Origin of the sequence: Streptomyces griseoviridis (assembly GCF_005222485.1) — a bacterium.
Lineage (GTDB): Bacteria > Actinomycetota > Actinomycetes > Streptomycetales > Streptomycetaceae > Streptomyces > Streptomyces hintoniae.
Genome location: NZ_CP029078.1, coordinates 1541117 through 1596346 on the forward strand (window position 1 = coordinate 1541117; position 55230 = coordinate 1596346).

The 55230-nt window shown below is 73.5% G+C and carries 56 protein-coding genes and 1 pseudogene (1 of these 57 running past the window's edge); 24 read left to right on the top strand and 33 right to left on the bottom strand.

Annotated elements, in window-relative coordinates; all coding sequences use genetic code 11:
- Positions 1-83 precede the first annotated feature (83 nt).
- Positions 84-1721, top strand: coding sequence for an APC family permease (locus tag DDJ31_RS05870; protein ID WP_276319319.1), 1638 nt, complete (start codon positions 84-86; stop codon positions 1719-1721).
- Between the two features lie 163 nt (positions 1722-1884).
- Positions 1885-3114, top strand: a complete 1230-nt coding sequence (locus DDJ31_RS05875) for a 4-hydroxybenzoate 3-monooxygenase (protein ID WP_171480776.1) — start codon at positions 1885-1887, stop codon at positions 3112-3114.
- A gap of 14 nt (positions 3115-3128) precedes the next feature.
- On the opposite strand, the gene DDJ31_RS05880 is transcribed toward DDJ31_RS05875, so the two are convergent.
- The 3 genes from DDJ31_RS05880 to DDJ31_RS05890 all read right to left on the bottom strand — a co-directional run bounded on the left by DDJ31_RS05880 (position 3129) and on the right by DDJ31_RS05890 (position 5237).
- The gene (locus DDJ31_RS05880) at positions 3129-3692 is read right to left on the bottom strand and encodes a YbaK/EbsC family protein (RefSeq protein ID WP_127181353.1); all 564 of its coding nucleotides are present in this window, start codon (positions 3690-3692) and stop codon (positions 3129-3131) included.
- Positions 3693-3735: 43 nt separating this feature from the next.
- Complete coding sequence (locus DDJ31_RS05885) at positions 3736-4308, bottom strand: helix-turn-helix domain-containing protein (protein ID WP_127181352.1); 573 nt, start codon at positions 4306-4308, stop codon at positions 3736-3738.
- A 158-nt stretch (positions 4309-4466) separates the two neighbouring features.
- Positions 4467-5237: an acyltransferase gene (locus DDJ31_RS05890; RefSeq protein ID WP_127181351.1), complete on the bottom strand. Its 771-nt coding sequence runs from the start codon at positions 5235-5237 to the stop codon at positions 4467-4469.
- Between the two features lie 117 nt (positions 5238-5354).
- Here DDJ31_RS05890 and DDJ31_RS05895 point away from each other — a divergent pair, with 117 nt between their 5' ends.
- On the top strand, positions 5355-5888 hold the full coding sequence (locus DDJ31_RS05895; RefSeq protein ID WP_127181350.1) for a gamma carbonic anhydrase family protein: 534 nt from the start codon (positions 5355-5357) through the stop codon (positions 5886-5888).
- 210 nt (positions 5889-6098) lie between these two features.
- On the opposite strand, the gene DDJ31_RS05900 is transcribed toward DDJ31_RS05895, so the two are convergent.
- The 3 genes from DDJ31_RS05900 to DDJ31_RS05910 form a co-directional block, all read right to left on the bottom strand.
- Positions 6099-6761: a DedA family protein gene (locus DDJ31_RS05900; protein ID WP_127181349.1), complete on the bottom strand. Its 663-nt coding sequence runs from the start codon at positions 6759-6761 to the stop codon at positions 6099-6101.
- 137 nt (positions 6762-6898) lie between these two features.
- The gene (locus DDJ31_RS05905; RefSeq protein WP_127181348.1) at positions 6899-9367 is read right to left on the bottom strand and encodes a beta-glucosidase family protein; all 2469 of its coding nucleotides are present in this window, start codon (positions 9365-9367) and stop codon (positions 6899-6901) included.
- Between the two features lie 585 nt (positions 9368-9952).
- Positions 9953-11938: an RICIN domain-containing protein gene (locus DDJ31_RS05910; protein WP_240678263.1), complete on the bottom strand. Its 1986-nt coding sequence runs from the start codon at positions 11936-11938 to the stop codon at positions 9953-9955.
- A 533-nt stretch (positions 11939-12471) separates the two neighbouring features.
- Here DDJ31_RS05910 and galU point away from each other — a divergent pair.
- Positions 12472-13422: a UTP--glucose-1-phosphate uridylyltransferase GalU gene (galU, locus tag DDJ31_RS05915; RefSeq protein ID WP_127181347.1), complete on the top strand. Its 951-nt coding sequence runs from the start codon at positions 12472-12474 to the stop codon at positions 13420-13422.
- Between the two features lie 210 nt (positions 13423-13632).
- Here the strand turns inward: galU and DDJ31_RS05920 are convergent.
- Positions 13633-14064: pseudogene (locus DDJ31_RS05920) on the bottom strand (DUF4442 domain-containing protein); the annotation flags it as partial.
- A gap of 146 nt (positions 14065-14210) precedes the next feature.
- On the opposite strand from DDJ31_RS05920, the gene DDJ31_RS05925 reads away from it, so the two are divergent.
- The gene (locus tag DDJ31_RS05925) at positions 14211-15245 is read left to right on the top strand and encodes a hypothetical protein (RefSeq protein WP_127181346.1); all 1035 of its coding nucleotides are present in this window, start codon (positions 14211-14213) and stop codon (positions 15243-15245) included.
- 21 nt (positions 15246-15266) lie between these two features.
- Here DDJ31_RS05925 and DDJ31_RS05930 read toward each other — a convergent pair whose 3' ends face one another.
- Positions 15267-16112, bottom strand: coding sequence for a spermidine synthase (locus tag DDJ31_RS05930; RefSeq protein ID WP_127181345.1), 846 nt, complete (start codon positions 16110-16112; stop codon positions 15267-15269).
- A gap of 90 nt (positions 16113-16202) precedes the next feature.
- Positions 16203-17372 carry an elongation factor Tu gene (tuf, locus tag DDJ31_RS05935; protein ID WP_127181344.1) on the bottom strand — a complete coding sequence of 390 codons (1170 nt, stop codon included), beginning with the start codon at positions 17370-17372 and terminating at the stop codon, positions 16203-16205.
- Between the two features lie 542 nt (positions 17373-17914).
- On the opposite strand from tuf, the gene DDJ31_RS05940 reads away from it, so the two are divergent.
- Positions 17915-18682 carry a TVP38/TMEM64 family protein gene (locus DDJ31_RS05940; RefSeq protein WP_127181343.1) on the top strand — a complete coding sequence of 256 codons (768 nt, stop codon included), beginning with the start codon at positions 17915-17917 and terminating at the stop codon, positions 18680-18682.
- Positions 18683-18797: 115 nt separating this feature from the next.
- Here the strand turns inward: DDJ31_RS05940 and DDJ31_RS05945 are convergent, their stop codons facing one another.
- The 5 genes from DDJ31_RS05945 to DDJ31_RS05965 all read right to left on the bottom strand — a co-directional run bounded on the left by DDJ31_RS05945 (position 18798) and on the right by DDJ31_RS05965 (position 23544).
- Entirely contained in the window at positions 18798-19535 is a 738-nt protein-coding gene (locus DDJ31_RS05945) for a cupin domain-containing protein (RefSeq protein WP_127181342.1), read from the bottom strand.
- Positions 19529-20455 carry a PmoA family protein gene (locus DDJ31_RS05950; protein WP_127181341.1) on the bottom strand — a complete coding sequence of 309 codons (927 nt, stop codon included), beginning with the start codon at positions 20453-20455 and terminating at the stop codon, positions 19529-19531. Before DDJ31_RS05950 ends, DDJ31_RS05945 begins: the two co-directional genes overlap by 7 nt.
- Positions 20452-21600, bottom strand: coding sequence for a Gfo/Idh/MocA family protein (locus DDJ31_RS05955; RefSeq protein ID WP_127181340.1), 1149 nt, complete (start codon positions 21598-21600; stop codon positions 20452-20454). The genes DDJ31_RS05950 and DDJ31_RS05955 overlap by 4 nt, the downstream gene beginning before the upstream one ends.
- A gap of 317 nt (positions 21601-21917) precedes the next feature.
- On the bottom strand, positions 21918-22781 hold the full coding sequence (locus DDJ31_RS05960) for an SCO6745 family protein (RefSeq protein WP_127181339.1): 864 nt from the start codon (positions 22779-22781) through the stop codon (positions 21918-21920).
- A 58-nt stretch (positions 22782-22839) separates the two neighbouring features.
- Positions 22840-23544, bottom strand: a complete 705-nt coding sequence (locus DDJ31_RS05965; protein WP_127181338.1) for a GntR family transcriptional regulator — start codon at positions 23542-23544, stop codon at positions 22840-22842.
- A gap of 165 nt (positions 23545-23709) precedes the next feature.
- Between DDJ31_RS05965 and DDJ31_RS05970 the strand changes: the two genes are divergently transcribed.
- From DDJ31_RS05970 to DDJ31_RS05990, 5 genes are all read left to right on the top strand, one after another.
- Positions 23710-24249, top strand: a complete 540-nt coding sequence (locus tag DDJ31_RS05970) for a YbhB/YbcL family Raf kinase inhibitor-like protein (protein ID WP_127181337.1) — start codon at positions 23710-23712, stop codon at positions 24247-24249.
- Positions 24250-24408: 159 nt separating this feature from the next.
- Positions 24409-25287, top strand: coding sequence for an NAD-dependent epimerase/dehydratase family protein (locus tag DDJ31_RS05975; protein WP_127181336.1), 879 nt, complete (start codon positions 24409-24411; stop codon positions 25285-25287).
- Between the two features lie 264 nt (positions 25288-25551).
- Complete coding sequence (locus DDJ31_RS05980; RefSeq protein ID WP_127181335.1) at positions 25552-26427, top strand: undecaprenyl-diphosphate phosphatase; 876 nt, start codon at positions 25552-25554, stop codon at positions 26425-26427.
- A gap of 134 nt (positions 26428-26561) precedes the next feature.
- Complete coding sequence (locus DDJ31_RS05985; RefSeq protein ID WP_127181334.1) at positions 26562-26741, top strand: hypothetical protein; 180 nt, start codon at positions 26562-26564, stop codon at positions 26739-26741.
- A 65-nt stretch (positions 26742-26806) separates the two neighbouring features.
- Entirely contained in the window at positions 26807-27412 is a 606-nt protein-coding gene (locus DDJ31_RS05990) for a chloramphenicol phosphotransferase CPT family protein (RefSeq protein WP_164785031.1), read from the top strand.
- 138 nt (positions 27413-27550) lie between these two features.
- On the opposite strand, the gene DDJ31_RS05995 is transcribed toward DDJ31_RS05990, so the two are convergent.
- Positions 27551-28291, bottom strand: a complete 741-nt coding sequence (locus DDJ31_RS05995; RefSeq protein ID WP_127181333.1) for an SDR family NAD(P)-dependent oxidoreductase — start codon at positions 28289-28291, stop codon at positions 27551-27553.
- Positions 28292-28444: 153 nt separating this feature from the next.
- On the bottom strand, positions 28445-29068 hold the full coding sequence (locus DDJ31_RS06000; RefSeq protein ID WP_127181332.1) for an HAD family hydrolase: 624 nt from the start codon (positions 29066-29068) through the stop codon (positions 28445-28447).
- A gap of 92 nt (positions 29069-29160) precedes the next feature.
- Between DDJ31_RS06000 and DDJ31_RS06005 the strand changes: the two genes are divergently transcribed.
- Both DDJ31_RS06005 and lnt read left to right on the top strand, forming a co-directional pair.
- Positions 29161-29664 carry a nuclear transport factor 2 family protein gene (locus DDJ31_RS06005; RefSeq protein ID WP_127181331.1) on the top strand — a complete coding sequence of 168 codons (504 nt, stop codon included), beginning with the start codon at positions 29161-29163 and terminating at the stop codon, positions 29662-29664.
- A 98-nt stretch (positions 29665-29762) separates the two neighbouring features.
- Positions 29763-31328, top strand: a complete 1566-nt coding sequence (gene lnt, locus DDJ31_RS06010) for an apolipoprotein N-acyltransferase (protein WP_127181330.1) — start codon at positions 29763-29765, stop codon at positions 31326-31328.
- Here lnt and DDJ31_RS06015 read toward each other — a convergent pair.
- Complete coding sequence (locus tag DDJ31_RS06015; protein WP_127181329.1) at positions 31252-32157, bottom strand: Gfo/Idh/MocA family protein; 906 nt, start codon at positions 32155-32157, stop codon at positions 31252-31254. The genes lnt and DDJ31_RS06015 overlap by 77 nt on opposite strands.
- A gap of 149 nt (positions 32158-32306) precedes the next feature.
- On the opposite strand from DDJ31_RS06015, the gene DDJ31_RS06020 reads away from it, so the two are divergent.
- Both DDJ31_RS06020 and DDJ31_RS06025 read left to right on the top strand, forming a co-directional pair.
- A complete protein-coding gene (locus DDJ31_RS06020) occupies positions 32307-32819 on the top strand; it encodes a DinB family protein (RefSeq protein WP_127181328.1) in 513 nt (170 codons plus the stop codon).
- A gap of 112 nt (positions 32820-32931) precedes the next feature.
- Complete coding sequence (locus DDJ31_RS06025) at positions 32932-33453, top strand: hypothetical protein (RefSeq protein ID WP_127181327.1); 522 nt, start codon at positions 32932-32934, stop codon at positions 33451-33453.
- A 165-nt stretch (positions 33454-33618) separates the two neighbouring features.
- Here DDJ31_RS06025 and DDJ31_RS06030 read toward each other — a convergent pair whose 3' ends face one another.
- The 7 genes from DDJ31_RS06030 to DDJ31_RS06060 all read right to left on the bottom strand — a co-directional run bounded on the left by DDJ31_RS06030 (position 33619) and on the right by DDJ31_RS06060 (position 39163).
- Positions 33619-34215, bottom strand: a complete 597-nt coding sequence (locus DDJ31_RS06030) for a hypothetical protein (protein WP_127182926.1) — start codon at positions 34213-34215, stop codon at positions 33619-33621.
- A 118-nt stretch (positions 34216-34333) separates the two neighbouring features.
- A complete protein-coding gene (ung, locus tag DDJ31_RS06035) occupies positions 34334-35017 on the bottom strand; it encodes a uracil-DNA glycosylase (protein WP_127181326.1) in 684 nt (227 codons plus the stop codon).
- A gap of 327 nt (positions 35018-35344) precedes the next feature.
- Positions 35345-36103: an SDR family oxidoreductase gene (locus tag DDJ31_RS06040; RefSeq protein WP_127181325.1), complete on the bottom strand. Its 759-nt coding sequence runs from the start codon at positions 36101-36103 to the stop codon at positions 35345-35347.
- A gap of 12 nt (positions 36104-36115) precedes the next feature.
- Positions 36116-36877 carry a 3-oxoacyl-ACP reductase FabG gene (fabG, locus tag DDJ31_RS06045; protein ID WP_127181324.1) on the bottom strand — a complete coding sequence of 254 codons (762 nt, stop codon included), beginning with the start codon at positions 36875-36877 and terminating at the stop codon, positions 36116-36118.
- Between the two features lie 125 nt (positions 36878-37002).
- On the bottom strand, positions 37003-37452 hold the full coding sequence (locus DDJ31_RS06050; RefSeq protein WP_127181323.1) for a DUF3037 domain-containing protein: 450 nt from the start codon (positions 37450-37452) through the stop codon (positions 37003-37005).
- The gene (locus DDJ31_RS06055; RefSeq protein ID WP_127181322.1) at positions 37449-38213 is read right to left on the bottom strand and encodes a HipA family kinase; all 765 of its coding nucleotides are present in this window, start codon (positions 38211-38213) and stop codon (positions 37449-37451) included. The genes DDJ31_RS06050 and DDJ31_RS06055 overlap by 4 nt, the downstream gene beginning before the upstream one ends.
- A gap of 131 nt (positions 38214-38344) precedes the next feature.
- Entirely contained in the window at positions 38345-39163 is an 819-nt protein-coding gene (locus tag DDJ31_RS06060) for an isocitrate lyase/PEP mutase family protein (protein ID WP_127181321.1), read from the bottom strand.
- A gap of 308 nt (positions 39164-39471) precedes the next feature.
- Between DDJ31_RS06060 and DDJ31_RS06065 the strand changes: the two genes are divergently transcribed.
- Positions 39472-39888: a Rieske (2Fe-2S) protein gene (locus DDJ31_RS06065; RefSeq protein WP_127181320.1), complete on the top strand. Its 417-nt coding sequence runs from the start codon at positions 39472-39474 to the stop codon at positions 39886-39888.
- On the opposite strand, the gene DDJ31_RS06070 is transcribed toward DDJ31_RS06065, so the two are convergent.
- Positions 39875-40531 carry a cysteine hydrolase gene (locus DDJ31_RS06070; protein ID WP_127181319.1) on the bottom strand — a complete coding sequence of 219 codons (657 nt, stop codon included), beginning with the start codon at positions 40529-40531 and terminating at the stop codon, positions 39875-39877. The two genes, DDJ31_RS06065 and DDJ31_RS06070, sit on opposite strands and share 14 nt — an antisense overlap.
- Before the next feature lie 149 nt (positions 40532-40680).
- On the opposite strand from DDJ31_RS06070, the gene DDJ31_RS06075 reads away from it, so the two are divergent.
- A complete protein-coding gene (locus DDJ31_RS06075) occupies positions 40681-41154 on the top strand; it encodes a pyridoxamine 5'-phosphate oxidase family protein (RefSeq protein ID WP_127181318.1) in 474 nt (157 codons plus the stop codon).
- 66 nt (positions 41155-41220) lie between these two features.
- Here DDJ31_RS06075 and DDJ31_RS06080 read toward each other — a convergent pair whose 3' ends face one another.
- Complete coding sequence (locus tag DDJ31_RS06080; RefSeq protein ID WP_127181317.1) at positions 41221-42123, bottom strand: LysR family transcriptional regulator; 903 nt, start codon at positions 42121-42123, stop codon at positions 41221-41223.
- A gap of 74 nt (positions 42124-42197) precedes the next feature.
- On the opposite strand from DDJ31_RS06080, the gene DDJ31_RS06085 reads away from it, so the two are divergent.
- Positions 42198-43316 carry a DMT family transporter gene (locus tag DDJ31_RS06085; protein WP_240678262.1) on the top strand — a complete coding sequence of 373 codons (1119 nt, stop codon included), beginning with the start codon at positions 42198-42200 and terminating at the stop codon, positions 43314-43316.
- On the opposite strand, the gene DDJ31_RS06090 is transcribed toward DDJ31_RS06085, so the two are convergent.
- Positions 43313-44644, bottom strand: a complete 1332-nt coding sequence (locus tag DDJ31_RS06090; RefSeq protein WP_127181316.1) for an aminotransferase class I/II-fold pyridoxal phosphate-dependent enzyme — start codon at positions 44642-44644, stop codon at positions 43313-43315. The genes DDJ31_RS06085 and DDJ31_RS06090 overlap by 4 nt on opposite strands.
- A gap of 107 nt (positions 44645-44751) precedes the next feature.
- On the opposite strand from DDJ31_RS06090, the gene DDJ31_RS06095 reads away from it, so the two are divergent.
- Together DDJ31_RS06095 and DDJ31_RS06100 are read left to right on the top strand one after the other, a co-directional pair.
- Entirely contained in the window at positions 44752-45441 is a 690-nt protein-coding gene (locus DDJ31_RS06095) for a pyridoxamine 5'-phosphate oxidase family protein (protein WP_127181315.1), read from the top strand.
- Complete coding sequence (locus DDJ31_RS06100; protein ID WP_127181314.1) at positions 45441-46088, top strand: FMN-binding negative transcriptional regulator; 648 nt, start codon at positions 45441-45443, stop codon at positions 46086-46088. Before DDJ31_RS06095 ends, DDJ31_RS06100 begins: the two co-directional genes overlap by 1 nt.
- Positions 46089-46147: 59 nt before the next feature.
- Here DDJ31_RS06100 and DDJ31_RS06105 read toward each other — a convergent pair whose 3' ends face one another.
- Positions 46148-47152: an EamA family transporter gene (locus tag DDJ31_RS06105; RefSeq protein WP_127181313.1), complete on the bottom strand. Its 1005-nt coding sequence runs from the start codon at positions 47150-47152 to the stop codon at positions 46148-46150.
- A 194-nt stretch (positions 47153-47346) separates the two neighbouring features.
- Positions 47347-48048 carry a Clp protease N-terminal domain-containing protein gene (locus tag DDJ31_RS06110; RefSeq protein ID WP_240678261.1) on the bottom strand — a complete coding sequence of 234 codons (702 nt, stop codon included), beginning with the start codon at positions 48046-48048 and terminating at the stop codon, positions 47347-47349.
- A 314-nt stretch (positions 48049-48362) separates the two neighbouring features.
- Here DDJ31_RS06110 and DDJ31_RS06115 point away from each other — a divergent pair, with 314 nt between their 5' ends.
- Positions 48363-48791, top strand: a complete 429-nt coding sequence (locus tag DDJ31_RS06115; protein ID WP_127181311.1) for a type II toxin-antitoxin system Rv0910 family toxin — start codon at positions 48363-48365, stop codon at positions 48789-48791.
- 131 nt (positions 48792-48922) lie between these two features.
- Here the strand turns inward: DDJ31_RS06115 and DDJ31_RS06120 are convergent, their stop codons facing one another.
- Positions 48923-49567: a PadR family transcriptional regulator gene (locus DDJ31_RS06120; protein WP_127181310.1), complete on the bottom strand. Its 645-nt coding sequence runs from the start codon at positions 49565-49567 to the stop codon at positions 48923-48925.
- 309 nt (positions 49568-49876) lie between these two features.
- The gene (locus DDJ31_RS06125; protein WP_127181309.1) at positions 49877-50452 is read right to left on the bottom strand and encodes a TetR/AcrR family transcriptional regulator; all 576 of its coding nucleotides are present in this window, start codon (positions 50450-50452) and stop codon (positions 49877-49879) included.
- Between the two features lie 63 nt (positions 50453-50515).
- Here DDJ31_RS06125 and DDJ31_RS06130 point away from each other — a divergent pair, with 63 nt between their 5' ends.
- Positions 50516-51487: an SDR family NAD(P)-dependent oxidoreductase gene (locus tag DDJ31_RS06130; RefSeq protein WP_127181308.1), complete on the top strand. Its 972-nt coding sequence runs from the start codon at positions 50516-50518 to the stop codon at positions 51485-51487.
- A gap of 13 nt (positions 51488-51500) precedes the next feature.
- Here DDJ31_RS06130 and DDJ31_RS06135 read toward each other — a convergent pair whose 3' ends face one another.
- Together DDJ31_RS06135 and DDJ31_RS06140 are read right to left on the bottom strand one after the other, a co-directional pair.
- Positions 51501-52472 carry an aldo/keto reductase gene (locus DDJ31_RS06135; protein WP_127181307.1) on the bottom strand — a complete coding sequence of 324 codons (972 nt, stop codon included), beginning with the start codon at positions 52470-52472 and terminating at the stop codon, positions 51501-51503.
- Between the two features lie 41 nt (positions 52473-52513).
- Positions 52514-53281, bottom strand: a complete 768-nt coding sequence (locus DDJ31_RS06140; RefSeq protein ID WP_127181306.1) for a glucose 1-dehydrogenase — start codon at positions 53279-53281, stop codon at positions 52514-52516.
- A 362-nt stretch (positions 53282-53643) separates the two neighbouring features.
- Between DDJ31_RS06140 and DDJ31_RS06145 the strand changes: the two genes are divergently transcribed.
- Positions 53644-54555: a helix-turn-helix transcriptional regulator gene (locus tag DDJ31_RS06145; RefSeq protein WP_127181305.1), complete on the top strand. Its 912-nt coding sequence runs from the start codon at positions 53644-53646 to the stop codon at positions 54553-54555.
- Positions 54556-54697: 142 nt separating this feature from the next.
- Positions 54698-55230: the 5' end (the start) of an argininosuccinate synthase gene (gene argG, locus DDJ31_RS06150; RefSeq protein ID WP_127181304.1), read on the top strand. The gene runs 913 nt beyond the window's last position; only the first 533 of its 1446 coding nucleotides appear in the window; it begins with the start codon at positions 54698-54700; its stop codon lies off the right edge, out of view.

Here is a 55230-nt window from a genome sequence, read left to right on the forward strand (position 1 = left end):
CTGCCGTACCGGAATTGAAAACTATTCTGCAACCTCTCAGACACGGAAAGCGCGCATTCAATTCATGAGAGGCCGTTGAGAAAATGGTAAGTGTCGGCCATGCCTCCACAAGAAACAACAGAAGTCCGAACGCGCTGAGGCGGGACGTCGGCCTCATCGGGCTCATGTGGGCCTCCGTCGGGTCGATCATCGGCTCCGGATGGCTGTACGGAGCCGAGAAGGCCGTGGTGGCCGCAGGACCCGCGGCGATCATCTCCTGGGTGATCGGCGCCGTCGCGATCGTCCTGCTCGCCCTGGTCCACGCCGAGTTGGGCGGCCTCTTCCCGGTCGCGGGCGGCACCGCACGCTACCCGCACTACGCCTTCGGCGGCCTGGCCGGCATGTCCTTCGGCTGGTTCTCCTGGCTCCAGGCAGCGACGGTCGCCCCCATCGAGGTCGAGGCGATGATCGGCTACGCGGGCCACTGGGACTGGGCCACGGGGTTCCAGCACACCGACGGCACCCTGACCGGCTCGGGCCTGCTCGCGGCGATCGTCCTGATGGCCGTCTTCGTCGCGGTGAACTTCCTCGGCGTCCGGGTCCTCGCCCACACCAACAGCGCCGCCACCTGGTGGAAGATCGCCATCCCGCTGGCCGCGATCTTCATCATCGCCGCCGGCAACTTCCACCCCGCCAACTTCACCTCCGAGAGCTTCGCCCCGTTCGGCGCCAAGGGCATCCTCAGCGCCATCAGCGGCAGCGGCATCATCTTCGCGCTGCTCGGCTTCGAGCAGGCGATCCAGCTCGCGGGCGAGAGCCGCAACCCCAAGCGCGACCTGCCCCGCGCCACGCTCGGCTCGGTCGCCATCGGCGCCGTCATCTACCTGCTGCTCCAGGTCGTCTTCATCGCCGCCCTGCCGCACAGCACCTTCGCGCACGGCTGGGCCAAGCTCGACTTCCCCGGCATCAGCGGCCCCTGGGCGGGCCTCGCCACCCTGGTCGGTCTCGGCTGGCTCAGCGTCGTGCTGTACCTCGACGCGGTGATCTCCCCCGGCGGCACGGGACTCATCTACACCACCGCCACCTCCCGCGTCTCCTACGGCCTCGCCAAGAACGGCTACGCGCCGAAGGTCCTCACGCACACCGACGCCCGCGGGGTGCCGTGGTTCGGCCTGATCGTCACGTTCGTGACCGGCGTGGTCTGCTTCCTGCCCTTCCCGAGCTGGCAGGAGCTGGTCGGCTTCATCACCTCGGCGAGCGTCCTGATGTACGCGGGCGCCCCACTCGCCTACGGCGTCTTCGCGCGGCGCCTGCCGCACCTGGAACGGCCCTACCGGCTGCCCGCGGGCGGGGTGATCTCCCCGCTGTCGTTCGTGATCGCCGACCTCATCATCTACTGGGCCGGCTGGGAGACCCTGTGGCGGCTGGGCGTGGCGATCGTGCTCGGCTACGCGCTGCTCGGCGGCTACGCCTGGTACGCCATCAAGACCGGCAAGCCGGACGCGCCCCGCATGGACTTCAGGGCCGCCCAGTGGCTGCCGGTCTATCTGCTGGGCATGGGCCTGATCTCCTGGCAGGGCGGCTTCGGCGGCGCCGGGCACATCCCCCTGTGGTGGGACATGGCGATCATCGCGGTGTTCTCCGTCGGCGTCTACTACTGGGCGCGGGCCACCGCGTCCCGCACCGAGGAGATCGAGCGGAGCATCGAGGAGGTCGTGGTGACCGACGCGCCCGCGCACTGACAGCGGCCGGGGCCCCTGCCCGGACGGCGGTACCCGCGCCCCGGCAGGGGCCCCGGGCGCCCTCGCGAACGACTCCCGGTCCAGCTCAGCGCCTCCGCGCCGGCCCCTCGGCCGCCGCTCCCCTGCCCCGCGGCGGCCGTCCGGGCACGGACATAATGATCGGGTGACGCTCAACTCCCCCCACCACAGCGCCCCGTCCGGCTCGCCCGCCGTGCCCCGCTTCCCGGTCGTCGTCATCGGCGCGGGACCGGCGGGCCTCGCCCTCGGCAACGTCCTGCGGGCCGCCTCGATCGACTGCCTGGTCCTGGAGACGGAGTCCCGCGCCTTCATCGAAGGGCGCCCCAGGGCCGGCGTCATCGAGGAGTGGGCGGTGCGCGGCCTGGAGGAACGCGGCCTCGCCGAGAGCCTGTTGGCGCGGGCCGAGCGGCACACCGCGTGCGAGTTCCGGCTCGGCGGACGGCGCCACCGGCTCCCCTACCAGGAGTTGACGGGCCGTCACCACTACGTCTATCCACAGCCGTTGCTGGTCACGGACCTGGTGCGGGAGTACGCCGACGTGCGTGGCGGCGCGATCAGGTTCGAGGTGCGCGACGTCCGGCTGCACGGCCTCGACACCGCCGGGCCCGCGGTGTCGTACACCGTCGAGGACGGCGAACGGCACCTGGTGCGGGCCGACTTCGTGGCCGGCTGCGACGGCGCCCGCGGGGTGACCAGGACGGTGCTGCCCGACTGGGCCAGGATCTCCCGGCACGACTACGGCGTCGGCTGGCTCGCGCTGCTCGCCGAGGCACCGCCGTCCGCGGACTGCGTCCTGTTCGGCGTCCACCCGCGCGGCTTCGCCGGGCACATGCCGCGCAGCCCCGACGTGACCCGCTACTACCTGCAGTGCCCACCCGGCGACGACCCGGAGAACTGGCCGCAGGACAGGGTCTGGGCGGAGTTGCAGGAACGGCTCGCGGTGGACGACCGGCCCCCGCTCACCGAGGGGCGGCTGATCGAGAAGCGGGTCCTCGATCTGCACAACCACGTGGTGGAGCCGATGTCGTTCGGCCGCCTCTTCCTCGCCGGGGACGCCGCGCATCTGACCGCGCCCATCGCCGCCAAGGGCATGAACCTCGCCCTGCACGACGCGTTCCTGCTCGCCGACGCGCTCATCGCCTACCTGGCGGACGGCGACACCGCCGGTCTCGACGGCTACTCGGACGCCTGTCTGCGCCGCGTCTGGGACTACCAGGAGTTCTCGCAGTGGCTCTCCGACGTGTACCACGGCGCGTCCTCGGGCGACCCGTACCGCGCGGGCACCACCCGCGCCAGGCTGCGCCGCCTGTTCGACTCGCCCAGGGCGGCCGGGGCCTTCGCCGAGCAGTACCTCGGCGAGAGCTCCCCCGTCTGACCCGGCGCCGCGGCTCAGGCCACGCCGAGCCCCTCCAGCACGACGGCGCCCGGGAGTTCGGCGAACGCGGCGCCCGGCACCAGCAGCTTGCCGCGCCTGCGCCCGCTGCCCACCAGGACGTACGGCAGCTCGACGACGGCCGGGTCGACCAACACCGGCCAGTCGGCGGGCAGTCCGATCGGGGTGATGCCGCCGTACTCCATGCCGGTCTCCCCTGTCGCCGTGTCCATCGACGCGAACGACGCCTTCCGGGCGCCGAGTTGGCGGCGGACCACGCCGTTGACGTCGACCCGGGTGGTGGACAGCACGACACATGCGGCGAGCGAGGTCCCGCCGCCGCGCTTGCCGGCCACGACCACGCAGTTCGCGGACTGTTCGAGCAGCTCACGCCCGTAGTGCTCGACGAAGACGGCGGTGTCGGCCCACTCCGGGTCGGTGTCGACGTACACGATCCGCTCGGCGGGCACCGCGCCGTTCCAGCGGCGTACGGCGTCGGCGACCGGCGCGGTCAGCTCGTCGAGGCGGTCGGGGGCGGGGGCGAGGGCGGCGTCGTCGAAGTGGCCGATGGGTGCGTGCATGGCCGCACGCTAACAGCAGCGCCGGCCGGCGGGTCGGGGCGGTTCACTGGACGGGCGGGACGGAGACGGCCATCACCATCGTCAGCGGCTCGTCGCCGGTGTTGCCGTACACGTGCGGGCTGTCCGCCTCGAAGGTCACGCTCGCGCCGGTCGGGACGCGGTGCTCGACGCCGTCCACGGTCAGGGTCAGCTCACCGGACGTGACGTGCGCGATCTCGACCGTGCCCGCCGGGTGCGGGTCGGCGGGGCTGCTGTCGCCCGGCACCAGGTGCCAGTCCCACATCTCCAGCGGGCCGGGCGCCTCGGTGCCGGCCAGCAGCCGGTTGTGGCTGCCCGCGGGGGTGTGCCAGAGCCGTACCGCCTGCTCGGCGGGGACGATCCTGACCCGGGGGCCCTGCTCGTAGTCGAGCAGGGTGGTGATGCTGATGCCGAGGGCGTCGCCGATCTTGACGACCGTGCCGAGGCTGGGGTTGGTGCGGGCCTGCTCGATCTGGATGAGCATGCCGCGGCTGACCCCGGCGCGGGCGGCGAGCACGTCCAGGGTGAAGCCGCGGTCGTTGCGCCAGCGTTTGACGTTGCGCGCCAGGGACTGGGTCAGCAGGTCGAGGTCCGACACATTCCGTCCAACTCGTCACGCCCTCGTGGGGCACTGTCCTCGACGACAGAGTCCACTCGACTGCACTACGGTCCGGTGCACCCCGTCGTCCACCGAACTGTACTGCGAGGCGTCTCGTCGCGGTGTGCCCCGCGGCGGCGACGGGCCGACGGCGGCCGTCAGGTGTCAGGACCGAGGTCGGCCTCGGCCGGCCTGGACACCGTCTCCTCGTCCAACTCCGAGAGCCGCAACAGCTGTTCGGGGGTGACCCCGGCCGGGATCGGAATCGGGGCCGGGGTGCGCAGCGGCGGCTGCCACCCCTCGTCCTGGGTCCAGCGGCGGACCACCCGGGCCGGGGCGCCCGCCACCACCGCGTGGTCGGGGACCGTGCCGCGGACCACCGCGCCCGCCGCCACCACGACGTTCCGCCCGATCCTGGCGCCGGGCAGGATCACCGCGCCGGTGCCGACCCAGCAGCCTGGCCCGACCTCCACCGGCTCCATCCGGGGCCACTGCTTGCCGATGGGCTGGTGGGGATCGTCGTAGGAGTGGTTCGTGGAGGTGAGGTAGACGTAGGGGCCGAAGTAGCAGTCGCTGCCGATGGTGACCGTGGTGTCCGCGATGACATGGCTGCCCCGGCCGAGGACGACACCGTCGCCGATGCGCAGGATCGGGTCGGGGCCGAGGTCGAGGTCGGGCATCAGGCCCGCGGTGAGGGTGACCTGTTCGCCGACGACGCAGTGCGCGCCGATCTTGATCCATGGTTCACCGAAGACCGTGCCGAGCGGGAAGGCGAGCCGGGTGCCGGTGCCGAGGGCACCGAACCGGAAGCGGCCGGGGTGCGCGGCGGTCACCGAACCCGTGCGCTGCACCCAGGACCAGCCCGCGTGCACGGCACGCTGCGCGAGCCCCCGGGACCAGGACGAGAACGCGTTCGTGGGCTTCGGCACCCGCTCACCGTACTCAGCGGGGGCCTGGCGCACCGGCCGATGGCCCTGTGATCTTCACCCCACCGGGTGGCGTACGGTGCCGGAAGGATTCACCACCGGCGGAGGCGAGGAGAGGCCATGGCGCACAAGGCGTTGATCACGGGGTTCGGCGGCCGGGAGCCGCGGCTCGACGCGGAGGCGTTCGTGGCGCCGACCGCGTCGGTGATCGGGGACGTGACGCTGCGGGCCGGGGCCAGCGTCTGGTACGGCGCGGTCGTGCGCGGTGACGTCGAGGCGATCTCGGTGGGCGCGCGCAGCAACATCCAGGACAACTGCACGCTCCACGCCGACCCGGGGTTCCCGGTGCGCATCGGGGAGCGGGTGTCGGTGGGGCACAACGCCGTGGTGCACGGGGCGACCGTCGGGGACGACTGCCTGATCGGAATGGGCGCGACGGTCCTCAACGGCGCGGTGATCGGGGCGGGCTCGCTGGTCGCCGCGCAGGCGCTGGTGCCGCAGGGCATGGAGGTGCCGCCGGGTTCCCTGGTGGCGGGGGTCCCGGCGAAGGTCAGGCGGGAGCTGACCGAGGAGGAGAAGCAGGGCGTGACCCTGAACGGCACCCTCTACGCGGACCTCGCGAAGGCGCACCGCGAGGCGCACGAGGAGGGCTGAACGGGGAACTCGAACCCCGGGTCCGCCGTAGCCCTGCCCTGCCCTTTACGACGCCGGGCCCGCAACCCGGCGGGGCGCCGGGCCGGTCGGTGGGGAGGGACGGGCACGCTCGGGACGGGGATGGGCGGACGTCGGCCCGCGACAGGGCCAGGTCTCACTCGGCGGGGAGGCGCGGACGTCAGCTTGCGGCAGAGCGGGGAGAGGCAGGTCTCACTCGGCGGGGACGGTCGTCGTCCCCGCCGCCTCGCGCTCCGCCGCCTCTCGCTCCGCCGTGGCCTTCTGCGCGCGGCGCCGCACGAGCAGCATCGAGCCGAGCCCGAACAGCACGGCCGCCGCGAGACCGAAGTAGGAGAACCGCTTCAGCCAGTCCTCGGCGACGATGCCGACGTAGTAGACGACGGCGGTGGTGCCGCCCGCCCAGACGATCCCGCCGAGCACGTTGGCGATCAGGAACTTCCAGTACGGCATGTGCAGCACACCCGCGAGCGGACCGGCGAAGATGCGCAGCAGGGCGACGAAGCGGCCGAAGAAGACGGCCCACATGCCCCACTTCTCGAAGGACCGCTCGGCGGTGGCGATGTGCCCCTCGCCGAAGTGCTTCGGGAACTTCCTGCCGAGCCAGGCCAGCAGCGGGCGTCCGCCCTTGCGGCCGATGGCGTAGCCGATGGAGTCGCCGACGACCGCGCCGAGGCTGGCGCAGGCGCCGAGGATCAGGGGGTTGATCTCGGAGTGCTGCGAGGACAGCAGGGCGGCCGAGACCAGCACGATCTCGCCCGGCAGCGGGATGCCCAGGCTCTCCAGACCGATGACCAGCCCCACCAAGGCGTAGACGGCCACCGCGGGCACGCTGTCGAGCCACTCCTGGACGTGCAAAGCCGGTTCCTCCCGATATTTTCGCGATGCGCGACGCGCTATGAGCGATGCGCGATCCTCGCGACCCTGTTCCCGGCGCGCGGCGGACGCGCGCACGCCGGAAGCCTACCGGGTCCGGATGACGGCGCGGCGGCCCGTCAGGACGGAACGGTCACGCTGGTCCGCAGCCGCAGATCCCCCGAGGACGCCCCCACCCACACGGTCCTGCGGCCGGTGCCGAGCACCCGGCCGTGCCGTGAGGGGTCCCAGGAGGAGAGGGTGCGGGCGGCCACCCGCACGGTGACGCGGCGCCGCTCGCCAGGGCGCAGCGAGAGCCGCCGGTAGCCGCCCAACACCCTCACCGCCTGGTCGAGTTGGAGATGCGGCGAGGGTCCGACGTACACCTGCGGGACGGCGATCCCGGCGCGCGCCCCGCTGTTGCGCACGGTGAAGGTGACGTCGATCCCGTCGGGGGCGGGGCGCGCGGCGAGGTCCTGGTAGGCGAAGGACGTGTAGGAGAGTCCGTGCCCGAAGGGGAACAGCGGCCGGACGCCGCGGGCGTCGTACCAGCGGTGGCCGAGGTGGATGCCCTCGCTGTACTCCTCGACGCCGTCGGCGCCCGGGTAGCGGCGGGCGTCGCCCGCGACGGGGTGGTGGTCGTCGTCGACCGGGAAGGTCTGGGTGAGCCGCCCGCCGGGGTCGCAGTCGCCGTACAGGACGGCCGCGGTGGCCGCCGCGCCCTCCTGCCCGGGGTAGTACATCTGGAGGACGGCGCCGGTCCGATCGAGCCAGGGCATCGCGGTGGACGACGAGGTGTTGAGGACGACGGTGGTGCGCGGGTTGGCCGCGGTGACCTCGGCGATGAGGCGCTCCTGGTTGCCCGGCAGCGCGACGCTCGCCCGGTCGCGGCCCTCGGTGGCCTCCTCGTGGGCGAAGAGGACGACGTCGTCGGCGGCGCGGGCGGCGGCGACGGCCTCGGCGACGTCGTCGGCCCGGGTGGCGGCGGTGATGCGGCGCAGCCGGAACAGCTGTCCGGCGGAGCCGCCGTGCGCGGTGATCCGCAGGGTGTGGGTGCCGCGGGTGAGGTGCGGGGCGGCGCGCCGCACCTGCAGTCCGTCGGGCGCGGCGGTGGTCAGGCCGCCGACGAAGTACTCGTCCCAGCCGGGGGCGAGCGGGAAGAGTTCCGTGCCGTCGAGGAGGACGGCGGGGCGGGCCTTGGGGTCGCCGTCGTAGTGGAGGACGAAGGTCCACGTCCCGGTGGCGGGGACGGTGAGCCGGCCGTCGTAGGTCCAGGTCTGGCCAGGGGCCACCCGCTGTTCCTCGGTGGCGAAGGCGCGGCTGAGGGCCGAGGCGGGCAGCGGTTTGCCGAAGAGGTCCTCGCCGAGGGCGTAGGTGACCCGTGCGGCGCGCGCGGTGAGGACGTCGACGGGGCTGTCCGCGTGGTCGGGGACGACATGGGCGCTGCCGCCGCCGCTCACGTACGGCACGGCGCCGGTGGGTCCGATGACGGCGAGGCTCCGGCCGGGGGCGAGCGGCAGGGTGCCGTGGGCGTTGCGCAGCAGGGTGGCGCCCGCCTTGGCGACTTCGAGGGCGACGGCTGCGCCGGCCTTCGGGTCCCTGGCCGGGCGGGGCGGGGCGCTGCCGTCGAGGAGGCCGAAGCGGTCCATGACGGTGAGGACGCGGCGGACGGCCCGGTCGACGTACCGTTCGCCGACCTCGCCCGCGCGGACGGCCCGTTTCAGCGGGGCGCCGAAGTAGGTGCCGTCGGGCATCTCCAGGTCGAGTCCCGCGGTGAGCGACGCGACCGTGCTGTGCGCGGCGGACCAGTCGGTCATGACGAGGCCCTCGAAGCCCCACCGGTCGCGCAGGACGCCGGTGAGCAGTGCCTCGTTCTCGCAGGCGAAGGTGGCGTCCACCTTGTTGTAGGCGCCCATGACCGCGCCGACGCCCGCCTCCACGGCCGCCTCGAAGCCGCGCAACTCGCATTCGTGCAGGGTCTGTTCGTCGACCCGCACGTCGACGGAACCCCGGTCCCTCTCCTGGTTGTTGAGGGCGTAGTGCTTGACGGTGGCGATCAGGCCCTCGTCCTGGATGCCGGCGATCTCGGCGGCGACCAGGTCGGAGGCGAGCAGCGGATCCTCGCCGAAGGTCTCGAAGTTGCGGCCCGCGTAGGGGGTGCGGATGAGGTTGACCATCGGGGAGAGCAGCACGTCCTGGCCGAGGGCGCGGCCCTCGCGGCCGATGACCCCGCCGTAGCGGCGGGCCAGTTCGGGGTCGAACGCGGAGGCCAGCAGGACGGGTGCGGGCAGCGCGGTGGCGTGCCGGGTGACCCGGACGCCCGCCGGACCGTCGGCGAGCCGCAGCGGCGGGATGCCGAGCCGCCGCACCCCGGGGACGTAGCCCGCCTGACCGAGCGGCGCGGGGTCGGTGGCGCCGTGCAGGAGCGAGATCTTCTCGTCGAGGGTGAGCCGGCTCAGGAGGTCCTCGACCCGGGGCGCGGCGCCGGCCCGGGATCCGACCCGGGCGTACGCGGGGGGCGTGGGCCCGCCGGTGGCCGCCGCCGCGACGGCGATGGCGCCGCCCATCAGACGCAGGGCGGATCGCCGGGAGGGGACCGTTTCGGTCATGAGCCGTCACTCCTTCGATGTGCGGGCACGACGAGCGACGGGCACGTCGCGCACAACGAGCACGCCGAGCACGACGGGCGGTCCGCGACGGCACACGGCGTCCCGATGCGCGGGCGGTGTCTGACCGCACTATGCGACAGAAAGGACATGACGCCCTGTTTGGACACACCTCGTCGACCACGGCGGGGCAGCGGCAGCGGCGAGGGCGACCCCTACCCGGCCGGGGGGAGCGGGCCCGGGGGGGGCGGCCCGGGGGGGCGGCCCGGGGGGGCGGCCCCGGGGGGGGCGACCCGGGGGGGCGGCCCCGGGGGGGGCGACCCGATGGGGGCGCGATCCGGCGGAGGGGAGCGTCTCGGCGGAGGAACGGTTCGGCGAAGGGCGCGGCCCGGTGGGGGGGGCGGCCCGGCGGGGGCGGCCCGGCGGGGGCGGCCCGGCGGGGGCGGCCCGGCGGGGGGGCGGCCCGGCGAAGGGCGCGGGCCGGCGGGGGGGGGCGGCCCGGCGAAGGGCGCGGGCCGGCGGGGGGGGGCGGCCCGGCGAAGGGCGCGGCCCGGTGGAGAAACGGTTCGGCGAGGGGACGTCCCCGGTTCAGCGCCGCGCGGTGCCGGTGCGCTGGGAGCCGCTGGCTGTCCTCGTGAGGGCGGCCGGTGCTGTCGTCGTGACGGCGGTCGAAGCCTCCTCCGCATCGGGGGCGGTCGCCGCGACGACGGCCGCGCGCATCGCCGTCACCGCGTCCACGGAGTCGCCGACCAGGTCGAAGGGCCCGGCAGGCAGGCGTCTGGCCCCCTCGACGGCGCCAGGTACGGCCGCGCCACCCTCGCTCATCCGCACGAGCCGTCCCGCGTACCGCTCCTCGCCCGCCGTCCCGCGCTGTGACGGGACGGCCCTGGGCGACCGGGCATCGGAGGGCGCCCGCTCCGCCTCCGCGTGCCCTCTGTCCTCCCGGCCCCTCTTCCCTTCCGGCCCCTTATCCCTCTTATCCCTCGTCCCCTTATCTCTGGGCCCCTTCTTTGGGGACCCCTTCTCCGTGGGCCCGTTCCTGGGACCCTCGTTGCCCGGTGTCCGTCCGGTATCTCCCGTGCCACTCGCGCCGCCCGTGCCTGCCGTGGCGCCCGCTCCTCCCGGGTGCCCCGTGCCTGCCGTGGCGCCCGCGCCTGCCGTGGCGCCCGCGCCTTCCGTGCCTCCCGGGTCCCCTGGGTCCTCTGAGCCCCCCGTGTTCCGGTGCCCGGCCTCCAGCACCCATCGCTGCCCGGCAGAGCCGTCCCGCCGTGCGATGACGACGGTCGCGTCCTTGCCCGACGCGACGAGCCGTCCCGCGCCCGCACGGGGCAGCAACTCGCCGCGCACGGTGAGGTCGTAGCGGGATTCGGCCGGGTGGACGGCGCAGTCGGCGACCGTCACCGTGCCCCGGCCGGGGTCGGAGACCAGGCAGCTCGTGAGGTCGGCCGCGTTGCGCAGCAGCCCGTCGTCCAGGTACGACCAGCGTTGCGACGCGGCCGACGAGCACCTCGCGAGCACCGCCCGCCCGGCGACGGCGTCCAGGCAGAGCCCGGCGGCCGGGTTGCGGAGTCTGCCCCGGCCGACCTCAGCCGGTGGCCGGTCGGCGGAGGCCGCCGAGGGCGAGCCGTCCGGCGAGGGAGGCGCCGACGTGACCGAACCTCCGCTGGACGCACCCCAGTTGGGGTGCGGGTCGCGGACACCGTTGTCGTCGCCCCAGCTCCTGGTGACGAGGACGGTGGCGAGCAGCGTGAGCGAGACCGCGGCGACGCCCACCGCGAGCGCCTTGCGGCTCGGGCGCGGGGCGACGGGCCGGTGGCGTCCGCCGCGCGGGCGGCGGGGCGGCCCCGGCGGGGTGCCGCCACGCCCCGGGCGGGACGCGAGGTAGCGGTGGGCGCCCCAGCCGAGCACGGTCTCCGCGAGCAGCACGTCGAGCCCGCCGTCGAGATGGCTGAACTGTTCGGCGGCGTGCCGGCAGTAGCGGCACTCCCCCAGGTGCCGCTGGACGTCGGAGAGCAGGGCGCCGCCCCGGCCGACCGGGGTGGCCAGGAGGCGGTTGTGGAAACGGCATTCGGGGGTCGGCGCGAGTTCCCGGTGGGCGCGGAGGATGGCGGTCCTGAATTGCGCGCGGGCCTGTTCCAGTTCGAAGGCCGCGGTCACCTCGTCGACGGCCAGCAAGACGGCCGGTACGGATATGGGTTCGGCTTCGACTTCGATGTGCCAGAGCAGGCACTGGGCGGCCTCGGGAAGTCCCTGGAAAGCGCGTTCGGCGAGCCGTCGCCTTTCGGAGGTGGCCCTGCGCGCGATCCGCAGTCCCCGCCCTCCGGTCGGTTTGCGGAGTTCGGGCAGCGCCCCGGAAATACTGTCGTCAGCGGCCCACTGTTTCACCATGTCCCGCACGGTGGAGAGGAGTTGAGGCCGAAAAGCGCCCTCGCCCGGACGGTCGAGGACCCGGTGGAACGCGGCGGCGGCGACCATGGACGCGGACGCCTCGGTGGACGCCATGCAGATGACCGCGTACTCCTGGGCCGCCCGCCAGTGCCTGGCCAGCAGCAACGCACCCGCCCGCGCCGCCACGGCACTTCCGGGGCCCGGACCCCGCCACGCGACGAGTTGGCGGTCGGACTCCCCGAAGGGCGGTCCCGGGCACGGCGGACAGGGCGGGCGCGGAGGGTGGGGCGGGTGCACGGGACCAATTCCTTCCCAGGCGCTGACAGCCGGGCGAATACGCGCGTCCGTCGGAAATGCGGGTGCCTGCTTGGTGCGTACCTTTGCCGGGTCGATCACGAAGCGCTAAGGGTCGCTCACTTTCGCACGGTGGACTCACAGGAAACAAGAAGGGGGTGTCATTGGGTTTTCAAGGAGCGGGCAGGACCGTCGAGTTACCGACGGTGTCCGCGCCCGCATTCGACATAGGGCCGCCCGGACCCACCCCGACCGACACACCCGCCGACACCCAAGGACACCCACCGACACCCACCGACACCCAAGGACACCTGACACTCGCCGACACCTGACACCCGCCGCCCCCACCGCCGGCGGGCCGAACACACAGCGGGCTCCGACGTTTCTCCCGGGCGGCTCTCATACCCGTGTCCCAGCATGGCCGCATGACCATCCCCCACGCCGCCACGAGCACGCGCACCGTCCGCAAGGCCGTCGTCCCCGCCGCCGGGCTCGGCACCCGGTTCCTGCCCGCGACCAAGGCCACCCCCAAGGAGATGCTGCCGGTCGTCGACAAGCCGGCCATCCAGTACGTCGTCGAGGAGGCGGCCGCGGCGGGACTCGACGACGTCCTCATGGTCACCGGCCGGCACAAGCGGGCCATCGAGGACCACTTCGACCACGCCTTCGAGCTGGAGCAGGCGCTCGCCGCCAAGGGCGACGCGGTCCGTCTCGACGCGGTGCGCGACCCGGCGCGGCTGGCCAACATCCACCACATCAGGCAGGGCGAACCCCTCGGCCTCGGGCACGCCGTGCTGTGCGCCCGCAGGCACGTCGGCGACCAGCCCTTCGCGGTGCTGCTCGGCGACGACCTGATCGACCCGCGCGAGTCCCTGCTGCGGCGGATGCTCGACGTCCGCGACCGGCACGCGGGAAGCGTCGTCGCGCTCATGGAGGTCCCTCGGGAGCAGGTCCACCTCTACGGCTGCGCCGCCGTGGAGCCGACCGGCGAGGACGGCGTGGTGCGGGTCACAGGACTGGTGGAGAAGCCTGACCCGCGGGACGCGCCCAGCGCCTACGCGGTGATCGGCCGCTATGTTCTCGACCCGGCCGTCTTCGGCACCCTGGAGCGCACCCCACCCGGCCGCGGCGGCGAGATCCAACTCACCGACGCCCTCCAGGAACTGGCGGCGGCGGGCACGGTGCACGGGGTGGTCTTCGCCGGGCTGCGCTACGACACCGGCGACAAGGCCGACTATCTGCGCACAGTTGTCCGCCTCGCCTGCGAACGCGACGATCTGGGGCCCGAGTTCACGGCCTGGCTCAAGGAGTTCGTGGCGGGCCTGGAGAACGGCGGCACCACGACGACGGCCCGCCCGAAGCCGCTCGCGGCCTGACCCACGTCGACACCGGCCGATCCGCCGGCCTGATCCGCAGACCCGATCCACCGAGCCGACCCCCGAGCCGGTCCGCCGGTCCGCCGGGTCGACGCGATCCGCTCGGCCGACGCGGGCCGCACCCCCTCAGCCGGAGCTGTCGGAACTGTCGGAACTGTCGGAACTGCCGGAACTGCCGGAACTGCCGGAACTGCCGGAGCTGTCTGGGCTGTTGGGCCGCAGGGTCCACAGGACGGTCATCTCGCCGGTGACGGCGCCGTCCTCGCGCTGGAAGGAGACGGCCACCGGGAACTCGGGCCGCTTGCCCTCGTCGAGTTCGGCGACCACCTCGGCGGTCGGGCGGCCGAGGGTCGCGGTGGCCAGGACCCGACCGAGCGCGATCTTCTTGTACGCGATCTCCGCGTTGACCGCCAGCGGCACCGCGCGCGCCAACTGGTCCCCGAACGCGGCCAGGACGATCGCGCCGCTCGCCGACTCCCCCAGCGTGAACATGGCGCCCGCGTGCGGACCTCCGATGTGGTTGTGGAAGTCGCTCTGGTCGGGCAGCGCCAGCACGGCCCGCTCCGGAGTGGTCTCCAGGTACTCCAGGTTCAGCGTGCGAACCATCGGCACCGTGGCGGCGAGCAACTCGCCGATGGACATCTGATCTGCGCTCATGACGAGCATGTTACCCACGGGTAGCGACGGCTGGCCAGCGCCCGGTGCCACCCGGATCACGCCGTTTCGCTACGACCCTGACAAGCAGCGGTGACCGAATCGTGTCCCTGACAGCACTAGGGTTGCCCACCATGTGGCCAGGACAGCAGCCGCCCGGGGGCGAGCAGAATCCGCAAGCTCAGAACGGCAACCCGTACCAGCAGCCGGGGTACCAGCAGCCGAATCCGTACCAGCAGCCCGGCTATCAGCAGCCGAACCCGTACGGCGGGCAGCCGGAATGGGGCGCCCCGACGCAGCCGGGCGCACCGGGGCCGTCCGGCAGCGGGGGCGGCGGGGGCGGCAACCGGACGAAGCTGGTCGCCATCGTGGCGGCGGCGGCCGTGGTCGTGGCGGCCGGGGTGACCGGGTTCCTGGTGCTGAACAAGGGCGATGAGGGCGGCAAGGGCGATCGGGCGAAGGGCGGGGCGGACGACAAGCCGAGCCGGTCGGCGTCCGCGTCGGCCACCGCGAGCGCCTCGGACGGGGACGAGAACCCGCGTGGCGGCGCGGCGGAGAAGCCGACCGTGGCCGGCTGGAAGGTCGTGGTGAACCCCCGCTGGGGCACCGTCTTCGACGTGCCCGCGGACTGGGAGATCTCCCAGTCGGGCACCAGCGACAGCGTGTCGGACCGCTCCAAGGCCGACAGCAAGCCGCTCATCGTGATGTCCGCGCCCGCCTACTACAAGCCCACGTGGTGCACGTCCGACGACGACAAGGACGGCCGCACCACCGACGTCGCGCTTGCCGCCGTCGGCACCAAGGGGGCGGACGGCGCCAAGGACACCGACGAGGTCGCCGTCAACCAGGTGCCGTGGTGGGTGTACGGCGCGTACACCCAGCCGGACAAGAAGAGCATCACCTTCGACAAGAAGGCCAAGGAGTACACGACCGCGGCCGGCATCGAGGGCAAGTACGCCTGGGCACGCTCCAAGGACAGCCCGCAGAAGGGCACGTCGAAGTGCGCGAGCGACGGCAAGGCGATCACGTTCGGCTTCAAGAACTCCAAGTCCGAGTTCGTGGCCTGGTGCCTGTACGGCGCGACCGGCGTCGACGGTGAACTCCCGGACGCCACCATCATGAAGATCATGAGCACCGTCCGGCTCTCCAGCCAGGCCCCGACCGGCTGACGGCGCACCGGGTGGCGCCGCTCAGCCGATGCCGAAGGCCCCGGCGGGCGGCTCGGGCGACGGGACGGCGTCCTCGTCCCGCACCGGCCGCGCGTCCCCGGTGAAGTCCCGCAGCCCAGGGCCGTGTTCGACCCGGGCCGGGAAGACGTCACCGGCCGTCAGCCGGGTCAACGCGGCGGTGTCCAGGGGCCGGTGGGCCGCGACGAGCACCGCGTTGCCGAACCGGCGCCCGCGCAGCACCGCCGGTTCCACGATCACCGCCAGCTCCTCGAACACCGTGGCGAAGGTGGCGAGTTGGCCGCGGAGGAAGGCGAAGGGCGCGGCGTCGGCGAGGTTGGCGAGGTAGACGCCGTCCGGGCGCAGGACGCGTTCGGCCTCGGCCGCGTAGGTGACGGAGGTGAGGTGGGCGGGCACCCGTGAGCCGCCGAAGACGTCGGCCACGATCACGTCGGCCGAACGGTCGGGAGCCGTCTCGAGCCAGCCGCGGGCGTCGGCGGTGTGCAGCGCGACCGAGGCGTCGGCGGGCAGCGGCAGGTGCTCGACGACGAGGTCGAGCAGCCCCCGGTCCGCCTCGACGACGTCCTGCCGGGAGCCGGGCCTGGTGACGGCGAGGTAGCGGGGCAGGGTGAGCGCGCCACCGCCGAGGTGCAGCGCGTCGAGGGGGCGTCCGGGGCGCGCGAGGGTGTCGAGGACATGGCCGAGGCGCCGGGTGTACTCGAACTCCAGGTGAGCGGGTTCGTCCAGATCGACGTAGCTCTGCGGCGCCCCGTCGACGGTCAGCAGCCAGGCCCGTTCCCGGTCGACGTCCGGCATCAGCTTGGCGGTGCCGTGATCCACGTCGCGCGTCACGGGTATGGGGTCGTTCACACCGTCCATTGTGCCGGGCGGCGGGCGCTGCCCGTGCCGGTGCCCGCCCCCGTGGTGAGGGGGCGGGCACCGGTCTCCCGGCCGTGCGGGTCAGTCGACGGAGGTCACCGTGCCCGCGCCGACCGTGCGGCCGCCCTCCCGGATGGCGAAGCCGAGGCCGGGCTCCAACGGGACGTCGCGGCCCAGCTCGACCGCCATGGTGACCGTGTCGCCCGGCCGGGCCACCGCCGTCTCACCGAGGTCGACGTCGCCGACGACGTCCGCGGTGCGGATGTAGAACTGCGGCCGGTAGCCGGTGGAGACCGGGGTGGTCCTGCCGCCCTCGCGGGTCGACAGGACGTACACCCGCGCGTGGAACCGCCGTCGCGGGGTGACGCTGCCCGGCGCCGCCACCACATGGCCGCGCCGTACGGTGTCGCGGGCGACGCCGCGCAGCAGCAACGCCACGTTGTCGCCCGCCTGCGCCTCCGTCATCGGCTTGCCGAAGGTCTCCAGGCCGGTGACGACGGTCTCCACGTCGGCGCCGAGCACCTCGACCCGGTCCCCGACCCGCACCACGCCCCGCTCGACCGCGCCGGTCACGACCGTGCCGCGGCCGGTGATGGTGAGCACGTTCTCCACGGAGAGCAGGAACGGCGCGTCCACGTACCGCTCGGGCATGGGCACGTAGGTGTCCACGGCGTCGAGCAGCGCCTCGATCGACGCCGTCCACTGCGGGTCGCCCTCGAGCGCCCGCAGCCCCGACACCCTGACGACGGGCACCGAGTCCCCGCCGTAGCCCTGCGCGGTGAGCAGTTCGCGGACCTCCAGTTCGACCAGGTCGGTCAGCTCCTCGTCGCCCGCGTCCGCCTTGTTGAGGGCGACGACGATGTGGTCCACGCCCACCTGCCGCGCGAGCAGGACGTGTTCGGCGGTCTGCGGCATGATCCCGTCGAGCGCGGAGACGACGAGGATCGCCCCGTCGAGCTGCGCGGCGCCGGTGACCATGTTCTTGACGTAGTCGGCGTGACCCGGCATGTCGACGTGCGCGTAGTGGCGGGTGTCGGTCTCGTACTCGACGTGCGCGATGTTGATGGTGATGCCGCGGGCGGCCTCCTCGGGGGCGCGGTCGATCCGGTCGAACGGCACGAAGGTGCCGGTGCCGCGCTCGGCGAGGACCTTGGTGATGGCGGCAGTCAGAGTGGTCTTGCCGTGGTCGACGTGACCCATGGTGCCGATGTTCAGGTGCGGCTTGGTGCGCACGTAAGCGGTCTTGGACATGGCATACCTCGAAGCCTGGTGGTGACGTGCTGGGACCCCGGGTCTTCGCCGACCCTCCCCCTGCGGGGTCCGCCGGACGTTCCGGGGAGGGTCAGCTTCGGGCGCCGTCGACAGCGGTCAGCAGGATCCGGGCGGCAGCCTTCGGGGCATCCGCGACCGCGGATGCTGCGAGGAGGAAGGCGTACCGGAACATGAGGAGATTTTCGCGGACCCGCCCGTCCGCGTCGAATGGTTTTCCGCCGCGGGACGCGCCGCGCGGCGGACGCCGACGCCGGTCAGGCCCCGAGGTCCCTCGGGGCCTCGCACCGGCAGCGGGGCGAACCGGCCGCGTTCCCGGGCCGGGAAGGGGCGACGTCCTTCCGGCGGGCGCGCGTCGACGCGGCGCGCCCGGGGTCGGCTCCGGAGCGTGCGCGGCCGTCGGCCGCGCGATCACGGTGCCGGCGAGGGCGCCGCCGCGCGGGATGTCCGGGACGTCCGCACCTGTGACGGTCCTGGGACGCACCATACGACGATCCGACACCCGTGTCGGTTAGTGTCGCGGGATGCTCGATGCCCCACTCCGCTCGGAGGGCACCGCACCGGCCGTTCCCCGGGCCGCCGCCACGGAGCTCGCCGTAGTCGTCCCCGTTCCGCGCGGGCTCGGCGCACGCTGCACCGGCGTGCTGCTGTCGCCCTGGACGCGGTTGTCCCTGCTCGTCGCGCTGCTCGCGGCGGCCGCCGGCTGTGTCCTGCTGTTCGAGCCGCAGCGGCTGCTGGCCGGCGGCTGGCCGCCCCAGCTCGGCGGTGTCACCGCGGCCGTGGTCTTCGCGGTCGCGTACGGGCTGTGCACGGTGGCGTTCGTGCCGAGACCGCTGCTGAACCTCGCGGCGGGCGCCCTCTTCGGGTCGCAGCTGGGGCTGGGCGCGGCGCTCGCGGGCACCGTGATCGGGGCGGGCGTCGCGTTCGGACTCGGCCGGCTGCTCGGCCAGGACGCGCTGCGTCCGCTGCTGCGCGGCCGGCTGCTCACGGCGGCCGACGGCCAGTTGAGCCGGCACGGGTTCCGTTCGATGATGGCGGCCCGGCTCTTTCCCGGGGTGCCGTTCTGGGCGGCGAACTACTGTGCCGCCGTCTCCCGCATGGGCTGGACGCCGTTCCTGGTCGCCACCGCGCTCGGCTCGATCCCCAACACCGCCGCGTACGTCGTCGCGGGCGCCCGCGCCTCGGCGCCGACGTCCCCCGCCTTCCTCATCGCCATGGCCGCCATCGCCGTCCCGGCCCTGGTGGGCACGGTGGTGGCCTGGCGCAAACGGCACCAACTGCGCGGCCGTTGACCTTCCCGGTCGCCGTCCGACCCCAACGGCGGACCCGGGCACCCGACCCGCGCCCGCAGGTCGGGGTTGCGGGCCCGCGCCCGCAGGTCCGGACGATGGGCCGGCGCCCGCCCGTCTAGGCGCCCGGTCCGCTTCCGGCCGGGTACACGTCGAGGCGCCCGCACATGCCGAACCGGCCGCGCTCCGAAGGCTGTTCGGCGTGGACGGCGGCGGTCGCGAGGTGGCCGACGTCACCCGTGGCGAGCCGGTCGAGTTGCTCGCCGGTCGCCGCGGCGGCCGCCCGCGCGCCCCGGCGCCAGCGCTCCCGCCACTCCGCGAGCCGGGGCCCGACGAGCGCGGCGGCGGCCCGGTGGAACTCCGCGAGCGCCTCGGGTCCTTCGGCGGCGCGCAGCGCCAGGAAGCCCTCGACGGCCAGGTCGCGGCGGGCCCGCGCGATCCGTTCCCGCTCGGCCTCAGGAGCGTCGGCGGGGACGACGGTGGCCGCCGCGTACGTCTCCGGGTCGGTGAGGTGGCGCGGCGGCAGAGTGAGCACCGCGTCGCCGGCCTCGGGCAGGCCGCTGTTCTGCATGAGGACGGTGATGCGCAACGCGTCCTCGTTGACCAGCCGATGGATGGTACCGGGCGTGAACCACGCGACCGTGCCCGGCTCAAGAGGGGTGACCTGGTACCCGGACGCCGTCAGGGTCTGCACCGCGCCCCGGCCGCCGGTGACGACGTACGCCTCCGAACAGGTCAGGTGCATATGGGGAGTTCCGCCGCTGACCCCGTCGGCTGCGGGCCAGTCGTAGACCGAGAGCCGGGACACCGCGACCCCGCCGGGCAGCCCCGCGTACTCCTCCCCCGCGCTCACCACGGGTGCGCCGCGAGGTAGCCGGCGATCTCCGCGCGCCGCCAGGCGCCGTCGGCGACGACGACCCGGTAGCGGCGGGTGAGCGTGTCACCGGGGGCGAGTTCGAGTTCGTCGTAGAACGCCCAGGAGGGGGCGACGGCGGCGAACGGCTCGTTGCGCACGAACCAGTGCGCGGGGTGGGCGCCTCCGGCGCCGAGGTGGTCGTTCTCCGGGGCGTGCGCGAAGACGAGGGTGGCGTGGCCGTCGGCGCCGTCGTGCTCGCCCGAGTACGCCAGCCACGGTGCCTGACGGCCCATCAGTCCCGGCCCCTCGGCTTCGGGGGCGACGATCACGCCGTCCCGGAAGGCGCGCGGGCCGCGCCAGAACAGGCCGGTGTATCCCGCGAGTTCGCGCCCGGCGGTGGTAGGACTGCCGAACCTCAGCGGCTCCTCGCACCGGTTGGTGATGGCGCTGGTCCAGGTCAGCGCCCAGGAGCCGGACTCCGGGTCGACGTCGTGGACCTCGACGCGGCGCTCCTCGTCGGCCCACAGGTCGCCGTTGTGCGGGTGCCAGGTGAGCCGTTCGGCGATCACCGCGCGGTCGTCGCGGACGGCGACCTCGTCGAAGGCCACGTGCGCCATCGAGCCGACCCGCTCCGGGAGTTCGAGGTAACCCCGGCCGTGGACATAGGAGTTGCCGCCCCAGAGATTGGCGCCCGACAGGTGCGAGGCGGTCAGGGAGAGGCCCTTGTGCCAACGGTGGTCGTTGGGGCGGTAGTCGGTGACGACCTCGCCCGCCAGCGTCCTGAGCGGGTGGATGTAGGGCCGCGACGCCTCCCAGGCGGCCTCCGGGCGGTAGACGTAGGAGAGCAGCTCCACGCCGGTCACCGGATCGGTGACGGTGACGCGGTCGCCGTGCGCGTGGACGATGCGCGGACCGCTCACGCGGTCACCTCCCGGGCGACGGCGGGGGCCCAGCCGGGCGCGTCGCCGTGCATCGACGTGAAGAACGGGTCGCCCGGACCGATCTCGCCCGCCAGGACCGTGGCGCCGGTGAACGCCGACTTGTAGAGCGCGGCGATCAGTTCGAGGCTGGTACGGCCGTCGGCGCCGCTGCCGCGCGGACGCTCCCCCGCGCGCATGCTCGCGATCAGCTCACGCAGCTGCTCGACGTGGCTGCTGGGCACGTCGGGTCCGAAGTCCCGCCAGCGGGCCGCCTCCTCGCCCGGCACGTCGGGGGCCGGGGTGATCCGCCAGTCGGCGTTGCGGTGCCCGTACAGATGGGTCAGCTCGACGGTCGCCCGCTCGCAGTCGACGCGGATGCGGCTGACCTCGTCGGGGCTCAGGACGCTGTTGACGACGGTGGCGAGCGCGCCGTTGGCGAACCGCACCAGGGCGGTGGAGACGTCCTCGGTCTCCACGTCGTGCACCAGCCGCCCGGCCATGGCGCGCACCTCGCTCCACGGGCCGAGCAGATCGAGCATCAGGTCCATCTGGTGGATGCCGTGGCCCATGGCGGGTCCGCCGCCCTCGGTGGCCCAACGGCCTCGCCACGGCACCGCGTAGTAGGCGGTGTCCCGGTGCCAGGTGGTCTGGCAGTGCACGACGAGCGGCCGCCCGAGCGCGCCCTCGGCCAGCAGCCGGCGCACCTGCCGCGATCCGGAGCCGAAGCGGTGCTGGAAGACGATCGACGCGTACGGTCCCGCCCCGGCGCCCTCCTCGGCCTCCACCGCCGCGTAGTCGGCGAGCGTCGGCACCGGCGGCTTCTCGCACCAGACCCAGGCACCGGCGCGCAGCGCGGCCACGGTCTGCTCGCGGTGCAGGGTCGGCGGGGTGCAGATGGTGACCAGGTCGGGCCGCTGCTCCGCGAGCATCCGGTCCAGGTCGGTGTAGGCGTGCGGCACTCCGCCCGCCCGGCAGAACTCCTCGGCCGCGGCGGCGTCGACGTCGACCGCCGCGACGACCTCGACCTCGTCCGCGAGCGCGGCCAGGGCGGGCAGGTGCGAGCCGCGGCCGATGGCTCCGGTGCCGACGACGGCGGCCCGGATCCGGCGGCCGGTGAACCCTGGTGCGGACTGAGGTGTGGGCATGGGCGGGATCAGCACTCCTCCGAGGAACGACGGCCGAGAGGCGGAACAGCGGACCCCGCACGCAGCAAGCGCTTTCCCCTCCGCTGCAACGTAAGCTCAGGCCGCACCGCAGGTCAACACCGTGACGCGGAGCGGACCGGGCCCGGCCCTCGGCCCCAGCCCTCAGCCCCGGCCCCGGCCCCCGACCTTCAGCCCTCGACCTTCAGCCCTCGACCTTCAGCCTTCTGCCCTCTGCTCTCAGCCGGGCCCTCGGCCTTCACACCTCAGCCCTCAGCCCGGCCGTCGACCTTCACCCCTCGCCCCTCGCCCCTCAGCCCTCACCCCTTGCCGAAGTGCACCGCGGGGAAGGCGCCCGCCGCCTTGAGGGTTGCGGAGAAGCCGCCGGCCAGTTCGGTGAGGCGTGCGGTGGCGGCCGGGCCGAGGTGGTCGTAGGGGGCGGCGTCGAGGCGGTCGGTGAGCGCCTCGGTCTCGCCGCGCAGGGCCGTGCCCGCCGAGGTGAGGTCGCCGGCCCCGTCCAGCAGGCCGCGCTCGCGCAACCGGTCCCGGGCGGCGCCCCACTGCGCCGCGGACCACCCGCGGGTCCGCATGAACAGCGCCGCCGTCGGTGCCGTGCCGACGGCGTTGTGCAGGACCAGCGCCTCGATGCCGGACAGACCGGCGACCGCCAGGGCGGCGAGATGGCCGTCACCCCGGTGTTCGCGCAGCAGGGTCGCGGCGTGCCAGAGCGCCAGGTGCGGTTCCTGGGGGACGGGGAGGTCGGCGTTGGCGGCGTACAGCGGCCGGGCCTCCCGTCGGCAGGCTTCGGTGGCGCGCAGCGCCAGTTCGGCCGCCTCGGCCATCTCCGCGGACGCGAGGGCCTCCTTGCCGAGCAGGCGCCGCAGCGTCCGGTCCGCGCCGCGCAGCCGGGCCGCGATCACCCGCTCCGGCGTGGTGAGGGTCCAGGCGGCCGGGATGTACCGCCGCACATGCTCGTGGTCGAAGTTGTAGAAGGTCGCCGTGACGGTGCCCGCGCCGACGGCCCCGAGCGGTGCCGCGCGGCCCGCGAGGTAGACCATGGGCCCGCGCTCAAGGCCGAGCGCCGCGACTTCGTCCTGCGGCTCGGGCGCGAAGTACCCGCAGGAGTGCAGGGGGCTGACGGCGTTGTGGCAGTGGCGGCCCGTGCTCGCCTCGAAGGTGGTCACGCTGTGGCTCCGGTCTCGTGAGCAGGTGCGGTGGTGCGGCTCGGGCGGGCGGGGCGCGTCACGCGTCGTCCGCGGGTCCGTGCTGGGGGCTGTCGGTCAGTCCGGCCGCGGTCCGGGTGAGGTGCCGGGTCAGGATCTCGGCCGCGGTGTCGGCGTCGCGGGCGAGCGCCGCCTCCTCCAGCAGGCGGTGCTCCAGGGCGCCGTCCCGGTGCGGGTTGCGCTGCGCCGACCAGCGGCGGGTCAGTTCGCTGGCGGTCCACATCCGGTCGAAGGTGTCCAGCAGGACGAGGTTGCCGCTCCCCTCCAGCAGGGTGCGGTGGAAGATCCGGTGGGCCTCGGCCCACGCGCCGCTGTAGTGCTCGCCCTCCTCCGGCAGGTACGCCGGGGTGCGGACCAGCCGGTGGTGGGAGGCCCGCACGCGGGCTTCCCAGTCCAGGTCGCCGCGTTCGATGGACATGCGGAGCATGACCGGTTCGATCGCTTGCCGGGCCTCCGCGATCTCCTGCCAGCGGTGGTCGGAGTAGGCGGGGACGGCGAAGCCGCGGTTGGGCAGCCGGTCGGCGAGGCCCTCGCCGACCGCCCGCACGAGGGCCTCCCGCACGACGGCCAGGCTCACGCCCTGCTCTTCGGCGAGGTCCTGGGGTTTGAGCGGATCACCGGGGGCGTGGTCCCCGCGCATGATCGCGTCCCGCAGGTGGGTGTAGACCCGCTCGGAGAGCATCTGCTTGCCCGCCGGGGGTGGGGTGTGGGTGGTCTGGGTCATGCCTACACAATAGACGATCCTGAAGATAATCGATTATCCGTGTTATCGTCGATCTCGTTGGTGAGGAGAGGCGCACATCCGGCCCCCCTCCCGGCGCCGCCGCGGCGGGATCTTCCGTCTGCGGCGCCACCACCGCCCCACAGCACATCCGAGAGGCACGACACCATGCGTTCCAACGACCCCTTCGCCCGTCTCCCCGAGGCGGCCTCCTTCACCGTCGTCAGCTCCACCGTCGCCGACGGCGCCGCCTGGTCGATCGAGCAGTACTCCGGCCTGTCCGGCGTGCCCGGCGGCAAGGACCTGTCCCCGCAGCTCTCCTGGAGCGGCGCCCCGGCAGGCACCAGGAGCTACGCCGTCACGGTCTACGACCCCGACGCCCCCACCGGGTCCGGGTTCTGGCACTGGGCGGTCGCCGACATCCCCGCCACCGTCACCGAGTTGCCCGAAGGCGCCGGGGACGACACCGGCTCGGGCCTGCCCGAGGGCGCGTTCCAACTGCCCAACGACGCCCGCGCGGCCCGCTTCATCGGCGCCGCCCCGCCGGCCGGACACGGCCCGCACCGCTACTTCGTCGTGGTGCACGCCCTCGACGTCGACACCATCGGCGTCCCCGCCGAGGCCACCCCGGCCGCCCTCGGCTTCACCATGGCCGGCCACATCCTGGGCCGCGCGGTCCTCACGGCCACCGCCGAGACTCCCGCCTGAACGACCCATGAGGCCCGCGCCGAGCGGAACCGCGCCCTCCCCCGATCGACGCCTCGGGGGAGGCGGGCCGCCGGTCGTCGACCGGCGGCCCGGCGGGGCCCCGGCCGCTTCCGATCTACGCTGGGCTCGCAACGCGGCCCTCTGGAACCGGGAGTCCTCATGCGTGTCTTCGTGGCCGGCGCCACCGGCGCCGTCGGCAGTCTGCTCGTCCCGATGCTGATCGCGGCCGGGCACGAGGTCACCGGCACCTCACGGACCCCGGCCGGGGCCGAGCGGATCAGAAGCCTCGGCGCGACGGCGGTCACGGCGGACGCGCTCGACGCGGAGGGGCTGCGGCAGGCGGTCGGCGCGGCGGCACCGGAGGCGGTGATCCACCAGCTCACCGACCTCTCCGACGCGGACGGAGCCGCCAACGGGCGACTGCGCCGTGAGGGCACCCGGAACCTGGTGGAGGCCGCGCGAGCGGCCGGGGTCGGCCGGATCGTCGCACAGTCGATCTCCTGGGCGTACGCGCCGGGCGAAGGCCCCGCCGACGAGGCGGTGCCGCTCGACAGCGCGGCCGCCGAGCCCCGAGCCGGAACGGTCGCCGCTGTCAGGGCCCTGGAGGAGACGGCGGCCGAGTTGGAGACGGCGGTCGTACTGCGCTACGGCCTGCTGTACGGGCCCGGAACCTGGTACGCGCCGGGCGGCGCCTTCGCGGCGGCCCTGGCGGGCGACCGGTCGGCGCGCTTCCTGGGCAGCACGGTGGCCAACGACGCGGTCAGCTCCTTCGTCCACGTCGCCGACGCGGCGGGCGCCGCGCTGGCCGCGCTCGACTGGCCGGGCGGACCGGTCAACATCGTCGACGACGAGCCCGCCCCCGCCCGCGAGTGGCTTCCTGCCCTGGCCGACGCCCTCGGCGCGCCCGCGCCCGACGCGGTGGCCGGCCGCCTGGGATGGGAGCGCGGCGCTCTCAACACGCTTGCCCACAGCCGGGGTTGGCGGCCCGAGCGGCCGACCTGGCGGACCGGCTTCGCCGCCCAGGGCGACGCCCGGTGAGTCCGCGGGACCCTCGCCGAGATCCCTCGCCTCGTTCCCCAGCAGCTCAGCAACGCCGTCGAGCCACCCGGCCGGCGGCTCCCGGCGCGGCTCCGTCCCCGTCAGCCGCCACCGCCGCCCCGCGCGCCCGGCCGCCCGCCAAACCCCTGTGCCTGAGCCGCTCCACGGGGGCGCTAGGCTTCCCCGGACACCCGTGATCACCGCGCCGGTCGGCGTGGTGCTTTCGTCGGCCCTCCTCGATCAGCGCTTGGACACCGTTACCCCATGTCTTGGTTTGAATCCCTCATCCTCGGACTCGTCCAGGGGCTGACCGAATTCCTCCCCGTCTCCTCCAGCGCGCATCTGCGGCTGACGGCGGCGTTCTCCGGCTGGGAGGACCCCGGCGCGGCCTTCACCGCGATCACCCAGATCGGCACCGAGGCCGCCGTCCTGATCTACTTCCGCAAGGACATCGGGCGGATCATCTCCGTCTGGACCCGCTCGCTCTTCAACAAGGAGCTGCGTGGCGACCACGACGCCCAGATGGGCTGGCTGGTGATCGTCGGCTCGATCCCGATCGGTGTCCTCGGGCTGCTGTTCAAGGACTCGATCGAGGGCCCGTTCCGTGATCTGCGGATCACCGCGACGATGCTGATCGTGGTCGGCGTGATCATAGGCATCGCGGACCGGCTCGCCGCCCGCGACGAGGACGGCGGCCGGCACCGCGCCCCCAAGCAGCGCAAGGACCTCAAGGACCTCGGCGTCAAGGACGGCCTGATCTTCGGCTTCTGCCAGGCGATGGCCCTCATCCCGGGCGTCTCCCGCTCCGGCGCCACCATCAGCGGCGGCCTCTTCATGGGCTACCGCCGTGAGGCCGCGGCCCGTTACTCCTTCCTCCTCGCCATCCCCGCCGTGCTGGCCTCCGGCGTGTTCGAGACGAAGGACGCCCTGGAGGGCGGCCATGTCGCCTGGGGCCCGACGCTCTTCGCGACGGTGATCGCCTTCGCCTCCGGGTACGCGGTCATCTCGTGGTTCATGAAGTGGATCTCCAGCAAGAGCTTCATGCCGTTCGTCTGGTACCGCATCGCGCTCGGCATCGTCATCATCGCGCTGGTCGCGGCGGGCGTGCTCAGCCCGCACGCGGCCGAGTCGGCGGGCTGACCGCCGACCGGAACTCCCCCGCCCCACCTGGTACTTGACCGGGCCGCAGCCCCCGCCCCGCTGGTGACCAACGACATAGGGGCCGGGTAGCGGGCCGGTAGCGCAGTGTCAGTGCTTACCCCTAGGCTGTGCGCATGTCCCCCGATTCCGAGGTCCCTGGTTCCGTGCGCTCAGCCGCCGAGGTGAACGAGCAGATCCGGTCGCTGTGGCTGCGCGCGAGAGGCACCCTCTCGACCCAGGAGCGCGAGGAGTACGAGCTGTTGGTGGTCGAATGGGCGGCGGCGATCCGCGAGGCCGTGGTCGAGGCGGCCTGACCGGCCGTGACTCCCCGCACCGCGAGCGACCCCAGCGTGCCCGGCACCTCCCGCGCTTCCCGCGCATGATCCATCTCACCGACGTTCCCCCGCGCCAGGGTCTGGTCGTCTTCCTCAACGGCACGTCCAGTTCCGGCAAGTCGAGCATCGCGGCCGAGCTGCTGCCGATGCTCGACGAGCCGTACTTCCATCTGCCGGTCGACGCGTTCCACGCGATGCGCTCCCGCGTGCCGGTCCCGCCCGACGCCCTCGGCACCGTCCTGCACCGCACCTGGCAGGGCTTCCACCGCGCCGTCGCGGGCATGGCCGCCGCCGGCAACAACGTCGTCGTCGACCATGTGCTGAGCGCCGAGTGGCGGTTGCGGGACTGTCTCGCGGTGCTGTCCGCGCCGGACGTCGTCTTCGTCGGCGTGCACTGCGACCCGGCCGAGCTGGAACGGCGGGAGCGCGAGCGCGGCGACCGCCCCGCGGGCCTCGCCGCGGCCCAAACGGCCCAGGTGCACGCGCACGGCGTCTACGACCTGGAGTGCGACACCGGCCGCTCGACGGCACGCGCGTGCGCGCTCCGCATCAAGGAGTTCCTGCCGCACCGCCCCCGCCCGACGGCGTTCGAACGGCTACGGGAGCGACTGCCGTACCGCCTGCCGGAACATCTGCCGGAACAGGGCTGAGCCCCCGCGTCGTCGCACTCGCACCCGTACTCGCACGCGCGCCTCCGCCCGACCGCCCGCCCGCGCCCAGCGCCGCGGCACCCGGCACCCAGCACCCGGCACCCGGCACCCGGCACCCAGACGACAGCCCGTCCCGGCTCAGCGTCCGCCCGCGACCCGCAGCACCGCGCCGGTCGTGTACGACGCGTCAGGGGACATCAGCCACGCCACCGCCGCCGCGATCTCCTCGGGCTGCCCCGGCCTGCGCAGCGGGATCGCCGGCGCCATCCGGTACGCCCGCTCCGGGTCGCCCATCTCCGCGTGCATGTCCGTGACGACGGCCCCGGGTGCGACCGCGTTGACCCGGACGCCGTCAGGCCCCAACTCCTTGGACAGGCCCACGGTGAGGGCGTCCACGGCCGCCTTGGTCGCCGCGTAGTGGACGTACTCCCCGGGGCTGCCGAGAGTGGCGGCACCCGACGAGATGTTGACGATGACGCCGCTCCCCCGGGCCGTCATCAGCCGTGCCGCACGGCGCGCGCACAGCAGCGTGCCCAGGAGGTTGACGTCGACGACGCGTCGCAGCACCTCGGTGTCGGTGTCGGCGAGGCGCCCCAGCGGCCCGCTCACCCCGGCGTTGTTCACGAGCCCGGTGACCGGACCGAGTTCCGCCTCGGCAACGTCGAACAGCCGCTCCACGTCGGCCTCGACGGCGGTGTCGACCCGGACGGTGACCGCCCGCCCGCCGGCCGCCCGCACCTCCCGCGCGACGTCCTCGGCGGCCTCGCCGTCCCGGAGGTAGCCGACCGCGACGTCGTGTCCGTCGGCGGCGAGCCTCCGGCAGACGGCGGCACCGATGCCTCTGCTGCCGCCGGTGACGACCGTGACGGGTCGGGTCATGGGGGTCTCCTCATCGCGTGCGGACGATCGAGACCTCACTCTAATGATCGATCATCGATCAAACCAGCGGAAACGGCCGGGCCTCCTGGTCGGCGGTCCGGCCGGTCAGCGGTCCGGCCGATCGGCCGTCCCGCCGGTCGGCCGTCCCGCCGTTCAGCCGGTCAGCAGGCCCTCGTCCGCGAGGACTCCGGCTGCGGACTCGCCGCCGGTCCACACATGGGCCCGCCAGCCGTGCGCGCGGGCCGCCTCGACGTTCTCCGGCCGGTCGTCGAAGAAGACGATGTCGGCGGGACGGCGGCCGAAGCGGTCGTCGGCCGCGCGGTAGACCCGCGGGTCGGGCTTCATCACGCCGAGGTCAGCCGAGAAGACCAGCGTCTCGAACACCCCGCTCCAGGAGGCGCCGCGGACCGCCGTGGCCAGCGAGGCGGGGGCGTTGGAGAGCACGCCCTGCGGTGTCCCGCGCCCGGCCAGCCGTCCGAGGAGTTCCCCGGCGTCGTCGGCGAGGACGGTCCACGCCCCGGTGTCGACGCGGTCGAGGCGCTCGGCCCAGCCGCGGTCGAGCGGGCGGCCGAGGTCCCGTCCCACCCGGGCCCAGTACGCCTCGGACGGTTCGCCCAGGTCGTAGGGGTCGCGGTGGTTCCAGTAGGGGCCCGCGAGGTCGTCCTCGGGCAGGTCGAGGGCGGCGGCCAGCGCCGGCAGCGCGCGTCCCGACGGGGCCAGGACCCCGCCGAGATCCCAGACGACCATGCTCGTTGCCGCGCTTCGGGAAGGTTCCACGCCGCGGATCCTACGCGTCCCGGGCGACGCCACGGGAAGGTTCTGGGGGCGTCCCCCTTGGCCTGGCACCTTCCGTGCCCAACAATGATCCAATGACGCAGCGCGTGGAACTCGCTACCGTGATCGACCGGTTGGCTGTCGACGAGTGGGTGACCGAGTACGCGGCGGCGGTGGACGACGGCGACTGGACGGCCTACCGGGAGCTGTTCGCGCCCGGCGGCCGGGCGGACTACCGGTCGGCGGGCGGTGTCGAGGGGGACGCCGGGACCGTCGCGGACTGGCTCGCGGAGAACCTGCGGCTCTTCTCGATGCGGCAGCATCTGATCGTCAACCGCCGGGTGCGGTTCGCGACCCTGGACCAGGACCTCGGCGACACCGCGCGCGTGCGGGCCGACTACCTCAACCCGATGCGGTTCGCGACGGACGGGGACACCGCCCCGCCCGACCCGTCGGAGCACGGCCCGGCCGGCGCCCCCGACTTCGTGTCCGGCGGGCGGTACGACTTCGGGCTGGTGCGCACCGCCGACGGCTGGCGGTTCCTCGAGGTCGTGGTGGCGGAGAAGTGGCGCGGGCTGTCGCCGCCCGAACGCCCATGACCTCCCCCGCGGTGCCCCTCCGACGGCGGCGCCCCCTGTTCCGGATCTTCCCGAGGCCGCACACTGGAGCCACCTGACCGGCAGGGAGGCGCCGTCGTATGAAGGACCTCGGGCAGTGGCTCGGCTCTCCGTGGCGGCGCTCGGTCGTCGCCGCGCTGGCGGGCGCGCTGCCCGTCTTCGCGTTCCCCGCGCCGTCCTGGTGGTGGTTCGCGTACGTGGCGCTGGTCCCGTGGATGCTGCTGGTCCGCTCCGCGCCGACCGGCAAGCGGGCGGCCCTCGACGGCTGGTCTGGCGGGTTCGGGTTCCTGGTGGCCGTGCACCACTGGCTGCTGCCGAGCCTGACCGTCTTCCTCTTCCTGATCGCCGCGCTGCTGGGCGCCCTCTGGGCCCCGTGGGGCTGGCTGGTGCGCCGGTTCCTCGGCGGGACGCCCGGCGCCGGACGGGTGGCGGGCGCGCTGTGCGTGCTGCCGTCCGGGTGGCTGATGGTGGAGCTGGTCAGGTCGTGGCAGGGGCTCGGCGGCCCGTGGGGGCTGCTCGGTTCGAGCCAGTGGCAGGTACCCGCCGCGCTGCGGCTGGCGTCGGTCGGCGGGGTGTGGCTGCTGAGCTTCCTGGTGGTGACCGTCAACGTGGCGGTGACGGTCCTGGTCGCGGTCCGTGCCGCCCGGCTGCCCGCGCTGGCCGGGCTGGTCGCGACGGCGGCGGTGGGCTCGGCGGCCTGGGTCTGGGCACCGCGTCCCGAGGTGGCGGGGCGGGCGCGGATCGCCGTCGTGCAGCCCGGTGTCGTCACCGGAGCCGACCGGCGCTTCGCCCGTGAGGAGCAGCTGACCCGGGCTCTCGCTCCACGCCGTCTCGATCTGATCGTCTGGGGCGAGAGCAGCGTCGGGTACGACCTCGCCGCCCGGCCCGACCTGACCCGCCGGCTGGCGGCGCTGTCCCGGGAGACCGGCGCCGACCTCCTCGTCAACGTGGACGCCCCGCGCTCCGACCGGCCCGGCGTCTACAAGAGTTCGGTGCTCGTCGGGCCCGAGGGGCTGACCGGCGACCGGTACGACAAGATGCGGCTGGTGCCGTTCGGGGAGTACATACCGGCCCGCTCCCTGCTGGGCTGGGCGACCTCGGTCGGCAAGGCGGCGGGCGAGGACCGCAGGCGCGGCACCGAGCAGGTCCTGATGAACGCGGGGCACGGGCTGCGGATCGGCCCGATGATCTGCTTCGAGACGGCGTTCCCCGACATGAGCCGGAAACTCGCAGGGGACGGCGCCGAGGTGCTGGTCGCCCAGTCGTCGACGTCGTCGTTCCAGCGGAGTTGGGCGCCCGAGCAGCACGCCTCGCTGGCCGCGCTGCGGGCCGCGGAGACCGGCCGGGCGGTCGTGCACGCGACGCTCACCGGCGACTCCGCCGTCTACGGCGCGAGCGGTCGGCTGATCGGGTCGTGGCTGGGCACCGACGCCGAACAGGCCCGGGTCTTCGAGGTGCCGGTGGCGACCGGCACCACCCCGTACGTCCGGTTCGGCGACTGGCCGGTGCGGGGCGCGCTGCTGGTGCTCGCCGGGTGGGCGACGGCGGAGGGCGCGCGGGCGCTGCGGCTCAGGCGGCGTGTTCCCGCACCGCCCGCACCACCCGCTCGCACAGTTCGTGAGTCTCCAGTGCGTCACGGGCGCTGACCACCGTGCCCGCGCGTACGGCGTCGAGGAAGACGAGGACGGCCTGCTCGATGCCGCGCTGACGGGCCACCGGCACCCAGTCTCCGCGCCGGCGCACCGTCGGCTGGCCCTTGTGGTCGATCGTCTCGGCGAGGTTGACGACCTGGCGCTTGCTGTCCTGCCCGGACACCTCGAGGATCTCCTCGGCCGAACCGCTGAGCCGGTTCATCACCCCGAGCGCGGTGAAGCCGTCCCCGGACAGCTGGAGCACGACGTGGTGCAGCAGCCCGGCGTCGGTGCGGGCCCGCACGGTCACGTCGTCGATGGGGCCGGGGGCCAGGAAGCGCAGGGTGTCGACGACGTGGATGAAGTCGTCGAGGATCATCGCGCGCGGTTCCTCCGGCAGCCCGACCCGGTTCTTCTGGAGGAGGATCAGGTCGCGCGGGTGTTCGAGGCACTGCGCGTACCCGGGCGCGAAGCGCCGGTTGAAGCCGACGGCCAGGGAGACACCGCGCTCCTCGGCGAGCGCCACCAGCCGCTCGGAGTCGGCGAGTTCGTAGGCGAGCGGCTTGTCGACGTAGGTGGGGACGCCCGCTTCGAGCAGCCGGGCCACGATCTCCGGGTGGACCGGGGTGGGCGCGTGCACGAACGCCGCGTCGAGGCCCTGGTCGAGCAGCGCGTCGAGGGTGGTGTGCCGCTGCCCCGCGGGGAGGTGGAGACCGTCGGCGACCCGGTCGAGGGTGGCGGGCGTCCTGGTCTGGAGGTGCAGTTCGACCTCGCCGAGACCGGCGAGGACCGGCAGGTACGCCTTCCGCGCGATGTCGCCGAGTCCGATGCAGCCGACCTTCACGGAGTCTCCTGTCGCTCGCCTGTCCCTGGCTCCCGCCTCCGGGCGCCGCCTGGTCCGGAAGCATACGGGGCGGCTCGGACACCCTGGGCGGGCCCGCCCGGGACCCGGCCCGCGCCCCGTTGTCAGACCCGGCTGGCAGGATGCGGGGCATGAGCAACGACCGCCGTGAACCCGCGACCGACGCCGACGAACGCACCATGCTGGAGGGCTGGCTCGACTACCACCGGCAGACGCTGGCCCACAAGTGCGCGGGTCTGACGGACGCCCAGTTGCGGACGGCGTCGGTGGCGCCCTCCACGCTCTCCCTGATGGGTCTCGTGCGGCACATGGCGGAGGTCGAGCGGTCCTGGTTCCGGCGGGTCCTGGTCGGCGAGGACGCCCCGCCGATCTACTACAGCGACGCCGATCCCGACGGCGAGTTCCGGCTCACCGAGGCGGACACCTGGGCGGAGGCGTACGCCACCTGGCAGGCCGAGATCGACACCGCCAGGCGGCACGCGGCGGACCTCGCGCTCGACGACCCGTCCACCGGCCGACACCGGCGCACCGGGGAGGTCTTCAGCCTGCGCTGGATCCTCACGCACATGATCGAGGAGTACGCCCGCCACAACGGCCACGCCGACCTGCTGCGCGAGTGTCTCGACGGCGCCACCGGGGAGTGACGCCGCGCGGGGGCGGGCTCGATCCGTCAACGCGGGGGATGGTGTCACCCGTGCGGGGCAACCTCCGCCTGTCCGCTGTCCCCTGGCCCGGACAACCGCCATTGTTGCGCGGGTGCATCGAACGACGACCACCGCGACGCTCCTGGTCACCGTCGCCGTCTCGGCCCTCACCGGCTGTGTGACGGTGCAGCGCCCGCCCGTGTCAGGACCGGCCGCCGCGCCCGTCCAGCCGTCGTCCGCGCCGCGTCCCGAGGGGCGGGGCGGGGAGCAGGTGGTGCAGGCACCGGCCCGTGAGGCGCTGGAGATGATCGGCCCGTCGCCCCGGGACGACCGCCCGTCGAAGCCACACTCCGTACCGTCCGCGGCAGGCTCGGGTACGGACTCGGTGCCGTCCTCCGACGGACGGCCGCAGGCCCCCAGGGTCCCGCACGCCCCGCCGCGTCCGCACCCCCGCGCCGCGCACCCGGAGCAGCGTCCCCGGCACCCTGGGCACGCGCCGCGCGCCCAGTTCCCTGACCCGGCGAAGGGGGTTCCCCGCAGTCAGGCGGACGTCTGCGCGCTGGGCCGGAAGTACGGCGGCTGGCCCGCGGACAGCCCGCAGTCGATGGTGTGCGGGCAGACGTACGGGCGGTGAGACCGGCCCGCGCGTAGGGGCCGCGTAGGGGCAGAGGACCGCGACCTGCCCTCAGAGCCGCGACCCGTTCTCGGAGCCGCGACCCGCTCTGAGGGCCGCGACCCGTTCACCTAGCCGCGCCTCGTTTTCAGCGCCGCGCCTCGTTCTCAGCGCCGCGATCCGTTCTCAGGGCCGCTGTCGAGGTGGGCCCCAGCGGCCCTCCCCCGGGGTGCCGCCCTCTCCCAGGCTCAGTTCGAGCCGGCTGATGGCGGCGCGTACCCCGTCCCCGTAGCGGTCCTCGGCGAGGGTCTCGGCGGCTCCCCTGGCCCGGCGCAGATGGGAGCGGGCGGCGCCGCTGCGGCCGAGCTTCGCGTAGTCGGCGGCGAGGTTCAGGTGCAGGGAGGGGTAGAGGGCGCGGACGGCGACCGCACCGGCCCGACCGGTGGGCCGTCCGTCGTCCAGCCGTCCGTCATCCAGCCGGTCGTCGTCCACCCGGTCCTCGTCCAGCCGGTCCTCGTCGAGCCGGTCGTCGGAGAGTTCCTCGGCGGCCGTCAACGCCCGCAGATCCCAGGCGAGTTCGTCGGAGGGGTCGTCCTGGGTGTCGGCGAGGTAGTGAGCCAGGGTGCAGCGGTGCAGGGCCTCGCCGTGCTCGCCGATCTCGGCCCAGAGGGCGAGGAAGCGGTGCCTGGCCTCCTCGCGGTCACCGGCGTGGTGCAGGATGACGCTCTGCCCGATCCGCGTCATCACCTCGTCCAGCGCCGTCTGCTCCGGTCCCTCGGCCACCGCGTCCTCCGCCCGCTCACCCGCCGCACCGCTGTCGTGACCGACGCTAACCGCAGCCACCGGCAATCCCGGTCAGGCGGCACCGGGCCGGTCCCGCGCGGAACCGGCCCGGCGGCGGTCAGCCGAGGTCGGGCACGGTCCAGTCGATCGGCTCGTGGCCCTGGGCCGCGACCGCCTCGTCGATCTGCGTGAACGGGCGGGAGCCGAAGAACTTCTTCGCGGAGAGCGGGGACGGGTGCGCGCCCTTGACCACCACGTGCCGGGTCTCGTCGATCAGCGGCAGCTTCTTCTGCGCGTAGTTGCCCCAGAGCACGAAGACCGCCGGGTCGGGCCGCTCGGCGACCGCGCGGATCACCGCGTCGGTGAACTTCTCCCAGCCCTTGCCCTTGTGCGAGTTGGCCTCCCCGGAGCGGACGGTGAGCACCGCGTTGAGCAGCAGGACGCCCTGCTGGGCCCAGGGCATCAGATAGCCGTTGTCCGGGATCGGGGTGCCCAGCTCCTGCTGCATCTCCTTGTAGATGTTGCGCAGCGACGGCGGGGTCCGCACACCGGGGCGGACCGAGAAGCACAGGCCGTGGCCCTGGCCCTCGCCGTGGTAGGGGTCCTGACCGAGGATGAGCACCTTGACCTGGTCGTACGGCGTCGCGTCGAGGGCGGCGAAGACCTCCTCGCGGGGCGGGTAGACGGGACCCTTCGCCCGCTCCTCCTCGACGAACTCGGTCAGCTCCTTGAAGTAGGGCTGCTGGAGTTCGTCACCCAGGACGCCGCGCCAGGACTCGGGCAGCATGGCGATGTCGGTCACGTCAACTTCCTTACGATGTGCGGTGAACGATGAGCAATCAACGATGCGGACGAGGGAGGACCGTCCGGTCCCCTCCCGTCCACAGAACCTACCGCCGCCCACTGACAACGGCCCTCGGCTCCCGGGATCCGGCCCGCGGAACGCCTCGTCGACCGCCGTCCGCCCGCTTCCCCGGCGGCCACCGCGGCCCCGGCCATGACCCCTTCGCCCCTGTCCGTCCCTGTCCGCCCCCGTCTGCCCTCGGCCGCTCTCGTTCTGCCGCCGCACGCGCGGGAACGGGCGCCGTCCGTCCGGAGGCGCCCGTTCCGTGCGGTGGGTGGGTCGGCGTCAGCCCACGCCCGCGTTCAGGAAGATGCCGCCGTCGACCACCAGGGTCTGCCCGGTGACCCAGTCGGACTGCTCCGAGGTGAGGAACGCGGCGGCGCCGCCGATGTCGGAGGGCACCCCGAGCCGGCCGAGCGGGTAGGAGGCCGCGGCCTCCTCCTCGCGGCCCTCGTACAGGGCCTGCGCGAACCTGGTCTTCACCACGGCCGGGGCGATGGCGTTGACCCGCACCAGGGGCGCGAACTCGTGCGCGAGCTGCTGGGTGAGGTTGATCATCGCGGCCTTGCTCATGCCGTACGCGCCGATGAAGGGCGAGGGCGCGAGGCCGGCCACCGAGGCGATGTTGACGATCGCGCCGCCGTTCTCCTTCTGCCAGGCGTGCCAGGTCCGCTGGGCGAAGCCGAGCGCCGAGACGACGTTGGTCTCGTAGACCTTGCGGGCCACATTCAGGTCGAGGTCGGCCATCGGCCCGAAGACCGGGTTGGTCCCGGCGTTGTTGACCAGGAAGTCGACGCGTCCGAAGGCCGCCATGGTGCGCTCGACCGCCTCGGCCTGGTGGTCGAGGTCGTGCGCCTTGCCCGCTATGCCGATGACGCGGTCGGCGCCGAGCCGGTCGACGGCCTCCTTGAGGGCGTCCTCGTTGCGGCCGGTGATGGCGACCCGGTCGCCGCGGGCGACGAACGCCTCGGCGACGCCGTAGCCGATGCCGCGGCTGGCGCCCGTGACGAGCGCGACCCGGCCGGAGAGTTCCACCGAAGTCATGGTCCGTGCCCCCTAGTCGAGCGGTCCGCCGGCCACGTACAGCACCTGGCCCGAGACGAAACCGGCCGCCTCGCCGGTGAAGAAGGCGATGGCGTTGGCGATGTCCTCGGGCTCGCCGACCCGGGCGACCGGGATCTGGGTGGCGGCGGCGGCCTTGAAGTCGTCGAAGCCCATGCCGACGCGGTCGGCGGTGGCCTTGGTCATCTCGGTGGCGATGAAGCCGGGGGCGACGGCGTTGGCGGTGACGCCGAACTTGCCGAGTTCCTTGGCGAGGGTCTTGGTGAAGCCCTGGAGACCGGCCTTGGCCGCGGAGTAGTTGACCTGGCCGCGGTTGCCGAGGGCGGAGGACGAGGAGAGGTTCACGATGCGGCCGAACCCGGCGTCGACCATGTGCTTCTGGACGGCCTTCGCCATCAGGAAGGCGCCGCGCAGGTGGACGTTCATGACGGTGTCCCAGTCGGAGACGCTCATCTTGAACAGCAGGTTGTCGCGCAGCACGCCCGCGTTGTTGACCAGGATCGTGGGGGCGCCCAGCTCGGCGACGACGCGCGCGACGGCGGCCTCGACCTGCGCCTCGTCCGAGACGTCGGCGCCGACCGCGAGGGCCCGGCCGCCGGCCGCGGTGATCCGCTCGACGGTGTCCTTGCAGGCGGCCTCGTCGAGGTCGATGACGGCGACTGCGCGGCCTTCGGCGGCCAGCCGTACGGCGGTGGCGGCGCCGATGCCCCGGGCACCGCCGGTGACCACGGCGACCCGCTGCTCAGTGGTGGACATTGCCTGTTCTCCTCGCCCTAGAGAAAGTACGCCCGCTGTGGTGAGCGACCGCTTAGTACCTTCGGCACGTGACGCTAGAAGCCCTGACACCCGGTGTCAACGCCATACGAGGCGGGTGTGATCGATTACCTCACCAGCAGGTCGAGCAGCCGTTCGGTATCGGCCACCGGATCGACGGTGAGCCCGGTGTGCACGGGCCCCGGCTGGACGACGGTGGAGCGGGGCGCGATGAGCCAGCGGAAGCGCCGTCCGGCGTCGTCACCCGCGGCCTGGCCCGCCGCCGTCCCGCCGCCGCAGACGGCCTCGACGGCGCCGAGCGCGGCCCTGACCCCGGCGACGTCGGCGCGCGGGTCGAGGGCGAGCAGCCGGTTCTCGTCGAGGTGGGTGCGGGCGCCGAGGTAGCCGCGCGCCCGGCAGTAGACGAGCACCCCGGCGTTGACGCACTCGCCGCGTTCGACGCGCGGGACGACGCGCAGCAGGGCGTACTCGTAGACGTCCCGGCCGCCCCCCTGGCCCGCCCTGGTGATGTGCCGTTCCACGACCTGGCCTGCCATGTGGATGTGACGGTCGCTCACGGCCGCTCCTCGATTCCGGTGACGCGCTCGTGCACGGTGGCGGCGCGGGCGAGCAGCGGGCGCGCGTAGGCCCGCCGCAGGTCGTCGGGGTCGGTGAAGCCGGGTTCGTCGGCCAGCCAGGCGTCCGGGATCTCGGCGGTGACCTCGGCGAGCAGCTCCTCGGTGACGTGCGGGGCCAGCTCGGCGGCGGCGCCCGCGATATCAGGGGCAAAGCGGGCGAGGGCGTGCTCGGAGGCGTCGTAGGGGCGGGCGGCGGAGGTCTCGGCGGCCGGCCAGTTGTGGTGCCAGATCATGGTGGCGCCGTGGTCGATGAGCCACAGGTCGCCGCGGTGCACCAGCAGGTTGGGGTTGCGCCAGGAGCGGTCGACGTTGCCCACGAGCGCGTCGAACCAGACGATCCGCCCGGCCTCCTCGGGGCTCACCGCGAAGGCGAGCGGGTCGAAGCCGAGGGCGCCGGAGAGGAAGTCCATGCCGAGGTTGCCGCCGCCGCTGCCGCGCAGCAGGTCCTGCACCTGCTGTTCGGGCTCGCCGAGCCCGAGGACGGGGTCGAGGGCGAGGGTGACGAGCCGGGGCATCCGGAAGCCGAGTCTGCGGGCCAGTTCCCCGCAGACGACCTCGGCGACCAGCGTCTTGCGCCCCTGCCCCGCGGAGGCGAACTTGATGACGTACGCGCCGAGGTCGTCGCCCTCGACGAGCCCCGGCAGCGACCCGCCCTCACGCAGCGGCGTGACGTAGCGGGTCACGGTGACCTCGTTCAGCATTTCCTCAAGCCACCCGACTCTTCGGCCCTACAGTCCACGGCACGCTCCCGGCCTCCGGTGTGAAGCGAGCATAGTAACCGGGGGTGACGAGGCTTCGGCCGCGCGGCGGGCCCGGCGGTCCCGTCGGTGGGTCAACGTCCTTCGGAGAGCAGTCCGTTGAGTTCCGGGAAAGGGATGCCGTCGGCGAGGGAGGCGTAGGTGCCGGTGGTGTAGAGGTCGCGGGCGGCGGCGCGGGCGGTCGCGTAGGCCGTCTGCGCCACGCCCGAGCCGAGGCTGACGCGGGCCACGCCGAGGGCGCCGAGTTCGGCGACGGCCGGGGCGCCGGGGCCCGCCATGGCGTTCAGCGGGACGGGGATCTCCTCGGCCAGCGCGGCGAGGGTGGCGGGGTCGGTGACACCGGGCACGAAGACGCCGTCCGCGCCCGCCTCGACGCACCGGTGCGCCCGGTCCAGGGTCTCCCGCAGCCGGGTGTCCGGGTCGCCGAGCCCGGACAGGAAGGTGTCGACACGGGCGTTGAGGAACAGGTCGGCGCCCGCCCGCTCGGCGGTCCGCCGGGCCACGGCGAGCCGTGCGGCCAGCTCGGCCGGGGGCCGGGTGCCGTCCTCGATGTTGACGCCGACGGCACCGGCCGCGAGCACCCCCTCGACGGTCCTGGCGATGTCGGCTGCGTCCGTGCCGTATCCGCCCTCGATGTCGGCGGTGACCGGGACCGCGACGGCCGCGACGACCCGGGCGACCAGGTCGAGCGCCAGGTCGCGGGCGAGGGAGTCGCCGTCGGGCGAACCGAGCGACCAGGCGACGCCCGCGCTGGTGGTGGCGATCGCGGGGGCGCCCGCGGCCTCGATGACGCGGGCGCTGGCGACGTCCCAGGCGTTGGCGAGCGCGAGGGGCGCGGTCGGGGTGTGGAGGGAGCGGAAGAGGCGTGCCCGGTCCGGCTGTGCGTGGCTCATGCCGCGAGTCAACCACCGGACGCCGCCCGCGCTCTGGCGGAAATCCGACAGGTACGTCGGCGGACGGACGGCTCCCCTGACGCGGGCCGTGCGAGCCGCGCGGATCAGGTGCGGGCCCGCCCGTCGTACCCGCGGCCCGGCGGTACCGGCCGCACCGGCCGACAGCGAAACGACAGCTCTGGCTTACCCCGCCCCGACGCGGCACCCGGCAGGCTCTCGGCACCGTCCGAACAACCGAACCGGCTGAACAACCGACACGCGACGGCCGTACCCCTGTGGAGATCCACGCATTCGAAGGGAACGTCAGCATGACCAGCGAATCGCTTCACCCCCTTCCGGCACCCACCCGGCGCACCGTGGTCGCGGCCGTCGGCGCCGCGGGACTCGCCGTGGCGCTGACGGCCTGCGGATCGGGGGACGACTCCTCCGCCTCCGCCGGGGCGAGCCTCGGCAGGACGACCGACATCCCGGAGGGCGGCGGCAAGATCTTCAAGGACGAGGGGGTGGTGGTCACCCAGCCGACGGCGGGCACCTTCAAGGCGTTCTCGGCCAAGTGCACGCACCAGGGCTGCGCGGTGACCAGCGTCGCCGACGGCGTCATCGTCTGCCCCTGCCACAAGAGCCACTTCTCGGTCGAGGACGGCAGCGTGAAACAGGGTCCCGCGACCCAGGCGCTGCCCGCCGCCGAGATCAAGGTGAGCGGGGACTCGATCACCCTGGCGTGAGGCGGGTCCTGCGCGGGCCGCTCAGCGCGCCCAGCACCTCGTCCGTGGTCGCGACCGTGGCGACCAGCGCGAGGGTGTGACGGATCATCGCGGGGGTGTAGTCGGCGGGCACTCCCGCGATGGCGTCGGCGGGCACGACGACCGTGTAGCCCCGATTGACCGCGTCGAAGACGGCGTTGGGGATCGCCACGTTGGCCGACACCCCGGTCACCACCAGGGTGCGGCAGCCGAGATTGCGCAGCAGGGCGTCGACGTCGGTGCCCTGGATCGGGGACAGCCCGTGCAGCCGACGGACCACGAGGTCCTCCTCGGTCACCTCGATCGGGGCGGCGACGCGGACCGCGGAGGTGCCGGCGAGCTGCTGGACAGGGAGGCGTTCGGCGGCCCGGAAGAGGCGGGCGTTGCGGTTGGCGCCGCGGCCGTCGGGACGGCGCTCGGCGAGCGCGTGGACGACCTGGACGCCCCGCTCATGGGCGGCGGCGACCAGCCGGGCGACGTTGGCGAGAGCCCCCGACGCCCGTGCCGCGCGGGCGAGTTCGGGCAGCGCGCTGTCGGGTCCTACGACGCCCTGCTGGCACTCGACGGTGAGCACCACCGTCGTCGCCGGGTCGAGCGGCTCGCTGAGCCGAGCGTGGGACGGCACGGTTCTCCCCTCGTCACGGGCGGTACGGCGCGACGGCGGCGAGCGTAGCCACCATTGCGCGCGGACGGAAGACGAACCATCCTTTTCTGACGTGATGTCAGAGGATCATCGGAGTTCCTCTGGCACGACGTGAGAGAAGAGGGGGACACATGACCGTCACTCAGCGCCGCGGCCGGAAGATCATGATGACGCCGGGCGAGCTGGACGAGTTCCTCACCACCCAGCGCACCTGCCGGGTGGCGACGATCTCGGCGAGCGGGGCACCGCACGTCAGCACGTTGTGGTTCGCCTGGGACGGCACCTCGATGTGGCTGTACTCGGTGGTGCGCAGCAAGCGGTGGACGGATCTGCGCCGGGACCAGCGGGTCGCGATCGTGGTCGACACCGGTGAGGAGTACGACGAACTGCGGGGCGTGGAGCTGTCCGGTGCGGTGGAGTTCGTGGGCGAGTCCCCGCGCACCGGCGAGCTGTGCGCCGAACTCGACGTCCCCGAGACCCTGTTCGCGCGCAAGAACTTCCGGCTGGAGGAGATGCCGCACGACGGCAGGCACGCCTGGATCAGGCTGACCCCGGAGAAGATCGTCTCCTGGGACTTCCGCAAACTGGGCGGCCCCGCACGGTAGTTCCGCCGCTCCGCGCACCTGGAGCCGGCGGAGGAACCGGGCTGCTTCGCGGCCCGGTCACGGGGGTCAGCCGAGTTTCCGGGCCGCGTCCTGCAACGCCCCTACCGCCGCCCGGATCGACGGGCGGCGGTCGGCGTCGGCCCGCCAGACGACGTAGACATGACGGCGGACGCGCTGCTTGAGCGGTACGGTGACGACGCCGTCGGGCATCGGGTGGCGGCCGAGCAGCGGTGCGATACAGACCCCCAACCCGGTCTGTACGAGACCGAGTTGGGTGTGGGTCTCGGCGGCGCGGTGGCCGACGATCGGCTCGATGCCCCGGGAGCGGAGGGTGAGCATCAGCCACTCGTGGCAGAACTCGCCCTCGCCCCAGGTGATCCACTCGTCCTCGGCCAGCTCCCCGAGGTCCACCTCGTCGCGTCCGGCGAGCGGATGCCCCGACGGCAGCGCCACGTCCGCGGGGTCGTCGAGGACGGACGCCTTGACCAGCCCGTCGGGCAGCGGCATCGGCTTGTTGTACCAGTCGAGGACGACGGCGAGGTCGAGGTCGCCGCGGATGACGCCCGCGATGCCGCGTTCCGGCTCCAGCTCGCGGGAGCGCACCCGCAGCCCCGGGTGCTCGGCGCGCAGCGCGGAGAGCGCGAGCGGGAACAGCCCGCGCGCGGCCGTCGGGAACGCGGAGAGCCGCAGCTCGCCGACCACCTGGCCGCGGTGCGCCTCCAGGTCGGACTGGGCCAGCTCGATCTGGGAGAGGATGCGCCCCGCGTGCTGGGCGAGCAGCCGTCCGGCGTCCGTGAGCCGCACCCCCCGGCCGTTCTTGGCCAGCAGCTGCTGGCTCACCTCCCGCTCCAGTTTGCCGAGTTGCTGGGAGACCGCGGAGGTGGTCACGTGCAGCGCCTCGGCGGCGCCGCTGACCGAGCCGTGCCGGGCGAGGGCGTCGAGGGTGCGCAGGCGCTCCAGATTCAACATGTAAGCGATACTACGAGGTACCGCGCGGAACTTCTCGATTGTGCTACGACGTCCTGTGCCGGATCGTGGTGGTCATGACCACCGTCACCACATCCCGCGCCCGCACCCCGCGCGCCCTCGACTGGCGGCTCCGCTTCGCCGTCCTCTCCCTCATCTGGGGCTTCAGCTTCCTGCTCATCAAGGTGGGCACCGACGGGTACGCCCCGTTCCAGGTCACCCTCGGCCGGCTGTTCTTCGGTACGGCGGTGCTGGCGGCCGCGATGGCGGTCAAGCGGGAGCGGCTGCCGCGCGGGGCCAGGACCTGGGGGCATCTGTTCGTCGCGGCGCTGCTGCTGAACGCGCTGCCGTTCTCCCTGTTCGCCTACTCGGAGCTGACGATCCCGTCCACGCTCGCGGGCATCTGCAACGCGACCTCACCGCTGTGGGGCATGGCGCTCTCCCTGGTGGCGCTCTCCGAGGACCGGCCGAGCCGGGTGCGGGTGGCGGGGCTCGGCATCGGGTTCCTCGGTGTGCTGACGGTGCTCGGCGCCTGGCAGGGCTTCGACGGCCTGGACGCCCGGGGCACCGCGATGGCGCTGCTGGCCTCGCTCAGCTACCCGATCGGCTGGATCTACGTCCGCCGCACCCTGGCCGGCACCGGCCACTCCCACCTCTCGCTGACCGGCGCCCAGTTGCTGGTGGCGACGGTCCAACTGGCTTTCGTCACACCACTGTTCACCACCTTCCCGACGCGCTTCCCGCTCGCCCCGCTGCTGGCCGTCGCCGCGCTCGGCGCCCTCGGCACGGGTCTCGCGGTCCTGATCCAGTACGGCCTGGTCGCCGAAGTCGGCCCGACGACCGGCCAGATGGTCACCTACTTCATCCCGGTCATCGCGACGGCGGCGGGCGTCACCCTGCTCGGCGAGACGCTGACCTGGTCGACGCCGGTGGGCGCGGCGATCGTCCTGGCGGGCGCGGCACTGACCCAGGCGCGGCCCAGGCGGCGGGGACGGGAGGACCGGGCGCGGGTGACGGAGGCGGAGCAGGTGGGGGCGGCGGGGACGGAGCCTACGGAGGCAACGGTGGTGGAAACGCCGTCGACCACCACCCCGAAGGACCGGACACCGCAGGCACCCCCGGCACCGCCCTGCAACCAGAACCAGAACCCGAACCCGAGCGCGACTGCGTCCCCTCGTCCGCTTTCGAAGCTCTAGGCCCGTCCCCGCGCCGGGGCCGGTCGCGCCGTGGCGGCGATGGCGTCCGCCAGGGGGCCGGTCTCGGCGTCGGTCAGGGTGGCGACGGTGACGCGGATGCCGGGCGGGGCGTTCATCCGGAAGCGGGCGCCGGGGGCCACCGACCAGCCGCCGTGCAGCAGCCGGGCGACGGCGGCCGTCTCGTCGGGCACCGGGATCCAGACGTTCAGACCGCTGCGCCCGTGCGCGGCGACCCCGCGCTCCGCGAGCGCCGCGATCAGCAGCGCGCGCCGGTCGCCGTAGGCCGCGGCGACGGCCCGGGTGTCCAGCGCGCCGTCGGACCAGAGTCTGACCACCGCCCGCTGGAGGACGCGGCTGACCCAGCCGGGCCCGAGCCGGTGCCGGCCGGCCACCCGGTCGACGGTGACCGGGTCGCCGGTCAGCACGGCGAGCCGCAGGTCGGGGCCGTACGCCTTGGCGACCGAGCGCACGAAGACCCAGTGCCCGGTGGTGCCGGCCAGCGGGTGCACGGGCAGGTCGACGATGCCGTGGCCGTGGTCGTCCTCGATCAGCAGGACCTCCGGATGCTCCCGGAGCACGGCGCGCAGGGCCCGCGCGCGGGGCGCGGTCACCGCGGCGCCGGTCGGGTTCTGGGCGCGGTCGGTGACGATCAGGGCGCGCGCCCCGGCGTCGAGGGCCCGCCGTACGTCGTCGGGCAGCGGACCGTCGTCGTCGACGCCGACCGGGGCGGTGCGCAGGCCGAGCGCGGGGACGAGGTCGAGGAGTCCGCCCCAGCCGGGGTCCTCGACGGCGACGGTGTCCCCCGGTCTGAGGTGCGCGCCGAGCACCCGCTCGATGGCGTCGAGGGAGCCTGAGGTGACGGTGAGGGGTCCGGCCGGGACGCCGTCGGCGTCCAGGTCGGCGCGGGCGATCCGGGCCAACTCCGGTTCCACCAGGGTGTCTCCGTAGCGCACCGGGTCACGGTCGGACTCTTCGCCCGCCGCCGCGAAGGCCCGCGCGAGGGACGGCAGCAGGGCCGGGTCGGGGTTGCCGTCGGCCATGTCGCGCACCCCTTCGGGCACGTCGAGACGGTCGTACTCGCGTCCGGTGGTGGCGGGCTTGGCGCGCACCCTGCTGCCGCGCCGCCCGTCGGTCTCGATGACCCCGCGCTCCCGCAGTGTCCGGTAGGCGGACGCGACGGTATTCGGATTCACTCCGAGTTCGACGGCCAACTCCCGCATCGGCGGCAGCAGTTGCCCCGGTTCCAGCTCTCCGGCGCCCACCGCGCGCTCGACGTCGGCCGCGATGTCGGCTGCGCGGCGCCCTACGATCCGATATCCTTCTAGCACAAACCACATTATGCACTAGAGCAATACACACCCGCAACACGCCATCCGCACCCGCAACACGACATCCGCACCACGCCCGACCACGCCGCACCACGAGGGAGACAGCCATGCAGGGGACCCGGACGCCGACGTCATCACCGTCCGCCGACGCCTACACCCCGACCGACCGCACCGTCCCGACCCGTTCCGCGGAGCGGGCGTCGTACGACAGGGAGCTGGTGCACTCGATACTCGACCAGGGATACGTCGGCCACCTCGGCTTCGTGCGCGACGGCGCGCCGGTCGTGCTGCCGACGCTGTACGGACGGGTCGGCGAGCGGCTCTACGTGCACGGTTCGACGGGTTCGCGCCCGCTGCGGATGACCGGGCAGGCCGATCCGGGGCTCGCGGTGTGCCTGACGGTCACCCACGTCGACGCGCTGGTCCTGGCCCGCTCGGCGTTCCACCACTCGATCAACTACCGCTCGGTGGTGGTGCACGGCATCGCCCACGACGTGACGGACCCCGAGGAGAAGCGGGCCGCTCTCGACGCGCTGGTCGACCATGTCGTCCCGGGCCGGGCGGCCGACTCGCGGCCCGCGAACAAGAAGGAGCTGGCCGCCACCGCCGTCATCCGCCTCGACCTCGACGAGGTCTCCGCGAAGCTCCGCACCGGCGGCGTCAACGACGACCCCGAGGACCTGTCCCTCCCGTACTGGGCCGGTCTCGTCCCGCTGCGCAAGGGCTACGGGACCCCCGTGGCCGACGGCGACCTGTCCGCGGACGTGCGGCTGCCCGACTACCTCACGGTGTCGTGATGCTGATCCACCCCTGGGACGCGCCGCGCGACGACGCCGAATGGCAACACTGGCTCGCCGCCCACGACTTCGGGCAGCTCGCGGTCAACGGCCCGCCCGGCGAACCCCCGCACGTCCAGCCGCTGCACTTCGCGTACGACGCCGGACGCGGCGAGGCCCTCACCCACCTGGCCCGGCCGAACCCGCTCTGGGCGGACCTGGCGGCCCGTCCGGAGGTGGTGCTGAGCGTCGTCGACGACTATGTGTACGTCCCCGGCCCCTGGCAGGCCCCGCCGGACATCCCGGCCGAGCACGGCGTGCCGACCAGCTTCTACGCGGCGGTCCAACTCCGTTGCCTGGCCCGGGTGGTGGACGATCCGGCGGAGAAGGCCGAGCTGCTGAACCGGCAGATGGGCCACTTCCAGCCGGAGGGCGGCTCCGCGCCCGCGGCGGTGGGCGAGGAGCCGTACGGCAGGATGCTCGCCGGGATCCGCGGGCTGCGGCTCGAAGTGGTCGGCGTCCGGGCGAAGTTCAAGTACGCGGCGCACAAGCCCGAGGAGGTGCAGGACCGGATCGTGGCAGGGCTCACGACCCGCGACGGCACCAGGGACGCGGCGGCACGCGAGCATCAACTGCGCCGCCGCGGGGTGTGGTCACCGGCGACCTGAGCGGGCCGGGCGCGACTCCCCTCCCCGACGGACGGACCGTTCGGCAGGGGGTCGGGACCTCAGACGACGGTTCCGCGGGCGGACAGGTCCCGCTCCGGGCCGCCGCTCGCCACCGGCTCCCCCGACGACCCGGCGGGGGTGGAGGACTGCGCGATGAACGCGCCGACGAGCACGACCGCGCCGCCGATGAGCTGCGGCGCGGCCAGGTGCTCGCCGAGCAGCACCCAGGCCAGCACGGTGGCGACGACCGCCTCCAGGCACGCCACGACCCCGGCGACCTGCGGCGAGAGCCGCCGCACCGACACCACTCCGGTGACGTAGGCGACGACGGTGGCGATCAGGACGATCCAGGCCAGCAGGGCGCCGGCCGCGACCGGGGTGCCGTTCAGGTCGGCGGTGCCGGCCAGCACCGTCCAGTCGAGGTCCCAGGGGCGGGCAACGGCGGTCAGCACGAGGGCGCCGACCAGCAGCCCGTACGCGATCACGCCGAGCGGGTCGGGGGCGTCGTCGCCGGCGTCGCTGCCCTGGTCGGAGAGGACGAAGTAGCCGACCTGGCAGCAGGCGGCGGCCAGCGCGAGCAGCAGTCCGAGGAGGTCGAAGCGCAGCCCCGACCAGACCTCGACGACACAGGCGAGTCCGCCGACGGCGAGGACCACCCCGAGCGCGGCGGCCCGGGTGACGGGACGGCGCTGCACGAACCGCACCCAGGCCAGGACGAGCGCGGGCGCCAGATACTCGACGAGCAGGGCGACACCGACCGGGATCCGGGAGATCGCGGCGAAGTAGCAGGCCTGCACCCCGGCGACGGCGAGCAGCCCGAACCCGGCGAGCAGCGCGGGCCTGCGGCGGACCAGGGCGCGGTGGCGGAAGGCGACCGGCAGCATCACCAGGGCGGCGCCCGTGACCCGCAGCCACACCACGTGGAGCGGGTCGAGGCCAGCCTCGATCAGTGGTTTGGCGGCGACGCCCGAACCGCCGAAGGCGAGGGCGGACACGAGGGCGAGTCCGAGCCCGACGCCCTTGGCGGGCCCGGTCCGATCGCTGGCTGAGGTGCGCACCGGCACATGATGACAGGCGACGACATGAGCGTCACCCCTGTTGACACCTGTCTCGAACAGTGGACGCGCCGGATCGGCCGAGGGGTCGCGGGAGATGGCGACAGGAGGGTGGTTCGGTGAGGCGACAGGGGGTGGTCCGCGGGGGGGGCGGAGGGCGGTGCCGAGTGGGGAGGCGGTGCCGGGCGGGGAAGGCGGGCGCGTCAGTCGACGCGCCGTTCCCACCAGGCGGCCGCTCCCTCGCGGGCGAGGAGCTTCTCGACGCGGGCGAGGACGTCGTAGCGGTCGAGCCCGGCCCGCTCCAGGACCTCGACGGAGCGTGCGCCGGGATCGGCGACGAGGGCCGCGAACAGATGGAGCCCGCGGGCCGGGCCGCCGTCGCGGACGAGCGAGCGGGCGTGGTCCATGGCGAGGGCGGCGAGGGGCGAGAGCCCGTCGGAGTCACCGGCCGCGGCGACAGCCACCGGCACGGACGCGGAGAGCGACGCGGAGACCGGCACAGGCGCGGACACCGCGCCGGCGCCGTCGGCTCGGCCTGCTCCCCCGGTTCCACCGGAGGTGTCCAGCGACCCCGCCGACGCGGGAAGGCGGGCCCGAGAGTGGGAGAGGGAGCGTTCCACCGATCCCTGCCAGCGCAGTCCGTAGCCGATGCTGCGCTGGACGAGGTAGCCGAGCAGCCGGGCGATCTCGGGGCCGTCGTCGAGGACCGCGCGGGCCTCGGGGTCGTGCTCCAGCAGGGAGTGCAGGAGATGGGCCGAGTCGATCTGCCGGTCGCCGTCCCGCACGGCGCGGCGGCGCGCGCCGGAGACCACCGCTGCCAGTTCGGCGCTGAGTCCGGCATCGTCGTTCTCGGGAGGTCTCGCGATCCGGTCGCCGAGGGGCTGCCGGGGAAGGGGCGCTTGCACGAAACCCACCCCATCAGGTCCCCGCATTCCGGTCATCCCCGTGACGAAGCATCTTGCCGTCCCACGCAGAGTGGACGACGAGGTCCGACATATCCTCCTCACGGATGAGATCTGAGCGCCCCGGCCCCGCGCTCCGGGCCCGCCCGCCCCTGTCGCTCCCCCGGCACGCCCTCCCCGCTCCCCCGCGCGCCGCTCCCCGCCGCCTCGCTCGGCATCACGGCCTCCACACTTCCTGACGGTTCATCAGTATTGAATGTTGCGGGCCCTGGAGCTACGTTCCGCGACACCGTAGCCCGTCACGAAGAGGTGGTCGCATGGCCGAGGTCAGCGCGGAAGCATGTATAGAGGCCCCCGCCGAGAAGGTGTGGGCGCAGCTCATGGACTGGTCCGCGTACGGTGAGTGGAACGCGACCCACACCGGTTTCCCCAAGGGCGTCCCGGAGAACCTCGCGGTCGGCGGGACGTACGAGGAGAACATGAAGCTCATGGGCTTCCCCGCCGAAGTGGTGTGGACCGTGGAGGAGTTGGAGGAGGCCCGCCTCTTCGCGACCCGGGGCAAGGGGCCGATGGGGGTCACGGTGGCCAACCGCTACTCGCTCACGCCCGACGGCGGGGCGACGACGGTACGGATCGACGCCGAGTTCACGGGCGCGGCGGTCTCGTTGATGGCGGGCAAGCTGAAGGACTCGGCGCGGGCGGCGCTCGACGAGTCGCTGCGGAAGCTGGCGGGACTGGTGACGTGATCCGGCGCGGACGCGGAGGTGCCCCGCGGGCGGAGTCCGCGGGGCACCTCGGGGAGGCCGGCGCGGGACATCAGGGGCAGCCCCACCAGTAGGGGGCCAAGCCACCACGGGTAGCCCCATCGCACCGGACGTCAGTCCTCGTCGGCGAGGATCAGGTACAGCTTCTTGCGGGCGTCGTTGATGACGGTCAGCGCCTTCTCGCGCTGTTCCTTGCTGCCGGTCTTCCAGACCTGGCCGAAGGCCTCCATCAGACCGAAGCCGGCCTGCCTGATCTCACCGAGCGCCTCCCAGTCGACACCGCGGGAGGCTTCCTCCCAGGGCGCTTCCGGGCCTTCGTCGGCCGCGGTGCGGCCGGCCTCGGTGAGCGAGAACAGCTTCTTGCCGCCCTCGCTCTCACTGGTGATCAGCCCCTCGTCCTCCAGCAGTTGGAGGGTGGGGTACACCGAACCGGGGCTGGGCTTCCACGCCCCGCCGCTGCGTTCGGCGATCTCCTGGATCATCTCGTAGCCGTGCATGGACCGGTCCTTGAGCAGGGCCAGGATCGACGCGCGCACGTCACCGCGCCGCGCCCGCCCGCGGGGTCCGCCCCGCCCCCTGGGACCCCAGGGGGCGGGCCCGAAGCCGGGCCCGCCGAAGCCGAAGCCCCCGCCGGGTCCACCAGGACCGCCGGGCCCACCGGGCCCGAACGGCCCGAAGGCACCCCGCCGCCCTTCGAATCCACCCCGGCCGCGAGAGCCGGGCCCACCGTGTCCACGTTCGAAACCATGGGAACGCATCGCCATCACTCCATTCAGTCGTTGATCAGTCGCGATGCTTCGACGATATATCGGAATAGCTCGCATGACAACCCCGGGGTCGGCATCGCCGTGGTATCCGGCTGTCGTGATTCCCGTGATGGTTGTACCGCGCCTCAGCCCGAGACCGAGGCCCTGCGGCGCGCGGAAACCGGGGGTCCTACGGCGTCGCCCAGAACCCCGGGGCCCTACAGCGACGTCGACGTCCGAGACCCGAGGCCCCACAACGTCACCCGAACCCGCGCCCCTCCGAGGCGTCCGGGTTCTCGCGCCGCTTCGCCACCTGGGCCCTCAGCGCACCAGAAGGTCGATCGCGACCTTCAAGCGTTCCCGGTAGAACTCCCGTGTCGCCGCCTGGTGCTTGAGCCCGATCGACGCGCTGATCATCGTCTGCGCGACAGGAGTCGCCGGACCCTCTCCCGACTCGGCGGCGATCGCGTCCGTGATCAGCGCCTCGAAACGGCGCGGCGCGGCCTCGCCGATCTCTCCGAGGAGGTCGGGGTTGTCCTCGACGACCACCGCGACATCGCGCGCCAGCGGGCCGATGTAGCGGCCCGCCCACTGGTCGAACGCCTCGACGAGGCGCTCCCCGAGGGGCCGGTCGGCGTCGGCGAGGACGCGTTCGACCGCCGCGAGGTCGCGTTCCAGCACCTGGGTGACCGCGGCGCGGAACAGCGCCTCTTTCGAGGAGAAGAGGAAGTACAGCCCAGGCCGGGAGATGTGTGCCGCCCGCGCCACTTCCTCCATCGAGGTCTTGCGGTAACCGAAGCGCGCGAACGTGAGCAGAGCGGAGTCCAGCACCAGGGTCCGACGGTCGGTCTCGGCGCTCGCCGACGGCGCGAGGCCGGCATCGGGACTGCTGCTCATGGGGCGAGCATAGGAGCGGGAACCTCACTATACAAATCAGGTCTAGTGCGTATAGTCGCTGCCATGGCCGCTCACGGAATCCTCTCCACGCCCTTCACCGCCGCCAGCACCGCGGACGACGTACTGCGGGGCGTCGACCTCACCGGTGTCCGCGCGATCGTGACGGGAGGTTCCTCCGGGATCGGGCGTGAGACGGCCCGCGCGCTGACGGCGGCCGGGGCGCGGGTGACGCTCGCCGTGCGGAACACGGCCGCCGGTGACGCCGTCGCCGAGACGATCGGGCGGTCGACCGGGAGGATCCCGCCCCGGGTCGTCCGACTCGACCTCGCCGACAGGGCCACCGTCACCCGGTTCGTCGACGCCTGGAGCGGCCCGCTCCATCTGCTGGTCAACAACGCGGGCGTGGTCACCGGTGGCCTCGAACGGACCCGTGAGGGCTGGGAGTTGCAGTTCGCGACCAACCACCTCGGTCACTTCGCCCTGGCCGTCGGCCTGCACGACGCACTGGCCGAGGGCGCCTCCGACCGCGACGGGGCACGGATCGTGTCGGTCAGTTCGACGGCGCACATGCGGTCGGGCGTCGACTTCGACGACCTCCACTTCGAGCGTCGCGCCTACGACCCGCAGATCGCCTACGCCCAGTCGAAGACGGCCAACTCCCTCTTCGCCGTGGAGGCGACCCGGCTCTGGGCGTCCGACGGCATCGTCGCCAACGCGGTGAACCCCGGCGGCGTCGCGACGGGGCTGCAACGGAACTTCACCACGCGCCAGCGGGAGTCGCTCGACGCGGCCGAGGCGGCCGGGGTCTTCACGTACAGAACCGTCGAGCAGGGGGCCGCGACGAGCGTCGTCGCGGCCATCCGTCCGGAGTTCGCCCACTCCGGGGGCCACTACCTCGACGACGCGCGGGAGGCCCGCACCGTGCCGGACGACGCCGACCTCGCGGACCATCCGCACGGCGTCAAGGAGTGGGCGCTCGATCCGGCCACCGCCGTCCGCCTCTGGGCGGTCTCGACCGACCTGCTGCGCTCCTGACCTCGGCCCGCACTCAGAACCAGGACGGTCCCGCGTTGGTGTAGGGCTCCTCGAGAGCGGCCGCTTCGTCGTCCGTGAGCCGCAGGTCGAGCGCCTCGACGGCCTGCGCCAGGTGGTGGGGCGCGGTGGCGCCCACGATCGGGGCGCAGACCTGCGGGTTGCGCAGGACCCAGGCCAGCGCGATGTGGGCCATCCCGACGCCGCGGGCCTCGGCGAGCCGCTGAACGGCGTTGATGACCGGCTCGTCGTACGGGCTGTCGAAGGACCGCACCACGTGGTCGGTGCGGGAGCGGGTGCTCTGCTCCCCGACGGGACGGGCGAGGCGGCCCTTCCCGTTGGGCGAGTAGGGCACCAGCCCCACGCCCATGTCCGCGCACATGGCCATCAGTTCGGGTTCGTCCTGGCGGCGCAGCAGGTTGTACTGGTTCTGCATGGACCGGAAGCGGGTCCAGCCACCGAGGTCGGCGGCGTGCTGGAGCTTGGCGAACTGCCACGCGTACATCGAGGACGCGCCGAGGTAGCGGACCTTGCCTGCCTTGACGATGTCGTGCAGCGCCTCCATCGTCTCCTCGACCGGAGTGTCGTCGTCGAAGCGGTGGATCTGGTAGAGGTCGATGTGGTCGGTGCCCAGCCGGGTCAGGGACGCGTCGACCTGTTCCAGGATCGCCGCGCGTGACAGGCCCTGGCCGCCGGGCCCGTCGTGCATCCTCCCGCGGACCTTGGTGGCGAGCACGATGTCCTCGCGCCGGGCGTACTCGCGGATCGCGCGGCCGACGATCTCCTCGGAGGTGCCCGCCTGGTAGACGTTGGCGGTGTCCCAGAAGGTGATGCCCAGCTCCACGGCCTGCCGGAAGAACGGCGCGGCCTTCTCCTCCGTCAGCGCCCAGGGGTGGGCGCCGGGGACGGTCGGGTCGCCGTAGCTCATGCAGCCGAGCGCGAGCCGGCTGACCTTCAGGCCGGTGGCGCCGAGGCGGACGTACTCCATCGCGATGCTCCCTTTCGTGCCCTGCGGACGGTGTGGTGGTGTCAGTGGGTGGTGAAGCCGCCGTCGACGGGAAGGGCGACGCCGACGACGAAGCTCGCGCCGGGGCTGCACAGCCACAGGACGGCTTCGGCGATCTCCTCGGCGCGGCCGAGGCGCCCGATGGGCTGCTGCTTGAGGATCTCGGCCATGGCGTCGGCCTGGCTCTCGAGCATCCCGGAGACCATCGGGGTGTCGATGGTGCCGGGGCAGACGGCGTTGACGCGGATTCCGCGGGGCGCGTACTCGACGGCCGCGCTCCTGGTCAGGCCGATCACGCCGTGCTTGGAGGCGTGGTAGGCGGCGCGCTCGGGCAGGCCGACCAGGCCGCCGAGCGAGGAGCAGTTGACGATCGCGCCGGAGCCCTGGGCGCGCATCTGGCGCAGCTCGTGCTTCTGGGCGGCCCAGACGCCGCGCAGGTTGACGGCGTTGACGCGGTCGAAGTTCTCGGCCGTCTCGTCCGCCGCGTCCGTGGGCGGGGCCTGGATGCCGGCGTTGTTGAAGGCCATGTCCAGACGCCCGAAGGCTGCGACGGCGCGGTCCACGGCGGCGGCGGCCTGGGCTTCGTCGGTGACGTCGCAGACGACACCGAGGGCCCGGTGGCCCGCGTCGGTGAGTTCCTGGGCCGCCTTCTCGACGGCCTGCTCGCTCAGGTCGGCCAGGACGACGGCCGCGCCGGCCTGGGCGAAGGCGCGGGCGGTGGCCAGGCCCATGCCGGAGGCGGCGCCGGTGACCAGCGCGACCTGGCCTTCGAAGTGGTACTGCGGGTTCATCGGTGGGGTCCCATCTCGTGGACGGCGTGACCGCCGTCAGGGGCTGTGGGGTGGAGGGGCGGGACGGTGGGGAACCGTTCCGGGGCCGCCTCGGTCCCGGTGGTCGGGGGCTCCGGGGCGGGTGTTCGGGGCGGGTGCGCTCGGCGTCGCCGGCGGGTTCCGGCGCGTCGACGTCGTCGTCCTCCCCCAGCGTGACCCGCGAGGTGCGGTGGTCGTCAGCGCGACGCGCGCCGTGCGGCGGTCCGTCCCGGTGGACTTCTCGCTGTCGATGAAACGGCAGGTCACAGGTGGGCGGAAGGACCCGTTGATACGTGTACCGCCAGTACACCTCTCCTGTCCCGAACCCGTCGTAGCCTCGAAAGATGGACAACCGCAGCGAGGTCCGCGCGTTCCTCACCAGCCGCCGCGCCAGGATCACACCCCAGCAGGCCGGACTGCCCGCCTCCGGTCACCGCCGGGTGAAGGGGCTGCGCCGCGAGGAGGTCGCGATGCTGGCCGGCGTCAGCGCCGAGTACTACGCCCGCCTGGAGCGCGGCAACCTCGCCGGCGCCTCCGAAGCCGTCCTCGACTCGCTCGCCCGCGCCCTGCGGCTCGACGAGTCCGAGCGCGCCCACCTCATGGACCTGGCCCGCACCGCCGGCACCACCCGCAGGCCCGCACGCCGCCGCGCCGCCGCACCGATCCGGCCGGCCCTCCAGCAACTGCTCGACGCCATGACCGAGGCGCCCGCCTTCATCCGCAACGGCCGCCTCGACGTCCTCGCCACCAACCGGCTCGGCAAGGCCCTGTACTGGCCGGTGTTCCAGGACCCCGCGCGGCCGGTCAACCTCGCCCGGTTCCAGTTCCTCAACCCCGGAGCCGCCCGGTACATGACCGAGCTGGACCATCAGCGGGCCGCGTCGGCGGCCCTGCTGCGCACCGAGGCGGGGCAGGACCCCTACAACCGTGATCTGAGCGATCTGATCGGTGAGCTGTCCACCCGGAGCGAGGACTTCCGCACGCTGTGGGCCGCGCACGACGTGCGTCTGCACCGCACCGGCCTCAAGCGCTTCCACCATCCCGCCGTCGGCGACCTCACCCTCGCCTTCGAGGGCCTGCCCCTCCCGAACGACCCCGGCCTCACGCTCACCGCGATGAGCGCCGAACCCGGGACCCCGTCCCACGACGGACTGCGGCTGCTGGCCCGCTGGGCCGCCACGCTCGACCCCAGCGAGCGGCCCGACCCCGAACTCGCCGAGGTGACCGCCGACCGACGCGGCCCGCACGAGCCCTGAGCCCTGAGCCCGCCGCAGGGCGGCACGCGCTCCACGGCGACCTCGCGTCGACATGAAGAGCCGTCCGGCCTTTAAACCCGGACCGGCCCTCTTTTCACCCACCCCCTTTGCATGACCATGCGCGGTAGTGCATACTCTTCCTATGTCCAAGGTCCTCACCTCCCTGCCCACCGGCGAGCGCGTCGGTATCGCCTTCTCGGGCGGCCTCGACACCTCCGTCGCGGTCGCGTGGATGCGCGACAAGGGCGCCGTCCCGTGCACCTACACCGCCGACATCGGCCAGTACGACGAGCCCGACATCGCCTCGGTGCCCGGCCGTGCGCACACCTACGGCGCCGAGATCGCGCGCCTGGTCGACTGCCGTGCCGCGCTGGTCGAGGAGGGCCTGGCCGCGCTCACCTGCGGCGCGTTCCACATCCGCTCGGGCGGGCGGGCCTACTTCAACACCACCCCGCTGGGCCGCGCCGTCACCGGCACGCTCCTGGTCAGGGCGATGCTGGAGGACGACGTCCAGATCTGGGGCGACGGCTCGACGTTCAAGGGCAACGACATCGAGCGGTTCTACCGCTACGGCCTCCTCGCCAACCCGCACCTGCGGATCTACAAGCCGTGGCTCGACGCGGACTTCGTGACCGAGCTGGGCGGCCGCAAGGAGATGTCCGAGTGGCTGGTGGC

What these genes read in the sequence shown, in the direction of transcription:
- lnt (WP_127181330.1), top strand. Translation starts at nt 29,763, where the DNA reads ATGAAGGACCTCGGGCAGTGGCTCGGCTCTCCGTGGCGGCGCTCGGTC.
- DDJ31_RS06065 (WP_127181320.1), top strand. Translation starts at nt 39,472, where the DNA reads ATGACCAGCGAATCGCTTCACCCCCTTCCGGCACCCACCCGGCGCACC.
- galU (WP_127181347.1), top strand. Translation starts at nt 12,472, where the DNA reads ATGACCATCCCCCACGCCGCCACGAGCACGCGCACCGTCCGCAAGGCC.
- DDJ31_RS06085 (WP_240678262.1), top strand. Translation starts at nt 42,198, where the DNA reads ATGACCACCGTCACCACATCCCGCGCCCGCACCCCGCGCGCCCTCGAC.
- DDJ31_RS05990 (WP_164785031.1), top strand. Translation starts at nt 26,807, where the DNA reads ATGATCCATCTCACCGACGTTCCCCCGCGCCAGGGTCTGGTCGTCTTC.
- DDJ31_RS05970 (WP_127181337.1), top strand. Translation starts at nt 23,710, where the DNA reads ATGCGTTCCAACGACCCCTTCGCCCGTCTCCCCGAGGCGGCCTCCTTC.
- DDJ31_RS06040 (WP_127181325.1), bottom strand. Translation starts at nt 36,103, where the DNA reads ATGACTTCGGTGGAACTCTCCGGCCGGGTCGCGCTCGTCACGGGCGCC.
- DDJ31_RS06060 (WP_127181321.1), bottom strand. Translation starts at nt 39,163, where the DNA reads ATGAGCCACGCACAGCCGGACCGGGCACGCCTCTTCCGCTCCCTCCAC.
- DDJ31_RS06005 (WP_127181331.1), top strand. Translation starts at nt 29,161, where the DNA reads ATGACGCAGCGCGTGGAACTCGCTACCGTGATCGACCGGTTGGCTGTC.
- DDJ31_RS06145 (WP_127181305.1), top strand. Translation starts at nt 53,644, where the DNA reads ATGGACAACCGCAGCGAGGTCCGCGCGTTCCTCACCAGCCGCCGCGCC.
- DDJ31_RS06020 (WP_127181328.1), top strand. Translation starts at nt 32,307, where the DNA reads ATGAGCAACGACCGCCGTGAACCCGCGACCGACGCCGACGAACGCACC.
- DDJ31_RS05925 (WP_127181346.1), top strand. Translation starts at nt 14,211, where the DNA reads ATGTGGCCAGGACAGCAGCCGCCCGGGGGCGAGCAGAATCCGCAAGCT.
- DDJ31_RS06135 (WP_127181307.1), bottom strand. Translation starts at nt 52,472, where the DNA reads ATGGAGTACGTCCGCCTCGGCGCCACCGGCCTGAAGGTCAGCCGGCTC.
- DDJ31_RS05870 (WP_276319319.1), top strand. Translation starts at nt 84, where the DNA reads ATGGTAAGTGTCGGCCATGCCTCCACAAGAAACAACAGAAGTCCGAAC.
- DDJ31_RS05975 (WP_127181336.1), top strand. Translation starts at nt 24,409, where the DNA reads ATGCGTGTCTTCGTGGCCGGCGCCACCGGCGCCGTCGGCAGTCTGCTC.
- DDJ31_RS06055 (WP_127181322.1), bottom strand. Translation starts at nt 38,213, where the DNA reads ATGCTGAACGAGGTCACCGTGACCCGCTACGTCACGCCGCTGCGTGAG.
- DDJ31_RS05985 (WP_127181334.1), top strand. Translation starts at nt 26,562, where the DNA reads ATGTCCCCCGATTCCGAGGTCCCTGGTTCCGTGCGCTCAGCCGCCGAG.
- DDJ31_RS06075 (WP_127181318.1), top strand. Translation starts at nt 40,681, where the DNA reads ATGACCGTCACTCAGCGCCGCGGCCGGAAGATCATGATGACGCCGGGC.
- DDJ31_RS06100 (WP_127181314.1), top strand. Translation starts at nt 45,441, where the DNA reads ATGCTGATCCACCCCTGGGACGCGCCGCGCGACGACGCCGAATGGCAA.
- DDJ31_RS05895 (WP_127181350.1), top strand. Translation starts at nt 5,355, where the DNA reads ATGGCGCACAAGGCGTTGATCACGGGGTTCGGCGGCCGGGAGCCGCGG.
- DDJ31_RS05905 (WP_127181348.1), bottom strand. Translation starts at nt 9,367, where the DNA reads ATGACCGAAACGGTCCCCTCCCGGCGATCCGCCCTGCGTCTGATGGGC.
- DDJ31_RS06095 (WP_127181315.1), top strand. Translation starts at nt 44,752, where the DNA reads ATGCAGGGGACCCGGACGCCGACGTCATCACCGTCCGCCGACGCCTAC.
- DDJ31_RS06115 (WP_127181311.1), top strand. Translation starts at nt 48,363, where the DNA reads ATGGCCGAGGTCAGCGCGGAAGCATGTATAGAGGCCCCCGCCGAGAAG.
- DDJ31_RS06140 (WP_127181306.1), bottom strand. Translation starts at nt 53,281, where the DNA reads ATGAACCCGCAGTACCACTTCGAAGGCCAGGTCGCGCTGGTCACCGGC.
- DDJ31_RS05965 (WP_127181338.1), bottom strand. Translation starts at nt 23,544, where the DNA reads ATGACCCAGACCACCCACACCCCACCCCCGGCGGGCAAGCAGATGCTC.
- DDJ31_RS05995 (WP_127181333.1), bottom strand. Translation starts at nt 28,291, where the DNA reads ATGACCCGACCCGTCACGGTCGTCACCGGCGGCAGCAGAGGCATCGGT.
- tuf (WP_127181344.1), bottom strand. Translation starts at nt 17,372, where the DNA reads ATGTCCAAGACCGCTTACGTGCGCACCAAGCCGCACCTGAACATCGGC.
- DDJ31_RS05940 (WP_127181343.1), top strand. Translation starts at nt 17,915, where the DNA reads ATGCTCGATGCCCCACTCCGCTCGGAGGGCACCGCACCGGCCGTTCCC.
- DDJ31_RS06080 (WP_127181317.1), bottom strand. Translation starts at nt 42,123, where the DNA reads ATGTTGAATCTGGAGCGCCTGCGCACCCTCGACGCCCTCGCCCGGCAC.
- DDJ31_RS06125 (WP_127181309.1), bottom strand. Translation starts at nt 50,452, where the DNA reads ATGAGCAGCAGTCCCGATGCCGGCCTCGCGCCGTCGGCGAGCGCCGAG.
- DDJ31_RS06120 (WP_127181310.1), bottom strand. Translation starts at nt 49,567, where the DNA reads ATGCGTTCCCATGGTTTCGAACGTGGACACGGTGGGCCCGGCTCTCGC.
- fabG (WP_127181324.1), bottom strand. Translation starts at nt 36,877, where the DNA reads ATGTCCACCACTGAGCAGCGGGTCGCCGTGGTCACCGGCGGTGCCCGG.
- DDJ31_RS06130 (WP_127181308.1), top strand. Translation starts at nt 50,516, where the DNA reads ATGGCCGCTCACGGAATCCTCTCCACGCCCTTCACCGCCGCCAGCACC.
- DDJ31_RS05955 (WP_127181340.1), bottom strand. Translation starts at nt 21,600, where the DNA reads ATGCCCACACCTCAGTCCGCACCAGGGTTCACCGGCCGCCGGATCCGG.
- DDJ31_RS05880 (WP_127181353.1), bottom strand. Translation starts at nt 3,692, where the DNA reads ATGCACGCACCCATCGGCCACTTCGACGACGCCGCCCTCGCCCCCGCC.
- DDJ31_RS05980 (WP_127181335.1), top strand. Translation starts at nt 25,552, where the DNA reads ATGTCTTGGTTTGAATCCCTCATCCTCGGACTCGTCCAGGGGCTGACC.